The organism is Pampinifervens navoyensis, from assembly GCF_046159715.1.
GTDB lineage: Bacteria > Aquificota > Aquificia > Aquificales > Aquificaceae > Pampinifervens.
In genome coordinates this window covers 108195-161626 of the sequence record NZ_JBJXCT010000001.1, presented here as the reverse complement: position 1 = coordinate 161626, position 53432 = coordinate 108195, and the positions used below count along the sequence as shown (strand labels likewise).

Below are 53432 nucleotides of genomic sequence, written 5' to 3'. Positions count from 1 at the left end.
AAGCCTTGATTTCTTTTTTTCTTCCTGAGCCTTTATGTAATCCCTCTGGGATAGCACAACCTTAAGACCGTCCTCCTCCCTTCTGAGTTCCGTTATCTTTGCCACTATCTTTTTGCCTTCCTTGAGGTTTCTCAGAGCTTCCTTTGCAGGAAGGGATGCCCTCAAACCACTAATATCAACCACATAACTATCATCCTTCCTTTCCAGCACCGTCCCTGTTATGAACTTGCCTTTCTCATAGCAGGATTTTAGAAAACCTGTAAGCTTTTCTTCAAGGTATCTCCTGTAGGACAGTATGGGAGAACCTCCTTTGCTGAACCTGAGGACCACTGCTTTTACCTCATCACCAACCCTGGCCTCTGGCAGTTCTTCTCTTGGGATTATAGCCTCCACCTTGTATCCTACATCCACGTATAGGTTCCTTTCATCAACCTTTACCACCTTACCCTTTATCACCTCCCCTCTCTTTATCTCTTTAAGTTCAAGACCCTCTTCAAAGAGCTTTTCAAACTCACCCATAAGTTCCTCCAGAATTTTCTATTATAACACTTAACCCTTTAAAGTGCCTAAAGGTTTGAATCTTGCCACAAGCCTGGCTATGCCAAGAGAGTGAACCACATAGGCAACCTCTGAGACATCCTTGTATGCCTGTGGAATCTCTTCTGCAACCGTTCCCTTACCCCTTGCAACCACCACGAGACCACCAAGAACCTTTTCAAGCCCCTCTTTTCTGACAAACTCCTTTGCCTTTGTCCTTGACATAAGTCTTCCAGCTCCATGGCAGGCACTTCCAAAGCTCATGTCCATGCTTTTTTCCTGACCAACGAGGAGAAAGGAATATCTTCCTACATCTCCCGGAAGGAGGACAGGCTGGCCTATTTCCCTGTAGGCGGGTGGAACATCAGGATTGTGTGGGGGGAATGCCCTCGTAGCACCTTTACGGTGAACAAGCAACTTCTTCCTTTTACCTTCAACACGGTGCTCCTCTACCTTTCCTATGTTGTGGGCAAGGTCGTATAGGAGCCTGTAACCAAACTCTTCCCAAGATAAGCCAAAAAATCTTCTGACCGTGTCTGCAGTCAGATAGCCAAGTATCTGTCTATTGGCAAAGGCATAGTTGGCTGCAGAGTTCATCGCCCTAAAATAGTCCTGACCCTCTGGAGATTTAAAGGGCATGCAGGCAAGCTGCATATCGGGTATATCTATGCCATATTTTTTTAGAGCATCCTTTGCGGTTTTAAGGTAGTCCACGCATACCTGATGACCGAAGCCCCTTGAGCCGGAATGAACCATTATGGTAACCTGGCCGAGATGAAGACCCAGTTTTTTTGCCACACCCTCTTCGTAAATCTCATCCACATACTGCACTTCCACAAAGTGGTTGCCAGAGCCCACTGTGCCCAGCTCATCAGAACCCCGCTGAAAGGCAAAATCTGAAACCTTTGAAGGGTCTGCACCCGGGAGGGCACCATTGCTCTCTATATGCTCGAGGTCTTCTTCAAAGCCATAACCCTTCTCTATAGCCCACCTTGCACCTTTTATCGCCACCTCAGCAAGCTCTGCCTTTGAAAGTTTCAGTTTTCCCGTGGAACCCACACCGGCAGGAACGTTTTTGAGTATTTCCTGCATGAGCTCTTTTCTAACAGGCTGGACCCTCTCTGCGGTCAGGTTTGTGGCTATAAGCCTTACACCGCAGTTTATGTCGTAGCCTATGGAGCCTGGGCTTATTATGCCCTCTTCTATGTCCGTTGCCATCACCCCACCCACAGGAAATCCGTAGCCCACATGCACATCTGGCATTACATAGATGGCTTTCTCTACGCCGGGGAGCGTCCCTGCGTTACCTGCCTGTCTTATGGCATCCTCTTCAAGGAGTTCATAGAGCCTCTCGCTCAGGTAGAAGTAGACTGGCACCTTCTGCCCCTGAAGGGTATTTTCTGGAAGTTTGTAGACAAAATCAGAAACCTTAAGAAGGCTCTCCTTGAGGCTCATAGTATTAATTTTATGCTTTCAAGTGCCCTGAGCTACAGCAATTTTACTGAAATAAGCTCCTCTTCCTCCCTATACAGATGCACCGCGCAGGCAAGGCAGGGGTCAAAGGAGTGTATGGTTCTCAAAATCTCAAGGGGCTCTCTGGGGTCTGCAAGGGTGTGACCTACGAGAGATGCTTCATAGGGTGAGGGCTGTCCCTTTGCATCCCTTGGAGAGCCGTTCCACGTGGTGGGCACCACAGCCTGATAGTTTTCTATTCTGCCCTCCTTTACATGAACCCAGTGGGAAAGAGAGCCCCGTGGTGCCTCCATAAGTCCAAGACCCTTTGCCTCTCGGGGCCATGTGGAGGGCTCCCATTTTTCTGCGTTGAAGGTTCTTGTGTCGCCAGACTTTATGTTCTCAATGAGCTGGGCATACCAGCCCTTCATGGCATGAGCATAAAGGTAGGTCTCAAGACCCCTTGAGAGGGTCCTGCCCATGGTGGAGTAAAGGGCTGAAATGGGAAGTCCAAGCCTTGATAGGTAGGAGTCAACCATCTCTCTCACACCCGGCAATCCCCTCGCGTAGAGGGCAAGGATTCTGGCAAGAGGTCCCACCTCAGCAGACAAGCCTCCGTATCTTGGAGCCTTCAGCCAGCTGTATTTGCCTTCCACGTTGAGATATTCGTAAGGTGGCTCTGGTCCCGTATAGTTTAAAACAGTCTCCCCCTCAAAGGGGTGAAGCCCTATCTGGTCGCCCTTAGAGTATTTATACCAGCTATGGGTCACATACTCCTCCACCTTTGAGTAGTCCACATCTTCATAAGCCTGCAGCTTTCTGTCCCTTATGAAGGTGGGGGGTATAAAGAACCTGCCATCTCTGTAGGAGTCCCCTTCTGGCTCACCGAGAACCAGAAAGTTCCCAACGCCTTCCCCCTTTTGGAACCAGTCCCCGTAAAAGCTGGCTATGGCAAGAAGGTCTGGAAGATAGACCTTTTCCACAAAGTCCGCCATCTGGTCTATGAGGGTTTTAACCCTGCTGAGCTTTTCCATGTTTATGGCTGTGTCGCTCTGAAGGTCTATGGGTGAGGGCATGCCACCAACGGCAAAGTTGGGGTGGGGGTTTTTGCCCCCAAAAATGGTGTGGAGCTGAACTATCTGTGTCTGCCAGTTGAGGGCATCGAGGTAGTGGGCAACAGCCATCAGATTTGCCTCTGGTGGAAGCCTGTAATCGGGGTGGTTCCAGTATCCCTTGCTGAAGATGCCCAGCTGACCCCTCTCCACCTGAGCCCTTATCTTTTCCTGAACTTCTTTAAAGTAAGAGGGTGTGGACTTCTCATAACTGGACAGGCTTCTGGCAAGTTCGGAGGTCTTTACGGGGTCCGCCTTCAGGGCATGAACGGGATTTATCCAGTCAAGGGCATGAAGGTGATAAAAGTGCACCACATGGTCGTGCACAAAGAGCGTCCCTATCATGAGCTTTCTTATGAGAGAGGCGTTCTTCGGCACCTTTATACTCAGAGCGTCTTCCACAGCCCTTATGGAGGCAAAGGCGTGCACCGTGGTGCATACGCCACATATCCTCTGGGCAAAAGCCCATGCCTCTCTGGGGTCTCTTCCTCTCAGAATTATCTCAATGCCCCTCACCATGGTGCCAGAGGAGTAGGCGGACTTTATGCTGTTCCCCTCCAGCTCAGCCTCAATCCTGAGGTGTCCTTCTATCCTTGTTATGGGGTCAATCACCAGCCTTTTCATGTCTCTTCCTCCAGAGCTTCTGCCACAAGCTCAACCATGCTGACAAACCTGTAATCTCTCTTAAGCTCCTGACTGCTCTTTGTAAGGGCGAGCATGCAATTGGCACAGTAGCAGACTACCGTCCTTGCCTTTGTCTTGTCAAAGAGGGTCATCTTGGATATAAAAGCCTTCTGTCTGTAGTAGTCCGCATCGCCTATCACAAGCACACCTCCACCCCCGCCGCAGCATATGTTGTGTTCTGGAATGAGCACTGAGTCTCTGAAGTCCTCCGCAAGCTCCTTGAGTATCCTTCTCGGCTCTCTGAGAACCCCTCCTCTCCTTCCAATCTGACAGGAATCGTGAAGTGTTGCAGTTTCTTTAAGCACCTTGCCCTTCAACCTGAGCCTGCCCTCCGTCAGCATCCTGTCTATGAGCTCCACGATGTTGAGCACTTCAAAGTCCCACTCTTCTGGAAACACGTTTGGTGCTATAAACCTCATGGACTGATAAGCGTGTCCGCATTCTGGGGCTATGATGTATTTGACGCCAAGGTCCTTTGCACCCTGAAGCACCCTTCTGAGCATCTCCCTCGTTACCTCCCTGCTCTGGGCAAAAAGTCCAAAGTTGGTGGCCTCGTGGGCTACTGTGGACATGCTCCAGCTGACTCCCGCCCTATTCAAAACCTTTGCCGCAGAGGCGACAGAGGATGGGAACTTCATAAGCTCTATGGAGGATGGAATGTAAAGATACTCGGAGGGCTTTCTGTCTATAGGAATGTTCACCTCATACTCATCGGAGATGAACTCAAGCCTCTGCAGGAAGGTCTGCGTGTCCACGCCCAGGGGACTGCCCTTTTCCACTGAAAGGTTGGTGGCATCCGCAAGGTCCTTTGGCGTCAGTCCTGCATGGGTGAGAGCACCCCTTACTATGCTCACAAGCCTTGGTGTGTCAATGCCCATGGGGCATGCCTTTGTGCACCTGTCGCAGTTGGTGCAGGTGTAAAAGGCAAGCCTTGCCTGCTCTTTCAGTTCCTCTGGTTTTATCTTGACCCCAAAGCCAAAGAGCTTTTTAAGCCTTCCCAAGAGTGTGTAGTTTTCCTTGTATATCTCCCTCAGGAGGTCTGCCTTGTAGGCAGGTGTGAGGGTTGGGTCTATCCTTCCAGAGACATTCTCCCCCATGTAAAAGAGGCATGCCTCCGCACATATGCCGCAACGTACACAGGCTTCAAGGTAAGAAGCCACCTCCATATCGATGCTCTTTTTACAGAACTGGTAGAACTTTTCAACCTCCTCCTGACCTATCTCTTCCTTTGAAAGCACTGCCATGGCTCACCTCCTCAAAAGGAAACGCCCCTCTTGCCTGCGTTCCATCCCATAAAGCCCACAGAGAGGAAATAGTAGACAAAGTGAGAAAGTCTGCTGAAGGGAATGTAGAGGATAAGAAGGTCTGCAAGAAACATATGAAGGGACAAAAGCCATATGTAGCTACCGCCCCCGGCCCAGCGTGTGGCAAGAAGGCCAGTGAAGAGTATCATGGCTATGAGGAAGTTGGCAAAGTATTCGTCCTTGCCTGTCAGGAGCTTCAGAACAGGGTTTAAAGCTCTGTGCATCGTGAGTGCTATGAGAGACCCAAGGGCTGCGTAGGCAAGTATGTCGGAGACTATGTTTGGCAGGACTGGAAAGGGTATGCCGGTAATCTCTTTCCACAAAAGAGCATGGGCTGGGACAAAGAAGGTAAGACCTATGAAGCCAAGATGAAAGAGAAAGCCACCTATGAAGTTGATGGCCCTCCTTGAAAATATCTCATTGAAAGTCCAGCCCATGGTAGGCTTTATGACTATTTTCTTTACAGCCATGAGGTAGGGGTTACCTTTGGGTTTGGCGTAGTCTGGAGGAAGTCCAAGGAAAAGCACCCTGAAGAACCTGTAGGCTATGCCAAGGAAGAAAACAAAAAGGGCAAACCTTAGAAGTGGACCTCTGACAAAGTCGTAGAAGGCAACATCGGTCATCTTACTTACCTCCCCTGAGCTTTTTGTTCATGTATGCCACACTCACACCCACCGCAGTCCCCACCGCAACGCCAGCCAGAGCTTCTTTAAGGCCAAAGCCTCCGCTTACCACGGACAAAGGGGTATATATCATCCCCCTGTCCCAGAAGTCTGGCTCTGAACAACCAAAGCATGGATGCCCGGATTGTATGGGAAAGCTTATTCCCCCATTCCACCTTATGGTGGCACAGGCGTTTCTGGTCACAGGACCCTTACAACCAAGCCTGTAGAGACAGTAGCCTTTTTTAGCACCTTCATCGTCAAAGGAGCTGGCAAACCTGCCAGCGTTGTAAAAGGGTCTTCTGTAGCATCTGTCGTGGACTGTCTGACCGTAAAAGGTTTTTGGTCTTCCCATGCTGTCAAGCTCTGGAGATTTCCCTGTGAGCACATAGCCCGCTATTACTGAGACCATCACATCCCCTATGGGGGGACAGCCCGGGATATTGACCACCTGCCTTCCTCTCAGGGCTTCACTGACGGGTATTGCACCTGTTGGGTTGGGATAGGCATGGGGTATGCCTCCCCAGCTGGCACAGCTACCCACTGCGATTATGAGACCAGCACCCTCTGCCGCCTCTTTCAGGAGCTCCAGATTAGACCTGCCCGCCACGGTGCAGTATGCACCTCCTCTGTCTGGAGATACAGAGCCCTCCACTATGAGCACATATTTGCCTCTGTGTTTTTCCATTGCCTCCCTCTTTGACTCCTCTGCATAAAAACCAGAAGGTGCCATCAAGATTTCATGGTATTCAAGGGATACATAGTCAAGCAGCACATCGGCAGGCAGAAGGCTCGTGCTTCTTATAAAAGATTCGGTACATCCTGCACAGTCCTGAAACTCAAGCCATATGACCACTGGCTTGGGCTTTGTTTCAAGAGCCCTTACTACGTCTGTAAGCATGGATGAGGACAACCCAAGGGCAGTGGAAAGCAACAGGGCGGACTTAAGAAAGTCCCTTCTTGAGTAGCCCCTCCTTCTGTAAATGTCATAGAGGGTTTCCATAATCGCCTCCAGTGAGGAGATTGTTGAGTATGAAAATATGAGTAGTATGATTTTTGTCAACTCAAATTTTGTAAATGGTGGGCGATGGAGGACTCGAACCTCCGACCTCCATCTTGTGAGGATGGCGCTCTACCTCTGAGCTAATCGCCCGGTGACTCTATTATTATTATACATCCTTTCTCTTTTCTGGCTAAAAACAGAAGTAAGTTGTCAGTTACATACAGAGGTTTATATTTAAAATTAGACATGAAAACATATGAAAGCCTGCTCAAAGAGGTTCAACAGGAAATACCAATCACTAACAGACCTTTCCTGCTTGTTGGAAATAAAATCGGTATGAAAGAGGAAGAAGTCATTGAGGTGCTTAACACTTTGAAGCGAGAGAAAGTTATCAGACAGATATCCCCCATATACGACACAAGAATGCTTGGATACGATTCTTCCCTTGTCGCCTTCAGAGTCCAAGCAGAGAAACTGGAGGACGTGGCAGCTCTCGTGAACTCCCATCCAGGTGTAAGCCATAACTACGAGAGGGAAGATGAATTCAACCTGTGGTTTACGCTGGCGGTCCCCCCAGATTCTCCTCTCGGACTTGAGGATACTGTAAAACTTATGGCGAAGATGGGTGGTGTGAAAGACTTTGTGATACTTAGGACCATCAGGATGTTTAAGATTGGAGTCAGGCTAACTTACGAAAATCTTGAAGAAAGAGAAGAGGTAGAAGAAAAGGAGTTCATTTACAAACCACTTGGAGATAGGGAGATTAGGTTAGTAAGAGTCACTCAGGAGGATATGCCACTTGTAAAAAGACCCTTTCTTGAATGGGCAGATAAACTTGATATGGAAGAAGAAGAGCTTATTGAACTTATGAGCTCCCTTAAAGAAAGAGGTATTCTCAGAAGGATAGGTGCCATACTTTTCCACAGAAAGGCTGGCTTTACCGCCAACGGAATGGCCGTGTGGAATGTGGAAAAAGAAAGGGTTGAGGAGGTGGGAAGGTTTATAGCAGGCTTCAGAGGTGTATCACACTGCTATGAACGCACTACCAACAGTGTCTGGAAGTATAATCTCTTTTCTATGGTGCACGGAAGGGACAGAGAAGAGGTAAAGGCTCTCATAAGGAAAATAGCATATGAAGCTTCCCTAAAAGATTACAGGGTTCTTTTCTCCACAAGAGAATTCAAGAAGAAAAGGGTAATATACTTTACCGAAGATTTTTACGCCTGGTACAGAGACTTTACAGGGGCAGTCTCTTCTTCTTGACCCAGTATAAGAGGGTGAGGGTAACAAGAAAAAGTGTGAGGGCAACGGAAAAAGGGTAGGCGAGTGGTCTGTTTACCCTCAGCATGGTATCAAGAAAAAAGAGAAAGAGAAGGTAAAAGCCATAAGCAACCAGTATAAAGGAAAAAGCTTGAAAGAGGTAGTTTTTTACCTTCTTAAGCATTCACGCCTCCAGCATCTTCTGCAGGGTAAGGCTCACGCACTCAGAAAGGGCCTTCAGGTTGTAGCCCCCCTCAAGGGCAAAGAGCACAGGCACAGAAAGCCTTTTCGCGTTATCAATAAGATGCTCTATAACCCTCCCAAAGCCTTCTGTGGAAAGATTCAGATAGGTGAGTGGGTCCTCCCTGTGGGCATCGTAACCTGCGGAAACAAGAAGGAACTGAGGTGAATACTCATAGAAGAGCTTTGGAAAGACTTCTCCGTATATTTTCTCAAACTCTGCATCTCCGGCACCTGCAGGAAGGGGTTCATTGTGGGTAAAGCCGTAGCCTTTACCAGCACCTTTTTCTTCCGAAGAGCCGGTGCCGGGGTAAAAGGGGTATTCGTGTGAAGAAAAGTAGAAGACCCTGTCATCCTCGTAGAAGCTTCTCTGAGTGCCGTTGCCATGATGGGCGTCAAAGTCCACTATGAAGATTCTCTGATAGCCCTTCTGGAGAAGGTAGTGGGCACCAACCGCTATGTTGTTGAAGAGACAGAAGCCCATAGCCTTTGCATGCTCTGCATGATGCCCTGGAGGCCTTACCGCACAGAAGACAGCCTCCACTTCATTCCTTATGAGCCTATCAATACCTTCAAGAACACCCCCAACCGCAAACAGGGCAACCTCGTAGGAGGCAGGCACTGCGTAAGTATCTGGGTCAAGATAACCCCCACCCGCAGAACAAAAGTCTGCCACCTCCTGCACATAGGCAGGGTCATGGTTGAGAGCTACTTCCTGGGCTGACGCTCTCCTCGGGTTTATATGAACCATCTCCTTTAAAACGCCTTTCCTTTCAAGCTCCTGGACAATGGCTATGAGCCTGTCCTTGCTTTCAGGGTGTCCTTTCCAATGATGCTCAAGGTAGACGCTGTCATAAACCAGCCCAGTTTTCATAGGGAAAATTATACTTCAGAAGTGCTATAATCCTTTTTCTATGGAAGGGTCAAGGCTTGAAAAGCTGAGCAGGCTGAGAGAAAAAAAACAGGCATATCCTTACAGGTTTGAGGTGAGCGCACAGATAGGTGATATAAGGAAAAGGTATGAGAAACACCCTGAGGGGAAAGAAATCACACTGAAGGGCGTGGTAAAAAGGTCCTCAAAGCTTGAAGAAGGTAATCTCATAAGGCTATCCAGCCTCTCAGGCGTTGAAATGCTTGCCATAACTCAGGAAGATTTGAAGGTTGGGCAGGAATACACGCTGAGAGGAAGGCTCGGCAGGTATGAGGGCAAACTTTGTCTTTATGATTCGTCTCCTTACGATGGTGATGCTCTGGAAATAGAATCCGTAAAAGCTGAATACGACCTTGACCCTGGCTTTGAAGAGGTGGCCATTGCCGGAAGGCTGATGACTCTCAGAAGCATGGGAAAGGCCATATTTGGTCACCTTCAAGATGCCACTGGAAGGATTCAGATATACCTGAAAAAGGATGTGGTGGGAGAAGAAGCCTTCAGAGACTTTGAAGAGCTTGTGGACACGGGGGACATACTTGGGGTGAGGGGAAAGCTCTTCAGGACAAACACGGGCGAGCTTACCGTTGAGGTGGAAACTTTCCAGATACTCTCAAAAAGCCTGCACCCCATGCCAGAAAAGTGGCACGGTATAAAGGATGTGGAGGTCCGATACAGGCAGAGATATCTTGACCTTCTGGCAAACGAAGATGCAAGAAACATATTCCTAATTAGAAGCAGGGTTGTTCAGGAGCTGAGAAACTTTTTAAACTCAGAAGGCTTTCTTGAAGTGGAAACCCCCGTGCTTCAGCATGTGGCCTCCGGTGCCAACGCAAAGCCCTTTATCACATACCACAACTACCTTGAACAGAACCTCTATCTCAGGATAGCCCCTGAGCTCTATCTTAAAAGGCTTGTGGTGGGAGGCTTCAACAGGGTCTACGAGCTTGGGAAAAACTTTCGCAACGAAGGCGTGGATACCACCCACAACCCAGAATTTACCATGCTGGAGTTCTACACAGCCTACTGGGACTACAGGGACCTCATGGACTTTACGGAAAAGCTTCTTTCCCATGTGCTTCTCTCCACCCTGGGCAACCTGAAAGTGCTTTACAGAGGCAGGGAGCTTGACTTTACACCACCTTACAGGAGGTATAGCTACTTTGAGCTTCTGAAGGAAAAAACAGGAAAGGACAAGGATTTCTTTCTGAGAGATATAGAAGGGCTGAGAAAACTGGCGAAGGAGATAGGAGTGCCGAAGGCAGAAAGCCTTACTCATGCAAAGCTCATTGACAAGGTCTTTGACCTGCTGGTGGAGGATGAGCTGTGGGGACCCTGCTTTGTGCTTGACTTTCCCAAAATACTTTCACCCCTTGCCAAAACACACAGAGAAGACCCTGACCTTGTGGAAAGGTTTGAGCTCTTCGTGGCAGGAAAGGAACTTGCCAACGCCTACACGGAGCTCAATGACCCCTTTGAGCAGAGGGAGAGATTTCTGGAGCAACTGAGAGAGAAGGAGATGGGGGACGAAGAAGCCATGCAGATGGATGAGGACTTTATAACCGCCCTTGAATATGGAATGCCGCCCACCGCAGGTGAAGGAATAGGCATAGACAGGCTTGTAATGATACTGACGGATGTGGACTCTATAAGGGAAGTAATTCTGTTTCCTGCACTCAGGAGGACCTGATGGATCTTGAGAAAAAGCCCATAAAAGAATTCAACGCAGAAGTGATAAGGGTAATCCAGGAAACACCCACCACAAAGACTCTGGTTTTTGACACAGGGCATGTGGACTTTGACTTTTACCCCGGTCAGTATGTGATGCTGAACGTGCCCTTTGAGGGGCAGCTTCTCAAAAGAGCCTACTCCATAGCAAGCCCTCCAACGCAGAAGGAAACACTTGAGCTTACCATAAAAAGGGTGCCCGATGGAAGAGCTTCCGCTTATCTGACGGAGAGCGTGAGGGAGGGAGATAAGTTTCTTATAAAGGGACCCTACGGAAAGTTTATCTGGGTTCCACAGATGGGGACAAGTGTAGTTCTCATAGGTGCGGGGAGCGGTATTGTTCCGCTCATGTGCATTCTCAGATACATAGTCTCAGCCGGACTTGAGCATGTGAAGGCAACGCTTCTGTATTCCAACACCCACTACGAGGAAATAATATACAGGGAAGAACTGGAGAGAATGGACAGGCGTTCCAACATTAAGGTGGTGCACACGCTCACAAGGTCACATCCACCGGACTGGAAGGGATACACAGGAAGGATAAACCCGGATATGCTATTGAAAGAAGTGGAAGACATACCCACTAACCTCTACTATCTTTGTGGACCTCCCAACTTTGTGGAAGACATAGCCAGCATGCTCCTCGAGCTGAGGGTGGACAGAGAAAAGATAAAGAAGGAAAAATACGACTAAGAAAGGCTCTCAAGAAGTTTTAGGTTTCTGTAAGCCCTTTCCACGCTTTTTGTGTCATAACTTCCCCTCAGGAAGTCCTCCAGCATGAGCCTGAGCTTGTCCCTCTTTTCCTCCGTCAGGAGCTCACCCCTCTGGTAGACTTTTTCCTCACCAAAATCAAGAATCAGCTCATCATCTATGTTCCATATCCTTCTTGGCTCTGGATGTTCCCACGCCACGCTGAGACTGAAAGGGACTCCCTCCAAATAGCCACTAAGCGTCCAGACACCTTCTTTTACATGGAGCCCTTCCAGATTTATATCTTCAGAAACCCTCTGAAGGAGGTAAAGGTCATGCCAGGCAAGGTCCCAGAGGGGTGAGATATACCCTCTTCCCCTTCCAAACCTTTCTATTCTGAGAAACCTCCTGGGCTTTCTCAAAAAGCTGACACATACGGAATAATTCTCCACCTCTGATATGTAAAGACAGGGATAATCTCCTATTTTTGTAAACTCCTCAGAGCTCAGGGCTGGAGGTTTTTCAAGGAGAACGGGTATACCCCTTTTCAAGAAGCTCTCCGCTATTTTTGCGTGTTCTTCGGGACTGACCGCCACTATTACCGACTTGAGCTCTTCCTGAACATCACCAAAATGACAATAGAAGGGGTAGGGCTTTTTCTCCTTTGTGGGGTCTATATCACACAGCACAAGCTTTTCACCAAGCTGTTCCAGCTTCCAGAAATACTTGTTTCCCATGTTTCCAAGACCCACAAGCAGAACATGCATGGTATAGAATTTTAAAGGAATAGCCATAAGCTTATAAGGTTGAAATCCCATGAGTCCTTACTAAAATTATGCTTAAACTCAGGAGGTGGAGCTATGAGAAATATAGCCCTTATGGTAACATTGCTTGCAGGAATCTCCTTTTCCCAGCAGATAACCATGAAAAGACCTCCAAAGTCTCTGGACAGATACTATCCTCCCCAGTCTCAAAAAATGGAGTATCTTTCCAACATGCACACCATGAGCACAGCCTTTCATGGAATCACTCTCAACATCAACGAAGGCAAATGGGAAAGGGCTCTTGAATGGGCAAACCAGCTAAAAAGAACTTACGAAGAATCTGCAAGAATGGTACCTGAATGGAAAGACTACTTCAAGCCAGCACTGGCGGATAGCCTCATAAGGGCTGTTCAGTCAAAGAATGTGGATGCGGTAATAAGAGCATCAAGGGAGCTGGGACAGACCTGTAACAAGTGTCATCAGGAAAATCAGGCAGTTGTAAAGCTCTACTACCATTTTCCGAGGTATGATAACATAACCCTCGAAGACCCTGTGGAGCTTCAGAATTTAAAGACCAGAGATTACATGAAGAAGCTCTCAGATTCCATGAAGTCTCTCAGAATCTTTCTGGTTCAGGGTGAAGTTGCAAAAGCAAGAGAGCATGGAGATAACTTTGTTGAAAGGGCAAAGCAGCTAAACACCATGTGCACCAAGTGCCACACATCAAAGGCTTCCGTGGAATCCCTTGCAGGAAGGGAATATCTTGCCGCCCTTGACAACCTTCAAAAGGCACTGAACGCACCCCAGGTAAACAGAGATGTGGTCTTCAGACATCTTTCAGAAGTAGGTCAGTATTGCTACAGGTGCCACAATGTGCACCTTATACCTGTTCTGGTGCAGGATGCTCTAAAGTGAAGTGTCAAGAAAGAGCATGAGCAGAAGGCCCAGAAGGAAAGCGAGGGTTACCTGCGTGTGTTTGCCCTCTGCATAAGCTTCTGGAAAAACCTCCTTTGCGGTTATGTATACCATGGCACCGCCACCAAAGCCAAGGCCCATTGCCAGAAAACCTTTAAAAACCTCAAAGAAGGCATACCCTGCGAGGGCAAAGAGGGCTTCAAGAAGACCGCTGAGAAAGCCAGCCCACAGAGGCATGAGCATTTTACCAGTGATTACCATGAGAGGAAGACTGACTACGAAGCCCTCAGGCACATCTTGAAGGGCTATGGCTATAGCAGTTTCAATGCCTTTCTCTGGAGAGTAAGCAGAGGCTATGCCCACGCTCAGACCCTCCGGTATGTTGTGAATTATTACTGCAAGCACTATGAGGTAGAGCCTGCCCACTCTCTGAGGTGAAAAACCCTCCACACCCTTGAGAGTATGCTCGTGGGGAACAAGGTTTTCTAAAAGAGCCATAACAGCAAAGCCCATAACAATACCAAGGGCTACATCAAAAAAGCTACCCACCTCAAGCCCGGGCAGTATGAGGCTCGTAAAGCTAGCAACCAGCATGACCCCACCTGTAAAGGATAGGCTCACGCCAACGCTCAGAAAAGGCTTTCTGAAAACCACAGCGAGCAGACTTCCCAGAAAGGTGCCGGCAAGAAGAAGAGAAGATACAAAAAGTATGCTCATGCCTCGTCTTCTTCTGTGCTTTCGGTAAGTGCTTGGGTAAGGCTGTATGGGCAGGCTACAAAGGTATAGAAGAAAAAGCTTATAGCTTCAGAGGACTTCTCCATATCTCCAAGCCAGAGCTTTATCCTCACCCTTGCGTAATCCCACGCCCTGTCAAGCTCCTTCTCAAGCCTCTGCCTCATGCTGGGTACAAGCTAAAGCTCCTCTTTCATAAAGTCTTATTTTACAGGAGCTCAGAAAGTTTAAAAAGGGAGTAAACCTCAAGACCTTCCCTCTGCAGGTTTTCTCTGCCCCCTTCTTCTCTGTCCACCACCGCATACACGCAGAGCACCTCATAACCCTCCCTTCTGCACGCCTGAACTGCTTTGAGGGCAGAACCTCCGGTGGTTATCACATCCTCCAGCACCACTACCCTGTCTCCAGACTTTAAGAGCCCCTCCACTTGCCTGCCAGTGCCATGAGCTTTTGGTTCTTTTCGGACCACAAAGGGCTTTATGGGGTCTCCCTCAAGGTATGAAACCATGCTTACTGCATAGGCTATGGGGTCTGCACCGAGGGTAAGTCCGCCCACGCCATCGGGTTTTAATTCTCTCAAGCTCTCATAAAGCACCCTGCCCAGAAGATACACACCCTCCGGGTCAAAGGTAACCTGCTTGAGGTCTATGTAATATCTGCTGAGCCTTCCAGAGGATAGTTTAAAGACCGGCTGGTCTGAGACTCTCAAAGACCTTTCCCTTATGAGAGCCTTGAGCCTTTGTCTATCCATTGGCTTTTAGCTTTTCCTTGGCATACTCCATAAGACCACCGGCTTTGAGTATTGCCATCAGCGTCTCTGGAAACCTCGTAGCCTGATACTCCTTGCCAGTGGTGAGGTTTCTGACTATGCCCTTTTCCAGGTCCACTTCCACCTCATCACCCTCTCTTATCTCATCCACAGCATCAGGCGCCTCCACTATTGGCAGGCCTATGTTTATGGAATTGCGGAAGAATATCCTTGCAAAGGACTTGGCAATTACTACGGGAACACCTGCATACTTTATGGCTATGGGTGCATGCTCACGAGAGGAACCCGCACCGAAGTTCCTGCCCGCCACTATGATGTCACCCTCTGTGTGCTCCTTTGCAAACTCGGGATGCTCTGAGTCTTCCATCACATGCTGGGCAAGCTCGTAGGGGTCGGAGGTGTTGAGGTATCTGGCTGGTATTATCTGGTCTGTATCCACGTTGTCTCCAAACTTCCAGACCTTTCCTCTTATAAGCATGATGTTTATTATAACCTACCGGAAAGCTCTCTCATCTTCTGATTTAGTTTTTCATCAAAGGATAAAACCTCTATCCCATTATCAAGAGCATACAGAATAATTAGCCAGTCGTTGTAGTTGAGATCTGGGAAATCCAGAATGCTATCCACTACCCTCGGGTGATAGTTCTGTGACGGATTCTCTTTTATAAGCAGGGCATCCATATATTTCATAGCTTGGAGGGCTTTTTTGCAGTCATAACCTCTTTCTCTACATCTTCTCGCAATAACAGAATAAGCCTCTCCAAGCACCGGTATAAGAATTGAAAGTTCCTTATTTTCAGAAAGGGAAAGGAGGGCATCTTTTGCCCTCCCATGATGGGCATCTCTCTGGTCTATGAAAGCAACCAGCACATTTGCGTCAAGAAGAATAGAGTTTCTTCTCCTCCTCAACCGCATCGCCTCCAATGCTTAAACTTCCCGCCAGCATCCTCAGAACGTCTGATTTTCTCATAACAGGTATATCAAACTTTCTCAGTATGTCCACCGCATACTTGGTGGTAATGTCCTGCAGAGTGAGCCCTGTACCCTTTGAAGTGAGCACGTCCTCCACAAGTCTCTTGGCTGGAACCAGCCTACCTTCTACCAGGGCAAAATAATCTGTTCCCTTATAGATTTCATATTCCTTCTGAGCAGACCTTATTATGTCTTCGTAGCTTATTTCAACTGTCTTACCTCTTATTCTAAAAATTTCACTGACTTTCATATTATACCTTTTTCACCCTTATCCCAAGCTGTGCAGCAACCATACACGCATCTTGCGTAGTAAAACTGCTAACTTTATTCCCACTCCGTTTAAGAAGTTCAATAACGAACTTCCTAAGCGGTACACAACGATTTAAGTTTCCCAAATTAATCTCTGCAAAGTATTTCAATTTGCTGTGGCCTAGACTAGAATATGCACAAAGTGCAGCTATGGGTATTTTCTGCAAATCTACATATGCTGAATTGTTTCTAAAAGTGACTTTTTCCATTTTCACACCTCCTTAGTTTTTACTACTCTATAATGTAATAACTTCGGTTTACTTTGTCAAGACCTTTCACATATACGGGAGTTTGCCCTATCCTTTTACCACCACCCTTATGAGCCTGTCCCCCTCCAGATCCCACCTTCTCTTTGCCCTCTGGTCAAGCCTGCTCAGAGGCAGGTCTTTCTCTTCAATCCTGTCGTAAAAGACCTTGCCTTCCCCGCTCACAAGCATAAGCTCAACGGAGCCTATCAGCGGCACCACATCTGAAAGCCTTTCCCTTGAGGAGCCAAGGATTTCCACACCCTTGGTGTATCTGCCCCTTTGTGGGATTTCCTGCAGAGATACCTTCTTGATACTTCCATCCTCCGTTATTACCAGCAGGTTTTCTGCTTCTCGCAGAGCCCTTATGCCCACCACCCTGTCTCCCTCCTCAAGCCTTATTCCCTGAACTCCCTTTGAACCAGTGGTTGCAGGCGGAACTTCGCCCACAGGAAATCTCAGAAGCCTTCCCCTGTATGTGAACAGCAAAAGGTCCCCCTCTTCAGGAGCCTGAACCACCTTCACAACCCTATCTTCTTCAGAGAACTTTATTATCTGCATTCCCTGAGACTTGTATTCAAAGTCAACAAGAGGTATCTTTTTCACATAGCCCTTTTCTGTAGCAAGAAGTATTCTTCCCTCCATACCAGAACGCACAAAGGCGCCCACTATCTTCTCTTCCGCTTCTTTCAGAGACAGGATACTTCCTCTGAGAGCCTGAGAGCCTGCTATCCAGTAAACTCTCCCCCTGTCGGAGACCATAAAGAGCCCGTCGGTGAAAGGCACATCCAGAATGTTTACCACCTCTTCGCCTTCTTCCATCTCTTCAAGAGGCACGACTCTTCCTCTGGCATATACCACCACTGTGAGACTGCCCTCTTCTGGAGTCTGAAGTCCCTCAACCAGAGTTCTTCTTGGAGTGCTGTAAGATTTTGAAATTTCCTGCATCTCTTCTATAAAGACCCTTATCCTTTCTTCTTCCTTCTCCACCAGCCTTGTGTAATACTCTATTTTCTGTCTGAGTTCCTTCTCCTCCTCTTCCAGCCTGCTTCTTTCAAGGGATGTGAGCCTCTGAAGCCTCATGTCAAGGACTGCGTTTGCCTGAGCCTGAGATAGTCCGTAATTTTTCATGAGCCTTTCTCTTGCTTCCTGAGTATCTGTGGAGCTCCTTATGTCCTGTATAACATTGTCAAGGTTTTTGAGGGCTATGAGGAGACCTTCCACTATGTGGAGTCTTTCCTTTGCCTTCTGAAGGTAAAAATTGGACCTTCTTAATATAACTTCCAGTCTGTGCCCTATAAACTCCTGAAGGAGAGCCTTTATACCAAGGAGCTTTGGCTCCCCCCTCACCAGCACCACAAAGTTCAGAGGGAAGTTTTTTCTGAGGGCTGTATGCCTGTATAGCTTTTCAAGAACCTTCTCACCCTTTGCCTCACGCTTGAGTTCCACCACTATTCTTATGCCCTCTTTGTCAGACTCATCCCTTATATCGGATATTTCCTTTAACCTTCCCTCTCTTGCAAGGTCCGCCATGCGTTTTATGAGCTCTGCCTTGTTTACCTGATAGGGTAGCTCACTTATTACAATTTGCTCCTTTCCCCCCTGAAGCCTTTCCACATGAGCTTTTGCCCTTATACGCACCTGTCCCCTGCCCTTTTCGTAAAAATCCACCAGCTCTGAGTAGTTTTCCACTATTCCGCCAGTGGGAAAGTCAGGACCCTTTATGTATTTCATGATTTCCTGGGTGGTTAGCTCAGGGTTCTTTGCAAGCTCTATAAGAGCCTGACATACTTCTCTGAGGTTGTGAGAGGGTATGGAAGTGGCAAGACCAACCGCAATTCCGCTTGTGCCGTTGCACAGAAGGTTTGGAAATTTTGAGGGCAGCACCGAGGGCTCAAAGGTTGAGCCGTCAAAGTTGGGGACAAAATCCACCGTGTTTTTGTCTATGTCTTCGAGGAGCTTTACCGCATAACGGGAAAGCTTTGCCTCCGTGTATCTCATGGCTGCAGGCGGGTCCCCGTCCACAGAGCCAAAGTTTCCCTGTCCAGTTATGAGGGGATAGTTCATGTTGAAGTCCTGAGCCATACGCACAAGGGCTTCATAGACTGCCTGGTCTCCATGCGGATGGTAGTATCCAAGCACCGCACCCACAATTCTGGCACTCTTGACAAAGGGCTTTTCAGGATAAAGCCCCATGTCGTGCATGGCGTAGAGTATCCTTCTCTGGACGGGCTTGAGACCGTCCCTCACATCCGGGATAGCCCTGCCCACAATAACGGACATGGCATAGTCTATGTAGGATTGCTTGACCTCTTCCTCTATGGGGACAGTTATGACTTCCATGAAGTTGAAAATATTATACCACCTTGACCTTCTTTTTCTCAAGACCCATAATAAAAGCATGCTGGAGGAATGGAGAAGAAAACTGCGTGAAGCTTCTCAGGGCAGAGCTGTCCTCGTGGAGGGCAAAAGGGACAGATGGGCTCTTCAGAGGTTTGGAATTAAAAATGTATTCACCCTTGAGGGCAAAAGACTGTCAGACCTTCCAGACCTTCTAGAAGACTTTAGAGAAGTTGTGCTCCTCTTTGACCTTGACAAACATGGAGAGAGGATAAACACAAAGGTTAAGGAAATTCTGGAAAAACAGGGCTATATTTTAATAGAGGATTTCCGTGAGGAACTTAGGAACAAGGGAATAATTTACGTGGAGGACTTACATGGAGAAGTCGGCGGTCCTGACTGCTCTACTGGTGCAGGACAGGCTTATAAGGCTTAACATGCAGATGCTGGAAGGGGTTCTTAGAGAAATAAGGGCAGATGTGGAAGAATTGAATCTACTTGCCGAAGCCTGCCTTTCTGAAGATGAATACAGAAGATACAGGGATATAGTTCTCAAGGTGGAAGCAGACCTGTTGACCAAGACTTCTGAGATCGTGGACCACATATACGACATATACGAGGTTTTTAACTTTGACATAACCTTCTTATCCACGCTGCCGGAAGAGCTGGGAAGAGAGATAGAAAGGCTGGATGCGGTGAACTCAATAAATTCAAAGCTTGAGCTTATAATCACCATAATGGATGAAATACTCCTTGTTGCAGAGGAAAGCCCGAAGATGTTTGCCATACTGACTCCCTTCAGGGTTTACAGGGAGGTAATAAAGCAGGGCATTGAGTTTAACAGAAGGCTAAACGAGCTCAGCCTTCAGAAGACAGGATAAGCTCAAGAACCTTTTTTGCCGCGAGCTGTTGCGCGGACTTCTTGCTCTTCCCCTTTGCCGTCGCTCTGAATTCCCTTATGCTGCACTCCACCTCAAAGACTCTGCTGTGATGGGGACCCTCCGTGCTTACAACACGGTATACAGGTCTCTCTTTCCAGCGTCTCTGGGTCTCTTCCTGAAGGAGTGTTTTATAATCCCTCTTGTAGTCTCTGCTTCTGACAGCAGATACTATCTTTTCCCTGTAGAGGTTGTTAAAGAGAGATTTAACGAAATCTGCAGACCTGCCACAGTCAAGATATACCGCAGCCCAGAGGGCCTCAAAGGTGTCTGCCATCAGCGACGAACTCAGATGGTTGTTCCTCCTCCTGCCTCCGTAGAGTATGTGCATGTCAAGGGAAAGCTCCTCCGCAAGCTCGTGCAGATAGTCTTCACTGACAAAGTAGGACTTCATCATGGCAAGTTCACCCTCAGAAGCCCCAGGAAATTCAGAAAGAAGAAGGTCAACAACGAAGAAGTTTATAAGAGAGTCTCCTAGAAATTCAAGGGTCTCATAGCTTTTGAGCCCATGCTCCCCGGCGTATGACTTGTGGGTGAGGGACTGAATTAGAAGCTCGGAGTTGTTAAAGGTATAGCCCAGCCTTTTCTGAAGGTCTTCAAGGTCTTTTAAAGAGGAGACAGGCATTGGTTCCACCAAAACCGAAGGAATTTGAAAGGGCATAATTTACCGAATAGCTTATTGACCTGTTGGGCACATAGTCAAGGTCGCATTCAGGGTCCGGGTTTTCAAGGTTTATGGTGGGCGGTATAATGCCGGTTTCTATGGTCTTTACTGTTGCTACCGCCTCCACAGCCCCTGCAGCACCAAGGAGATGACCTATCATGGATTTGTTGGAGCTTATCTTGAGCCTGTAGGCATGTTCTCCAAAGAGTCTCTTTATGGCAAGGGTTTCAGATTTGTCGTTAAGTGGTGTGGATGTGCCGTGGGCGTTTATGTAGTCTATCTCCTCAGGTCTTACTCCTGCATCCTCAAGGGCAAGCTTCATACACATGTAGGCACCCTCACCGTCCGCACAGGGCGCTGTTATGTGATAGGCATCGTCGGTGGCACCATAGCCCACAAGCTCTGCGTATATCCTTGCACCTCGTGCCTTTGCATGCTCGTATTCTTCCAGCACAAGAATTCCCGCACCCTCACCCATCACAAAGCCATCCCTGTCCCTGTCAAAGGGTCTTGAAGCTTTCTGGGGCTCATCGTTCCTCGTAGAAAGCGCCCTCATGGAAGCAAAACCAGCCACACCCAGAGGAGTTATGGCGCTTTCGCATCCACCGGCTATTGCCACATCAATGTCCCCCTTCTGTATGAGTCTCATGGCATCACCTATGGCATGGTTTCCCGTGGCACACGCGGATACCACGCAGTAGTTTGGTCCCTTAAAGCCAGACCTTATGGCCACAAGGCCGCTTGCCATGTTGGAGATGCCGTAGGGTATGAAGAAGGGAGAAACCCTCCTGGGACCCTTTTCCATAAGCACCTTTTGCTGTTCCTCTATGTCCCTGAGCCCACCTATGCCAGTGCCTATTATCACGCCCACTCTGTATGGGTCAACCTTGCTCTCTAAGATTCCGCTATCCTTTATGGCTTCTTCTGAAGCAGCAACTGCAAACTTTATAAAATCTGAGACCTTCTGAACATCCTTTCTGTCAAAGTATTTCTCAGGGTCAAAATCCTTAACCTCACCTGCTATATGAACGGAAAGCCCTATCTCAACAGGGTCAAACCTCTTTATTGTATCTATACCGCTTACGCCAGCCACAAGATTTTCCCAGAACTTCTCCACACCGGTCCCTATGGGGGTTACAGCCCCGAGACCTGTTATCACAACGCGGCGCATCAGCCCTTTACTCTCTCCTTGAGGTAGTCCATGACATCCCCTACAGTTCTTATCTTCTCTGCATCTTCATCAGGTATTTCAATGCCAAATTCTTCTTCAAAAGCCATCACAAGCTCCACCACATCCAGAGAATCTGCACCAAGGTCTTCCACAAACTTAGCTCCAGGATTTAGCTTGCTCACTTCAACACCAAGCTGGTCTGCTATTATTTCTTTTATCCTCTGCTCCAGGTCCATTTTTTACCTCCTGTATATTGTGTGTATGGATATTATACCACAAACCGGGCTATAATATTTAACATGGCAGGACACAGTCACTGGGCGCAGATTAAGCACAAGAAGGCAAAGATAGATGCACAGAGGGGCAAGATATTCACAAAAATAATCCGTGAGATAACCGTTGCAGTTAGAGAAGGAGGACCAAATCCTGAAACGAACCCCAGGCTAAGAACCGCCATAGAAAATGCCAGAAGGGTCAACATGCCCACAGATACTATAGAAAGGGCAATAAAGAAGGGAACTGGTGAACTTGGTGGTGAAAACTATGAAGAAGTGCTGTATGAGGGCTATGCCCCAGGCGGTGTGGCTCTTATGATACTCACCTTCACAGACAACAGGAACAGAACAACCTCCGAGGTAAGGCACGTGCTTTCAAAGCACGGGGGAAACCTTGGCTCTTCTGGATGTGTTTCTTTTCTTTTTGACAGGGTAGGAATCATTGAAGTGCCAAGGGAGGGCATGAGCGAGGAGGAGATTTATGAAAAGGCTATAGAGGCTGGTGCTGAAGATATTGAAGCGGGAGAGGTTGCCTATACCCTTTACACAAATCCTGAGGAGCTGTACTCAGTTAAAGAAGCCCTTGAGTCCATGGGGCTTCAGATAGAAAGGGCAGAGATAGCCTATAAGCCAAATACACTTGTTCAGGTTCAGGATTCAGAAACAGCAAAAAAGGTGCTTAAGCTGCTTGATGCTCTGGAAGACCTTGATGATGTTAAAGAGGTAATAGCCAACTTTGATATACCAAAGGAATTAATGCAGCAGGTCAGCCTCTAAAGAAGCCTGTCAAGCAGGACAACTACAAAAAACACAAGGCTTATGTAGCCGTTCACCGTGAAGAAAGCTTTGTTTATCTTTGAAAGGTCGTTAGGCTTTATAAGATAATGCTCGTAGTAGAGAAAGCCAGCCACTGCAAGAAGCCCAAGGAGGTATAAAACGCCCAAAAAATCAACTCTGAACATAAGCACCAGCAGGAAAAGAAAAGTGAGAGCGTGAAAAAACCTGGCAAACCAGATAGCTTTTTCAATTCCATATCTTACCGGTATGGACTTCAAGCCATAGCTTCTGTCAAAGTCATAATCCTGAAGAGCATACAGCACATCAAAGCCCGCAACCCAGAAGCCCATGGCAAGACCAAGGATTATGGCATTGAGGGATACACGCTCATTGAAGGAAACATCCACTGCCAGAGGCACCAGAAAATAGACCAATCCAAGCACAAGATGTGGATAGTATGTGACCCTTTTTGCATAGGGGTAGAACCAGAGGAGAAAGAGAACTACAGGTGATAGAAGAAAGGCATATAGGTTAATCATGAGTGTGGAAAAAACAAATAGCCCTGAGGACAGGAGCACGAGCCTTTTTATGCTCTCCTCTGAAACCTCACCCCTTGCGTGAACCCACCCCCTTGTGCGTGGATTGAGCCGGTCTGCTGGTAGGTCTATGAGCCTGTTGAGGGCCATTCCTGCAGTGCGGGCGCTTATAAAGGCAAGAAGAACCCAGAAAAGCCTCCACAGAGAAGGCATCTGCTGATAGAGCAGAACTATACTTGCGAGCGCAAAAGGAAGGGCAAAGATGGTGTGTTCAAACCTGGTGAGTTCAAGGTACTTTCTCATATATCAAATATCACCTCCGCCACCCACAGGTCTCCTTCCCTCTCCACCCTAAGGTCGTGGTAAGTTGCCGCCTTTATCACGAGCTTAGATTCGTGCCTGTCAGGGTCAAACCTCTCGCCCAGAAGCCTTACTCTGGCGTAGTCTTCTTTCAGCTCAAGAACTTCGCATTTTGACGCTACGAAGAGCTCCGCCTCGTGGAGGACAATCGCCGAGTTTATTATGTCCGGAAGAAGAAAGGGCAGCTCTGAAGAGGCCTCAACTATCTTCTCTTCCTCCGGTCGAACTGCCTCTATGGGCGTCATCTCGTTGAAGGTAGCGAGTATGCTCTTGCACAGAAGCTCTTCGAGGCTATGGGCTCTTACCCTTATGCCTGCATCCGCCGTTATGCGGTCTATGGTCTCATAAAAGCTCATAGCCCCAGAACATCAGACATGGAATACCAGCCTGGAGGCTTGCCCTTTATCCATCTTCCTGCCTCAATGGCACCCCTTGCGAATATGTCCCTTGATGTCGCTCTGTGAGTGAGCTCAATCCTTTCACCATAGCCCAGGAAGTAGACAGTATGTTCACCCACTACATCTCCACCCCTCAGAGCCATAACCCCAACTTCTCCAGCCTCCCTTGGTGTTATTCCATCTCTTCCGTGCACCTTCCTGCTCAGGTTCATCGCCTGAGCAAGTATCTCTTCAAGCTTGAGGGCAGTCCCGCTGGGCGCATCCTTTTTGTAGCGATGATGAATTTCAAGCACCTCCACATCAAAGCCCCTGTTTTTAAGAACAGTGCCGGCTAACTCCACAAGTCTGAAAAGCAGGTTTACACCAAGGCTCATGTTGGGAGAGAGTAGTATGGGGCCACGCTCTGAATAGGGTTTGAGTTCTTCAAGCTCCTGCTCCTTAAAGCCCGTTGTCCCGATAACCACCCCCTTTCCTGCAAGGGCTGAGAGCTTTGCATGGGATATGGCCGCTGTAGTGTTCCCCGAAAATTCTATAACCACATCACACAGGGCAAGCACATCTTCAAGCCTTGAAGTAAGAGGAAGACCTTTCAGTTCTTCTATTCCGGATGCTTCACCCAGGTCCTGTGACCTCACGCAGTCTGGATGTTCCACCCCCGCAACCACCTGAAAGTCCGTATATTCAAGGGACAACTTTAGAATACTCTTTCCCATCCTGCCGAGGGCACCACAGATAACGGCCCTTGTCATTCTTCCTCCTCTTCACCAAATATCATATCTTCAAGCTCCTCAACTGCATCCTCTGCCTGGTCTGGAGGAACTACAGAAGGGTAGAGGGCAACCTGAATGCCTTCGGTGAAGAGAAATCTGCTTATGATTTCCTGTAGCTTTTCCAGTTCTTCGGGACTCAGGTCTCCCCTTATGCTCTCCTCCACGGGCTTGCTGGTGAAGAAGAAGCCTACAAGACTGAAGGGGACTGCGTAAAGTTGTTCTTCCATGACACGCTCCTTTGAGTTTTGAAAAATTATAATATGAACTATGGACTACAGACCGCAAGAGATAGAAGCCAAATGGCAGAAGATATGGGAAGACATGAAGACCTTTGCATCAAAAGAGGAAGGAAACAAATCCTACGTGCTTGAGATGTTTCCCTATCCATCAGGCAGGATTCACATGGGGCATGTGAGAAATTACACCATTGGGGATGCTATTGCACGCTTTCTGAGGTTCAGGGGATATTCTGTCCTCCATCCCATGGGCTGGGATGCCTTTGGACTACCTGCAGAGAACGCCGCCATAAAGCATGGCTTTCATCCTGCAAACTGGACATACCAGAACATAGCCTACATGAAAAAGCAGCTCAAAAGCCTTGGCTTTTCCTACGACTGGAGCAGGGAAATCGCCACCTGCAGTCCTGAATATTATCGCTGGAACCAGTGGCTCTTTTTGAAGTTTTACGAGCATGGGCTCGCCTACAGAAAGTCTGCAGAGGTAAACTGGTGTCCCAACGATGAGACGGTGCTTGCTAACGAGCAGGTAGTTGATGGAAGGTGCTGGAGGTGTGGCACTCCCATAGTGAGAAGAGAGGTGCCCTCCTGGTATCTGAAGATTACCGCCTATGCGGAGAGGCTTTTAGAGGACCTAAAAGAGCTTGAGGGTAGGTGGCCCGAACGGGTGATAGCCCAGCAGAGGAACTGGATAGGAAGGTCTGAAGGAGCAGTGCTCAAGTTTTTCGTGGAAGACATCCCCATAGAGGTCTTTACCACAAGACCAGATACGGTTTTTGGTGCAACCTTTGTAGTGCTGGCTCCCGAACATCCTCTGACCCTTGAGCTGGCAAAGAAGTCTGAAGACTACCAGAGGGTGAGAGCCTTTGTGGAAAGGATGAAGCAGAAGTCCACCAGGGAGAGGGGAATTGAAGAAGAAAAGGAAGGTGTGCCACTGGGCGTGTATGCAACAAACCCGGCCACAGGGGAGAAAATACCCGTCTGGACCGCCAACTACGTGCTATACGAATACGGCACTGGCGCCATAATGTGTGTGCCAGCCCACGACCAGAGGGACTACGAGTTTGCGGTCAAATACGGACTACCAATCAGGCACGTGATAAAGCCCAGGGAAGGAGACCTCCCGGAAGGCAGAGCCTACGAAGAACCGGGAGTGCTCATAAACTCAGGACAGTTTACGGGCATGGACTCTCTGGACGCAAAGAAAGCCATCACCCAGTGGCTAAAAGAGAGGGGTCTTGGAGAATTCAGGATTACCTACAGGCTCAGAGACTGGAACATATCTCGTCAGAGATACTGGGGCACTCCCATACCCATAGTCTACTGCGAAAACTGTGGAACTGTGCCTGTGCCAGAAGACCAGCTTCCGGTGCTTCTGCCAGAAAGGGTGGAGATAACAGGACATGGGAACCCTCTTGAGAAGGTGCCAGAGTTTGTCAATACCATCTGCCCGAAGTGCGGAAGACCTGCAAGGAGAGAAACGGACACCATGGACACCTTCTTTGACTCAAGCTGGTATTTCCTCAGGTTCTGCGACCCAGTAAATTCAGAAAAGCCCTTCGCACCGGAGAAGGCCGAGTTCTGGATGCCTGTAGACCTCTACATTGGTGGTATAGAGCATGCGGTCCTTCACCTTCTTTACGCACGCTTTTTCCAGAAGTTTCTGTATGACCTTGGACTGGTAAAGGACAAAGAGCCTTTTCTTAGACTGGTCACTCAGGGCATGGTGCTGAAAAGGTGGGTGAGCGTGGAGAGGTTTCTTGAACATCTGAGCAGAAAATACGGCGTCGATTCCGCTGAAGACATTGAACTGGAAGAGCTTGTAAAACTCATAAAGATTGACATGGGTAAGGGTAACTTTCAGAGATGAAGCCCTGTGTATCCCTCCCTTTTAACAGAAGCCACAAGGAGAACAATTGAAGCAAAAAGGGCACATAGCTGAAAAGACCAGAAGCTCATGAACTTCAGATAAGCAAAAGGCGAACCCCCATACAGGAGTAGCAGACTTGAAAAATTATCCAGAAAGGAGAAAAGAAAAACAAAAAGGCCAAGCGTAATACTTTTTTTCCTGTCAACACCCGCAAAAGGTAGCAGATGAATCAGAGCAAGAGAGTAAAGGGCCATAGCCAGAATATGGGGGTAGAAAACCTTGAAAACACCCTCAAAGCTTTTGGGCTTTAGAAAAAGCTCCGGATTGCCCAAGAAGTAATCTCTTATTCCCTGAACTCCAAAACCCATCTTTGCGTGAAAGTTCACAAAGTTAGAAAGAATAAAAAAAATGGAAAAAAAGGAAAAAAGCAGGCTAAGGACTTTTAACATAGAGACCTTTGGAGGTTTCATGTTACCAAAAGATAGCTTCCATCCTGTGTATATCAGCATTATTGCTAGTAGAATTTGATAGAGCACAAAAAAGAAAAGCTTTAACCATACAACCCAGAAAGCATTCAGTAGTAATATTAAGAAGTCTACAGAAAGGTAAGAAAGAGCAGAAATACTGACCAGCAACACCAGAAGTCTTTTAAAAGCGCTGTTTGAATTAAAAAGGGAAAAGACAGAAGAAAGCGTCAGTATTATAAAGCCATGAAGAAACACACCCACATGGAAGTCTTCAGAAATCTGAGCTAGAGAAACCCTTTCAGGAAACTCAGGGTCCATGAAGAAGTATTTCACCAGGCTGTTGTAAGAAAAGCCATATTTGGAGTAAAAGTGAAGCCAGGAAGCCAGCCAGAAAAGAGTTGTAAAAAGGAGAAAAAAGATAACCGCATAGTATAGAGGTTTATTCCTTCTTATGTCTGCGGATACAAAAAATCTCACCTCTGCACTCCAAAAAGCACCTGCCAGAGGGCAAGCACCTTTCTGGCGTTGTCCGTTATGGCTCTGGCGGTCAGGGTTGCCCCAGTTATGTTGGGTATGTCCCTTCTAAGCCTTACGGGGTCTTTTGAGAGCTGTTTGCCTGCAAAGAGCCTGAGCCAGTTGTCTTCTGGCATGTATTCAAGAGGCTCATAAAAGGCGAGCACTTCCACCACATCAAGCTTGCCGTCGGGAGTAATCGTGTAGAGCACCACTTCGGGGTGGGTTCTGACCCTGTGCATGTCTACATAGCCGTAGGCTATTATCTGCCCGCCTTTTCTGACTATATACCAGGAGGCAAGCCTTGACTCCATCTTTGCGCCCGATATCTTCTGAACCTCCTCCACCTGCTCTCTGGTGAGAGTTATGTTTCTGACCTCTATCTGGGAGCCGGGGTATATCTGAGACAGTGCCTGCTCCGGTCTCCTGAACTCCTTTGCCCATAAAAGGTTTAAGAATAAGAGCACATGGATAAAAAAAAGCACAGAACTCACCAAAGCCATCTCAGCCTCCTGAACTTTCTCATAAATTCTATTCCATAAGCCATAACTTTAAAGACCTTGTTTTTACACTAAAAGCCCCTCCCCGCAGGGAGGGCACAACACAAGGAAGAGCCATCAGAACATAAAGCCGAGGGTGAGCCTGTATTCGTTCTCATCCTTTCTTGGAGAGCTGTAGTTGAGCCTTGCATAGTCTGCCTTTATGGCAACAAGTGGGTGGGGCTTGTAGGAGAGTCCGAGGTTGTAGACCTTCAGCTTATGACCGCTGGGCTTGAGGAAACCAGAGGGCACTTTGCTGTGGGTGTCAAAGTCCTCGTATATGCCAAAGACGTAGAGCTCCTGATTCTCTGGCCCAAATAGCCTGAAAAGGTCGTAGGCGACCTGCACATAAAAGCCCTTCTGCTCCTCTGGCATTATGTTGTTTCTGTTGGCACCGGTGTTGGGGTTTTGTATGTTGTTTCCAAAGAGATCTCTGGACATCTTCAGGGCATCATCAGTCTTTACTAAGGCCCCCACGAACCTTATGTCCCATCCCGCATGTTGCCACCAGAGGTGAGGTGAAAACATGGTCAGCGAGCCAACCTTTGAACCTCTTCTCAGACCCAGCTGAGAGTCTGAGCCACCCTTAGACTGAACATCTGCATAGACAAAGGAACCTCCCACTCTTAGGTTGAGGGGAAGGTTTATGTCAACTCTTCCAGTAAATCCAAGCCTGTCCGCAACCGCCCTTGCCCCCCTCTGTCTGACGGTTTTTAGGGGCTCGGTTACATCGTAGTCGCCACCACCTTTCAGCATAAGTCCGTTTATCACATAAAACCTGTAGTCTACTGGACCAACGGCTCCGTAAGCTCCAAGACCCATCTCTTCCCAGGTAGACATCATTATTCTTCTCTCAAAGAAAGGCCTTTCTGCGGAGGGGAATGTAGGAGACTCATGCACTTCGTTCACTATACCCACGGGCATGAGAAGAAGTCCTCCCCTGACCCCGAACTCAGGTCTGAACTGATAGTCCAGATATGCAAGCTCTGCCTTGAAGTATCCTCCACCAGTGCCATGTCCTGCCGAGGTTGATGCATGCTCCAGCTCAAGTTCAGAATTAAACTTCAGCTTCTCATCAAAGGCATAACCAAGGTAGAGGATTATCCTCTGCATGTTGGCTATGGACTTGGCTCCACCCCTTGCGTTCACATCGTTATGTCTGAAAACGAGCTCACCATAGCCACCTATGGAGACACCCCTTGGGTTGAAGTGCACCTTGGACGCCGCAGGACCAAGACCAGAGTAGGACTTAATCTCAAGTTTTGGCATGGCAATATCAAGCCTGAGCTGTCTTATCTCCTCCTTGAGGGCTTCAGTTTCCTTCTTTGTCTCTTCTGCCTTCTTCTGTTCTTCTTTGAGCTTCTGAACTTCCTGCTGGAGCATTCTTATCTGCTCCTCAAGCTGACGTATCCTGTCCTCCGCCGGCTGGGCAAAGACTGTGGTTGATAGTAGGGCAGTGGCTAAAAGAACTCGCTTCATGCCTGACCTCCTTACATAGAAATTGAAATTTTATCGCAAGATAGTATACAGAAAGTGAAACCCACTGTCAATATGATGGTTGTCAGCTTGAGTTAGCATACTTCTATGCATAGCTTCTTTTTCTCAAACCTTCAAACAAGCCTGCCAGATATGGTATCAAAAGAATCACGCTCAGAAGCCAGAAACCAGAGAGAGTATGGATCTGTCCCACATCATGGATAGTGCTGACCCTCTGCAGCAGTGCGCCCCTTACAGATGGCTCGTAGCTACCGGCTCCCGCACGGGAAGAAGGCACGACCGGTCTGCCAGTGCCGTAGCCTGCCATAGTGATGCCCTGGGATAGCCTTTCCTCTATTTGCTTAGAGGCTGAGGAGTTTTCTCTGAGCCACTTTTTTGTGCCCAAGTTGTATTTGTCCTGGAGATAGACCTCTCTGAATTCTTTCCAGATGGGGTCTCTTACCACCTGAGGTGCCACCACCTGCCAGCCGTAGAGGTTGTTAAGGGTGTTTAAAAGCTCGTTGACGCCCGAGTAGCCTTCTTTCATAAGGGCTTTTACGTATTCTGGGTTGAGGTATCGGGCTCTTACTTCCTGAAGGAGGAACTCCTCTGCGGTCTGCACCTTTGCGGTGCTTCTAAGGTTGGCTATAAGCACCTCTGGCTTTCTACCTGAGAGCACCTCCACTGTCAGAGCAAGACCCCCAAGATACTGGAAGGGGTCGTCGGTGGTGAGCATGCCATATAGGTTGGAGCTTCTTGAGAGAAGCACCGCATCCGTATCCTTGAGGTTTTCCTCAAAAAGCCCATGCACCTTCTGCGAGTGAAGTCCCTCGTCGTAGGCAAAGCCCATCCTGTGCAGGAAAAGCCCCGAAAGTTTTTTCTTATCCTTTGTCTGGAAGACCGCATCATCCAGCCCAGAGCCGTAAGCTCCGCTCTCGTTGGAAAAGCTCCTTATAGTGGCGAGCCTCTGAGCCTGCTCATGAGGGTAGCCCTTTTTAAGAAGCATCGCCATCAGTTTTTGTGTGTTCTGCCTTACGAAGTTCTCCTCTTCCTCAAGCTCTGCCACAAGCCTTACTGCCTGATTTATCAGGTTCATTAGGTTTGGAAAGTGGTCCCTGTATAGCCCCGTGGCAGATACCACCACGTCTATGCGCGGACGCCCGAGTTCTTTCTTAGGTATTATCTCAAGCCCTACCACCCTTCCACCATCATCCCACCTTGGTCTTACACCAAGGAGGTAAAGAACCTGAGCTTCCACCACACCAAGGTGTCTCATGGTTTCCACAGACCACAGAGTAAAGGCAACCTTCTGAGGATATCTTCCGTGCCTTTGGTGGTAGTCTATGAGCCACTGGTCTGTGATTTCCACCGCAGTTTTCCATGCCTGAGGTGTTGGCACACGCTGTGGGTCAAAGCCGTAGAGGTTTCTACCCGTAGGCAGGCTGTCGGGGTTTTTTATGGGGTCTCCACCAAAAGAGGCAGGTATGTATCTGCCCTCAAGGGCTGAAAAGAGAGATACAAGCTCCACGCCTGCGTCAAGCCTTCTGTAGAGGTCTATAACTGTCTCACAGTATGCGTCTGGAGAGCCTTCCATGCATTGAAGCACCTTTGCAAAGGCTTTGGAGCTCTTTATCTTGTCTACGGGTTGAGCCATAAACTCCTCATAGGGTTCCTTTTCCCACATTTTTATCCATTCCCTGCCCAGCATCTGCAGTATGGTGAGGGCAAGGAGTTCTGCGTCCTTTGTCTTGCCAAAGGTGTGAAGCCCCAGAGGCACATTCTGAGTGGCTATTTCGTGTATGTGGTTGTGGAGTTTTTCAGAGAAGCTCTCAAAATCTTTCAGTATCTGGGTGGTGTTTTTATAGCCCAGGTCTCTGGCTATGTTTGCCCTCATGGCTTTTTGAGCTATCTCCCGCCTTATGGTCTCTTTCAGTCTTCCCTCTGACTGGGCTTCCTTGTGAAGTAGCTGGTGAAGTTCTTCCAGCTCTCCGTAGGTGCCAGAGGGTGCAAAGGCTGGGGTCTGATAAGAGATGATAAGGGCTCTGCCCCTCCTTCGGGCGTTGAGGGCTTCTCCCACGTTGTCTACGATGTAAGGGTATATGACGGGCTTTGTGCCAAGGGTGAGGTAGGGGTAATCCCACAGGTCAAGGCCTCTCTCCTTGCCGGGCGTCCACTCCTGAGTGCCGTGGGTGCCAAAGTGCAATATTGCATGGCTGTTTTTCTGCAGGTAAAGGTAGAAGGCAAGATAGTAGTGAGAGGGTGGAATCTTTGTGCTGTGGTATATCTCTTTACTCCTTAGGTAATCCATGCCTCTGGGTGCAAGGGGCAGGAGCAAAAAGTTGCCCGATTTAAGCACAGGAATGGTGAAACATCCCTTCTTAAGGTATGGGTCCCTCTCCGGTCTTCCCCAGTAGCTCTCTATGTCCTTCCTGACCTTTTCTGGAAGGCTCTCATACCAGTTCAAGTATTCCTCAAGGCTCAGACAATCAAGAAGGTCTGTACTCACGGGCTTTGAATAGTAAAGCCCTATCATTTGGGTGAGCTTTGACTGCAGGTCTCTCTCTGAATAGGTTTCAACCCTGTAGCCCCTGTCCTTTGCGGTTTTCAGAAGTAGTTCAAGGCTTTTTATGACGTTCAGGTTGGAGGCAAGGATGTTCCTCTCTCCGGGCGGGTAGTTGTAGTAGACTATAGCTATTTTTTTCTGGGAGTTTTCAAGGCTCTGGAGGTCTCTCCAGGCTTTAGCTCTCTTTACCAGATTTTCCACCATATGGAGCAATGGCTCTTTGAGGGGTTGGTCTGCACCCACCACTGTGGGGTCGATAGCCCCCATATACTCTGGCAGTGTGAAGTGGAAGGGTATTGAGGTTACTGAAATGCCCTGGGGGTTCTTTTTCCAGTCTTCTTTTCTGCCCCTGTAGGTGATACCCTGAAGCACTGGAAGAGCCAGTTCTTCAAAGGCTTTCTTTTCTTCTTCGTATGCAAAATACATGAGCCTGAGGTTAACAACCACGGAAGGGAGTGGTCTTCCCTCTAAGATGAGTTTGTGAAGATGCCTTCTGAGCCCCTCAGTCTCTGGATAGTAGAAGCCCACCGCAGGCAGGCCCTCTCTTTCTGACTGAACTATGATGCTGTCTACAATGGCGGTGTTCTCCGCCACCAGGTCTGAGCGGTGAAAAAGCACGAGCAGTGGTTTTTCAAAGTCCTGAGGCAGATTTTCCATCACGCCCCTTGCAGGATGGTAAAAACCCACCGCAGGAAGCTCTCTGGGTGGCCCTGCAGGCAGACCTGCAAAAGCTTTGAACATGTTTTTAAAGTTTTCCCTGCCACCTGAACTGTAGTAGGGCAGGAGCTTGCTCAGAACCTGCGGGTCTCCTGCGGTTGGAGGGCTCAGAAACACCAACCTTTTGCCAGTTAGCTTTTCCTGAAGGGCTTTTCTTATCTCCTCAGGAGGCGTATCCACAAGGTAGATGTCTGCCTCTGGCAATTGCAGGCTTTTGAGGTCTTCCGCCCTCAGGTATACGCCCTGCACTTCAAGACCCACCTCCTGTGCACTCTGCAGGAGAAGGTGGAGTTTTCTGGGAGGGTTTGGAAAGCTCACCACGAGCACTAACTTCTGGGCAAAGCCAAAGCTCAGTAGAACCAGTAGTAGAAAAAGGAGCCTCATGGCTACTCCTCCGGCACGTAAACCAGCGTTCCATCGGGCAGGCGGTAAGTGGCACCCACTCTTACACCCCTTCCTTCTCCTATCTGCTGGCTCTTTACATACCTCTCCAGCTTCTGCCCTTTCTTTATGACCAGCTCCATGTTTTCCCTGCCGGGGTTTTTCACAAGCACATAATCTTCCTTTGTGAAGGGGTTGAAGGGACTGTTTACCAGCACCAGAAGAAGGGCGATAACGACCGCCAGAAAGGCGTCTATCATGTTTACCACCGAGAGCATGGGGTCTGTTTCTTCCTCAAGCCTCTCCAGTTCCTGAAGAAGGATATCTTTGAGGTTCATCTCTTCTCCTCCAGTCTCTTTATGTCCTCTAAAAGCCAGCGTCTTCGCACTGTGGAGGTGTAGTAGGTTATGCTGGCAGATATAAGAGAGAGGCTCACTGCCCCAAAGGCAAAAGAGAGCTTCCTGCCAAGCTCCTGCGTGTTGCCCTCCGCAAGGGCAAGAAGGGCCGGTCCAAGAGGTATAAGTGTTCCCACAAGCCCCAGAAGAGGGGCAATCCTTGAGACAAGCCTTGAAGGCTCCATAGCCTTCAGTCCTCTCAGGTAGAGCTCCTCTGGGGGGAGTTGTGTTGGATGATTTTTCCCCATTGCTCTCTTTATGGCCCTTGCAGTAAAGAGCCCAAGGTCAAAGAGCGAATACAGAAACATGAGCCCTATCGATGCGTAAACAGGGTATTGAAAAAGCATTACAACCTGATAGAAAACCTTCTCCATCAGTTATCCTCCTTGAGAGAAAACTGCACGGGCAAAAGCAGGTTAACTTTTCTTTCTGCAACCGGAAAGTTTCTGTGTGCCTTCTGGACTGCTCTAATTACCGCCTCGTCCAGAACTCGGTAGCCAGAGCTCTCCCTTAACTCAAGCCCGCATAGATTCCTGCCTTCAAGGCATATAAGCACCACCACCCTCCCCTCCCATCCCCTTAGCCTTGCCAGAGGTGGATACTCAAGATGGCTTTTCACAACAGACCTCACCACTCCAAAGTTCTGCCTGTGATAGAGCAGGTTGTAGTCTCCCTCTCCCACCCTCCCTGAACCCGATGGCTCGGCTCCTACCTCAGCTCCACCGCTCCCCACCTTACCATGGGCAACTGCACCCACCTGCGTCTCCTGTCTAGTGCTCTTATGGCCTTCTTCAGAGCTGGCGGATTTCTGTGGGGTCTTCTCATGGGCTTCTGCAGGTGTTGACTGCTCCTTTGCTTCAGCCTTGCTGAGGAGTTCCTCGGATGTGGGTGTTTTTTGAAGTTTTTCTTCTACCTGCTGTTGAAAACTATCGGCTTTAGCCGGTGTGTGTCCGCCTGTATCTCCCTTCGCCTTCTGACTTTGCCCTCTATGGGTTATGTTTCTTACCTCCTCGCCCAGGTTGTCATATTCAGGATGTTTAATATTGGGTGGAGTGTAATAAAGCTCCAGCTCTACCTGAGTTATCTGTGACGCGTCAAACCTCAGCATGAAGAAGATGAGGACAAAAGCAAGGCTGTTAAAGAAAAGGGAAAGTTGCAGAGCCCTTGTATCCAACCTCATGTCCTTCTCACCTGCAGGGAAACCCTCTGAAAGTTCATGCCCTTTAGAAGGTCAAGAAGGCTCACAAGAGACTGCACGGAAGCATCCCTGTCCGCCCCCACCACTATGTGCGTGTTCCTGTCGTAGTTTGAGAGCCTGTTCAGGAGAGTTTCTTTACTTATCCTTTCCCCCTTCCAGTATAAGTTTCCGTGCCTGTCCACATAGAGCTCAACGGGGCTCTCCACTGACCGCTTTTGATGCTCTGCAGAGGGCAGGTTCACAGGCAAAGACCCCACCGCCACAAAGCTGGCACCTATGAGGGCAATGGTCAAAAGCACCAGCATCACATCCACCAGAGGAATCACATTCATGTAGTCAATCTCCCTTTCTTGCATGCTTTTCCTCCCACTCGTAAAGCAGTTCCCTTGCCCTTCTTACAAGGTAGTTGTATAAAACCGTTGCCGGCACTGCCACCAGAAGCCCCAGCGCAGTGGCTTTCAGAGCCAGAGCAAGCCCCGTCATTATCTTGAGCGTGTCTCCCATACCCTCCTTTCCCATTATGTAGAAGGTTTGCATGATGCCCAGCACCGTGCCCATAAGCCCCACATAAGGAGCGTTGGATGCTACCGACGCAAGCACATAAAGACCCCTTGTAAGCTCTTTTTCCAGCCTTGCCCTTGTAGAAAAGTCTGACAGGTTTATCCTTTTGTAGAAAAAGAGCCTCTCAAAAAACACATACAGCCCCACAAGGCTCATAAGCCCCATAATACCCATAAACACATACTCCAGCCACATCAGAATGTACCCCTCAGGCCCGCATAGTAGAAACTTCCCAGTATGGGGAGGTCTCTGTCCTTTTTATTCCCCAGGTTATCCACACCACCATAAAGCTCAAGACCCTTCCAGAGCTTCTGGCTTGCAGACAGGTGCAGCAGGGTAAAGTCCTTCTCCTGAGTGGGCGTCCAGAGCAGGTCAGAGGTATGCTCAACGGCGAGGGATATGCGTGTTTTTTCTAATGGCCTGACGCTTACCTCTCCTACAAGCCTGTGTCTTGGTCTCTGAAGAAGCCTCTTGTCCTCTTCTTCATCTCTTGCCTCCAGGTAGGTATAGGACAACCTTCCGCCGAGCCAGTTTAAAGGAGCAAAAAAGCCCGAAAGCTCCACTCCCTTGAATTCAGCCTTTCCTACGTTCCTGTAAGTAAAGACCTGAGCGTTAGGCGGCGGAGATGGCACGTTCAGGGTTAATGGAGGGCAACCGGGTGTGTTTACAAGGCAAGTTTCTATGAGGTCCTTGGCCCTTGTGTAGAAGAGGTTTACCTTTAATGTTGCCTGTCTGCCAAAGTCCTTTTCCAGCCCAAGGTCTACACCATCGGTTTTCTCGCTCTTGAGGTTAGGGTTTCCTACAACCACATAACCCGGCTGGCTAAAGTATATAAAAAGGTCTCTGGGTGTGGGAGACTTAAAGCCGTGGGCATAGTTGGCTTTTAGCCTCAGGTCTGGAAGAAGGCTGTAGGTCAGTCCAACCCTTGGTGATAGGTCACTCTCAAACTTGTCGCTGTCGTCGTATCTAAGTCCAGCTACTAGGAAAAGCCTGTCGGATATAAACCATTCATCCTGCACATAGAGGGCATAGTAGTCTATATCTACCTTATACTTTGCCTGAGTTATGCCTTCCCTTGTTACCGTTCCCTTAAAGGAGCCCGACCTTATCCTGGTGGTTTCAAAGCTCTCTCTCCTGCCCTCACCACCCACCGTAAACCTGTGCCTTTCAAAAAGGTCCTTTGAAAGATAACCCTCTATCACATAGGTTCTTCTGTCCGCTATGTCAAACTGCAGAAGCCTGTTGTTATCTTCCCTCCTCTGCTCAAAATCCTTGTCATAGATAGAGGCATAACCCCTCAAAAAGAGCCTCCAGTCCCGTCGGTTGAGGTCAAGCCCCAGAGAAAGGTTCTGCCTTTTGTTATCGTTTATTGACCTTCTGTAGTGCGTGGTATGAAAGGTTGTGGTTATGTCCCTGTGCGTAAGGTAGTCGTAGTCAAACCTTAGCTTACTCTTTGCGCTCTTGTCAAGGTAGTAAAAGGCGCTTATACCAAAGCTCTTGAGGTCTCTGTCATCTGCAAGGGTTGTCCTGTTAGGAAGCCTGTAGGGTTCTGCCTGCGTAAGCCTTCCAAAAACTCCAAGGTTGAAGTTTCCAAACCTTCCCGTATAGGCATAAAAAGACAGGTTTTTCTCCTCCGGATTTCCGCCGGAGGAATACATGCCATACTTGGTGGAAAAGCTAAACTCTGGTTTTAGCGGTTCTCTAGTTATTATGTTTATCACACCACCCAGGGCATCCGTTCCGTAGAGAACACTCGCCGGACCCTTTACTATCTCCACCCTCTCAACCCTGTCCAGGGTAATCCTGTCTATTTCAAAGTCCCTGTCTACTTCACCGGTAAGCCTTCTACCATCTATCAAAACCAACACCTTGTCTGCGTCAAAACCCCTTATACTCAAAAAGCTCCTTCCCCTTGACCTGAGAGTAAATAGACTGCTGTCAAAGAGAAAAAGGTCTCTGAGGTTTTCTCTAACGCTGAACCTATGCAAGTCCTCTCTTTTGAGGGACTCTACTGGCTGGGGTGCCTGCTTCTTCTCAAGCTCCTGCCTTGTGGCGGATATGACAACATCCTCAAGTCTTTCCTCCTGGGCAAAGGTGGCAGTGCTCAGCACTGCAAGCAGTAAAAGTTTTCTCTTCATGTTCCTACCTCCTCACCATACCATGACCTTTGTCCTTGTATCCGCAAGCTCTGGAAAGATTACCTGAGGGTTTGCCCATTCAATACCCTCTCTAAGGCTTTTTACCCCCAGTTTTCCACCCCAGTAAGGGCACACATAGACCCTTCCACCCAACCGGACAATCTCAGAAAGCGTTTTTTCGTAAGGGACCTTACCTTTGTATTCCCTCTGGGCAAGCCTTACCGATGGACCCTCAAGCACTATGAAAACCTCATGACCTGAGCTGAGCAAGGACTTCGCCATGGTAAAGGCTGTCTCCGTCCTGTGATGGTTTTCCTCTGAAACAAACATTAAAACCTTCAGCCTTGGCAAACCCTCTGGTAGTCCTGTCTCATGGGAAAAAGAAACAAGTATGTAAAAAAGCATAAAAAACAAATACTTACTCATAAGACACCTCCTTTAAAAAGCGGGAGGCAAGGCAGAAAAGACCTCCCATGAGCAAGAGCCTGCATGTCAGTGATAGGCTTCAATCTGACCGGGCTTTCTGAGCATTTTGTTGACCTCGTCGTAATGCTCCAGCTCCTCTTTGAGCTTGTCTCTGACCCACTCCTCAAGCCTGTGGTCCTTGTCCTTTACCAGCTCCAAGAGGGACCTATACTCCTCAAAAGCTCTCAGTTCATGTTCAAGAGACTCTTTGAGAATCTCTTCAATCTCATGCCTGTAAGTCTCAAGAAGAGGACCAATACCCAGAGAGGGATGTCCGCCCAGGTAAGTGATTAGCTCCCCAGCTTCCCTAGCATGCTGTAGGGAGTCTTCCGCCTGCTTCTGAAGCCATTTGACTATAGGTATGCGGTTTACCCCGTAGACCATCAGGGCGTAGTGGGTGTATCGCACCACCCCCGCCAGCTCCAGCTCAAGGATGCGGTTGAGCTTCTCAAGGACTGCCTGTTTGTCCATATCTATACCTCCTAAAGTAATGTGGACAAAACAAGGAGTAGAAAAACCAGGTCAAAGGCTATAAGCCAGCCAAGTTCAGACCAGCCCATGTTCCCCATGGCTCACCTCATATGCAGATTGAGATTTTGTATCAACTATTATAATGGTATTAAAATCAAGTGTCAAGATGATTTTTCTCATGTTCCAGAAGCCTTCTGATTTCTTTCTCTAAGGCACACACTCCATGTGAATGGCAGAATATGCACCTCTCTCCTGCGTAGTCCTTTGCCAGCCTCACCATGTTATGCCCCACTATGCCAGTAAAGACTATGACCCAGTCCGCACACGCCAGAGCACTGTCAATGTTCTGTTGGGTTTCTTGGTTGATGAACTTAATCCTGACCCCATACCGTTTTGAGAGCTCCTTTACTCTGGACTTTAGCCTGTCGTGTCCTCCAAGCACAAGAAGCCTCATGACGCACCTCCTTTATTGATATTAGATATCAATTCTAACATAATCTTTCGGCGTATGCAATATGAGAAAACTCAGGTTAGAATTCTCTGCATGAAAGGAATAAAAACCCCATACCTTGCGGTGGATGCAATCCTGAGGCTCTGGGAAGGTGAGAAGTTCATGGGTATTGTTCTGATAGAAAGGCTCTACCCGCCTCATGGTCTCGCCCTTCCTGGAGGCTTTGTGGAGGTGGGAGAAAGAGTTGAAGAGGCTGTTCTGAGGGAGGTAAAAGAGGAGACAGGACTTGAGGCAAGCATAAAGAAGCTTCTTGGCGTATATTCTGACCCCGAGAGGGACCCGAGATTTCATGTGGTCTCTCTGGTTTTTGTATGCGATGCAGAAGGTGAGCCGAAAGCTGGGGACGATGCAAAGAAAGTGAGAGTTTACAAGCTTGAGGAACTGCCCTTTGACCTGTTGGTCTTTGACCACAAGAGGATACTGTTGGATTATATGAAAGGTTAATGTGCTAAAATTTATAAAACACTTACCCTCGGAGGAGTTTTATGACCAAGGAGTTTGAGATAGGTATAAACCTGCTTAAAAGGGTTCAGAAGGAGCTGGAGGAGCTTTCTCAGGCTCAGGACAGGCTTGAAGCAAGAAGGATAGTTAACACAATAGTTAACCCTGTCACCGCTTCAGCATACCAGATTAGAGTGGGTGAGGGCCCCTACAGGGAGGAGCTCCTTGAAAGCCTTCTCAAGCTTGTTAAAGATATGAGGGAATTATCCGATATGAATGGTATGAAGGAAACCATAAAGAGGTTGCTCCAGCTGGTGAGAGAGGTGGAAGAAGCGACAGCGGAAAAGAAAGAAGGCTAAAAATGGAAGGTATAACGGTAAGGAGCCTTTTTAAGAAAAAACAGGATGGTAAAAAGATAGTTATGGTATCCACCTACGACTACATTTCTGCAAGACTCTGCGAACAGGCTGGTATAGACTGCATACTGGTTGGCGATTCTCTGGGTATGGTTTTTCAGGGACATGAAACCACACTGCCTGTGACCCTTGAAGATATCATATATCACACAAAAGCAGTGAGGAGGGGAACAAAGAAGGCTTTTGTAATAGCGGACATGCCCTTTATGAGCTATCAGGTAAGCCTTGAAGAAGCTATAAAAAACTGCGGAAGAGTTATAAAAGAAACTGGTGCAAACGCCGTGAAAATTGAGGGGGGTGAAGAGGTAGCAGAGCTGGTTTACAGGCTTGTCCACATGGGCATACCCGTGGTGGGGCACGTTGGCTTTACCCCTCAGAGTGTGCATGCCCTTGGCGGCTACAGGGTTGTGGGTAAAGCAGAGGAGGAGGCACAGAGAGTTAAAAGAGATTTTAGAGCGCTTGAAGAAGCCGGAGCCTTTATGGTGGTGCTTGAAAGCATACCCAAGGGACTTACGAAGGAGATAACAGAGAAATCAAGAGCTATAACCATCGGTATAGGTGCAGGACCTTACTGTGATGGGCAGGTCCTCGTTTTCCATGACCTTGTGGGCTTGGTGGAGGAAATAAAGCCAAAGTTTGTAAAGAGGTATCTGGAGGGTGCACAGCTCTTCAGAGAAGCTCTCATAAGGTTCAGGAAGGAAGTGGAAGAGGTGCTTTTCCCTTCCGAGGAGGAGAGCTATGGATGAGGCAAAACTCCTTGAACTCCTGGTAAAACTTGGATACATAAGTAGAGATAAGGCGATAGAGGCTCAGAAAGAGAAGGGGAAGGATGAGGATATAATAAGCACACTCTTGAGACTTGGTTTCATTGATGATGTCCGGCTTATAGATTTTTATCAGAAATACATGCCCCAGAGACTCTGGAGGGGAAGCATTGAAGGCGCAGAGTTTCCCGAAGGATTAAAGGAAAAACTGCCGGAGAGCTTACTGAGAAAGCATGCCATAGCACCCATAAAGTATGAGGATGGGAAGCTTTACGTTCTGACGATAAATCCCTTTAATCAAACCGCCATAAACGAGCTCAGGTTCAAGACAAAAATAAACACCATAGTGCCCTTTGTTTCCACAAAAAAGTCCATAGAAGACCTCCTGAACAAGCTTTATCCTGCTGTGGACAGGATTGTGGAAAGCTTTGACATGGGGGAGGAAGTAGAGATAGAGGAGGAGGAAATGGAGCTCTCTCCTGAGGCACTGGCTGCAGAGGCGGGTGAGGGGCCCATAGTCAGGCTGGCGAACTTTCTGATAGCGGAGGCTGTGAACCTGGGAGCTTCAGACATACACATAGAACCCCAGGAGAAAAAGCTCGTGGTAAGATACAGGGTTGACGGTGTTCTGAGAATATACCATGAGTTCCCTATAAGGATAAAAGACTCAGTGGTGGCAAGGTTCAAGATTATGTCAAACCTTGATATAGCAGAAAAGAGAAGGCCTCAGGACGGAAGGATAAGAACGAGATTTAAGGGTAAAAAGATAGACCTGAGATTTTCCACCGTGCCCACAGTTTATGGAGAGAAGGTCGTCATGAGAATTCAGGAAGCAGAAAGGTACCTGAGCGTAAAACTTGATGAGCTTGGCTTTGAACCAGATGACCTTGAAAAGTTCAGAAAAGCCATATGGACCCCATGGGGAATGATACTGGTAACAGGACCTACAGGCTCTGGTAAGACAACAACACTTTATGCAGCACTTATGGAGCGCAATAGCCCTGATGTGAACATAATGACAGTGGAGGACCCTGTGGAGGTTTCCATACCGGGTCTAAACCAGGTTCAGGTGAATGAGAAGATAGGTGTCAGTTTTGCCGGCGTGCTGAGGGCCTTTCTCAGACAGGACCCGGACATAATACTAATAGGTGAGATAAGGGATATGGAAACTGCAGAAATCGGTATAAGGGCTGCTCTTACTGGACATCTTGTTTTCTCAACCCTTCATACAAACGATGCCCCCTCCGCAGTGACAAGGCTCGTAGATATGGGCATAGAGCCCTTCCTTGTAGGCTCTTCACTTATCCTTATAACTGCCCAGAGGCTTGTAAGAAAACTGTGTCCAAGGTGCAGGCTCGTTGACGACACGCCAAGGGAGGCACTTCTCAGACTTGGGGTTATAAAGAGTATTGACGAAAACATAACCATATACAGGTCTAATCCAAAGGGCTGTGATTACTGCAATGGCTCTGGTTACAGGGGGAGGACCGCAGTGCATGAGATTTTAGAGGTAGACGAAGAGATGAGAAAGCTCATCGTAAAGGGAGCCACTGCAGAAGATATAAGAGACCTTGCACGCAAGAAGGGTATGAGAACCCTTTATGAAGCCGGTCTGATAAAGGTCAGAAAAGGCATAACATCCATCGCAGAAGTGGAAAGGGTTCTTGCAAAATAGGCAGAAAGTTTTATAATTAAAAATTCCATGAAGACTGAGTCCATCAGGCATGACAGGGAACTGGATATAAGGGGAGATGTCTGTCCCTTTACCTTTGTGAAAAGCAAGCTGGTTCTTGAGCAGATGGAAGCGGGTCAGGTGCTCAGAGTAATAGTGGACTACAAGCCCTCGGCGGAGAGCGTCCCCAAAAGCATGAAAGAGGAAGGTCAGGAAGTGCTGGGAGTAAACCAGATTTCAGAGAACACCTGGGAGATATTCATAAAAAAGACACGATGAAATTCCTCCTTATCGTTACCAGCAATCCCTTCGCAAAGGACTACAACACTATCATAAATCTCACAAAAGAGCTGACAAAGAGGGGTGAGGTTGCCATATTCTTTTCTGGCAACGGTGCCTATTACACTATAAGACCTGAAACCAAAGAACTCAAAGAAATGGGAGTCCGGCTTCTATACTGTGCCCATTCTGCACACCAGAGGGGTATAGAGAAGGCTCTTGATTTTTTTGAAAGCAGTTCAACCTACAACCTTTCCAGGTTCATAGGTGAATACGATAAGGTGATAAACTTTAACTGAAATGAAAGTAGCCTTAGTGATAAAGGGAGACCCCTTTTCTTGGAAGTGTCATGAAGCTTTTAGAATAGCCATGGCTCTGGGTATAAGCTGTGATGTAAACCTTATAATGATAAAGGACGGTGTGTTCGCCCTGAGCAGGTGGTATCCGGAAGAGTTGGGCATTCAGGGTTTTGACAGGCTTCTGGAAAACATGGGCTACGTGAGGGTGAAACTATACGCAGAGGACGCCTCTCTTGAGGAGAGAGGGCTAAAGCCAGAGGACCTTATCTGCAAGGTTGAGGTAAAAAGCATAGAAGAGCTAAGGGACATAATCGCAGACTCGGAGGCGGTGCTGGTATGGTAAAGACCCTGTGGCTTGTAAGAAAGCTTGGAGACTTCAGCTCTGACCTTGTGGGGGAGGAAGATGTGGTCATATTAATACAGGACGGCGTTTTGAGGTTTCCTACAAAGAAGGGCTGGTATGCGTGCAGAGAGGATGCGCAGGCGAGGGGCATAAAAATCCCTGAAAACCTTACAAAAAGCTATGAAGAAATAGCGGAGCTAATAGTAAAATCTGAAAGGGTGGTGGTCTGGTAATGAAATGGCAGATATCAAAAACCTTCAGGTTTGAAGCAGGCCACAGGGTATGGAAGCAGAACCTCACCTGTGGAAGAGGTGCAGAGCTCACCCTTGGCAAAGAGGTGCCGGTGAACAAGTGCGTAAACCTGCACGGACACAGCTATGTGCTTGAAGTAACCCTTGGCTCAGACAGGCTTTCGGAGCAGGACATGGTTATGGACTTCTACCACGTAAAGAACGCCCTCAAAGACCTTATAGATACAGTAGACCACAGCTTCATCATAGACAGGAACGACCCCATGTATGAAGAGCTGAGGACTGTAGCTGAGAAATACGGAGCGATGAAGATATTCCCCGTCAACTTCTGCCCCACTGCAGAGGCTCTTGCTAAATTTTTCTACGACTACCTTGTGGAAAAGCTCTCAGAGGTTGGTCTTCTGGGTGACGTGAAGGTGGTGAAGGTGGTCCTCTGGGAGACCGCCACCTCAAAAGCAGAATACTGGGGTGAATGAATTTAAAACTTGCCCTGCCAGGCGGAAGGATACTTAGAGTAAAAGCCAACTTTCCCTATGAAGGTAGCCCCATAGGCTACAGGGTTCTCCTTCAGGGGAAGACTGCCATCATTGTGGGCTTAGCCAGGGAAGGGCAGGAAGTGCCCCTTGAGTTTCCCGACAGTGTTCCGATGACCACAGAAAAGCACATAAAGGCAGTGGTAGAAACTGCAGGTCATTATGGTCTTAACCCATGGCTCCTTCTGCATAAACTTCTACCATCAGCCCTTGACTGGAGGGAAGAAGAGTATGTGGTTCTCTCCGAAAAGCCTCACAGGTTCCTTGATAGAAAAAGTCTTGAAATCCTTGCATGGGTGGGTAAAAGGAAGAAGGTAAAGGAAGAAAATCTCAGAAAGCGGTTCGGGGATGGTCCCGTAAGGCATTTGATGGAACTTGGTTTTTTGATAAAAATGAGGGAGTGGAAGGCTCCAGAGCTCAGTGAGAAAATCTACAGACTTTCTCTTCCCATTGAGGAAGCCATACAGAGGCTCAGGGCGCTGAAGAGAGGAGAGGATGCAATCAGGCTACTCTATTTTTTGCTTGAAAGAGGGTATGCAAGCGAGGAGGATTTGAAGGACAAGGGATTCAAAACCGGGCAAATCAGGGCTCTAATTAAAAAAGGCCTGGTGGTGGAAGTGGATGAAGAACTTCCTCAGATAAGCTTTAAACCCACAAAACTCAGACAGGAGATAAAAACTATACTGAAACCACTGGGAAGAAAGACTTTACTGATGGGTAGCTGGCAGGGCATAAGTGAAAGACTTTTTGAGGAGCTTCAGGCTATTGCAGAAAAAAAGAGCTCTGTTCTCCTTTTCTGCGACCATCTTGAGATGCTGAAATGTCTCTACGAGGAGCTGTATCCAGTCTTGGGAGACAGGCTTGTTCTGCTTAGCTCACTGCAGAAGGAGAGGGAATTTGTAAGAAACTGGTTCAGAGTTGGCGAAGAGGATGGTCTTGTGGTGCTTGGAAGCAGGCTTGCTCTTCTCTCCCCAATAAGGAATCTGAAGCTCCTTGTTCTTCTTGGAGATAGGGCTTCAAAGCTACAGGACGGGACTAATCTGAGACACCTTCTCTTTGAACTTGCTCGCTACTATGGCGCAGGTTTCTGCATTGCAAGCCCTCTTCCACCTGTAAGCCTGTGTCTTAGAGAGGGCTGGGAGAGGGAGGTTTTCACTCCCACTGCGGAAGTGCTCGTGGTAAAGAGAAAGCCTGAGGAGGTTCTGGCTACAGACACTGTAAGGCTTCTGAAAGATTGTGCTGGTGAAGAGAGTCTTATCCTTGTAAATAAGGTGGGCTATGCCTACGCCTATTGCAGGGTGTGTGGTTACGTGCTGGAGTGCCCGCAGTGCGGAAGCTTTTTAACTCTGAGCAAGGATGGTAATGTGGTTTTCTGCAACTCCTGCGGATACAGAAGCGTTGCCCTCTGTCCCGAATGTGGTGGGAATCTCTCTGAGCTAGGCTTTGGAATAGAAAAGGCCATGGAGGAGGTAGACAGATGGATTGGGAAATCAGGGCACATGCACTTCAACACCCTTCCAGAGCTGGGCAAAATTTACGACAACGTGTTTATACTGCATGCGGACAACATACTCTCCGTCCCATGGTATGACTCCACGGAGCAGTATTTTTCCTATGTCTGGAAGGCTCTCTGTATAAGCAGGAAAAGGCTTGTGGTGCAGACGGTCATGGAATACAACCCACTTTTAGAGTATCTCAGGGCAAGGGACTGGGAGGGCTTTTGCAAAGAGGAGCTCCACAGAAGAAAAGAAGAAAACCTTCCGCCCTTCAGCAGGCTCATAAAACTTCAGCTCAGCAGAGAGCCAGACCTGAGCCATCTTCCAGTGGAAGTGAGCAGAAAAAAACTCCAGAAGGTGACGGAGCTTCTCATAAAGGTCGACAGCAGAAACTTCAGCTCCCTTCTTAAGTATCTGAGGTCTCTCAGACCCACAAACCTTCAGGTGTTATAATTTTAGCTCTGAGGGGACGTAGCTCAGTGGGAGAGCGCCTGCATCGCAAGCAGGAGGTCGGGGGTTCAACTCCCCTCGTCTCCATTTACAAGGCAATGTAGTAAGAACCGCTACGGCTAACTCTGCCCTCCATCTCAAGCTGGAGGAGCCTGAGGGTGAGCTCGGAAGCCTCCATGCCCGTGGCTTCAATGAGGTCGTCAAAGGTCTTTGGAGTCGTCAGCAGTTCAAGGAGGGGGTCTTTCTTCAGGTCTGATGTGGGCAGGTTATCAAAGAGAGCCTCGGCGCTGTATAGTATCTTTGCCTTCCCTTCGTTTACGAGCTTCACACAGCCGAGCCATCTCTGGCTGGATGCATTGCCTATGTATGCCCAGAGGGGCTTTTTCTGCCTGAGGGCATACTCTGCGGTTATAAGGGCTCCGCTCCTTTCGCTAGCCTCTACCACCACTACCGATGCGGAGATACCGCTTATGAGCCTGTTTCTCCTCGGGAAGGTATAATCCTCAGGGACTACCTCTGGGAGAAACTCGGAGAGGAAGAGGACACCTTCCTGCAGTCTGTGTAGGTAGGAGGGCATTCTGAGTATACCCATTCCCAGTATACATACAGTAAAGCCTGAGTATTTCTGGCTTTCAACATGGGCGGTCATGTCTATGCCGTATGCTCCGCCAGAGGCTACCGCATAACCCTTCTGTGCTATCTGACGCACCATATGTCTTGTAAAGTTAATGCTCTGAAGGTCTGGCTTTCTTGTTCCAACCACAGCGATAAGGGGCTTTTTATTCTGTGTGCCCCTCCAGAAGAGGACGGGAGGCGGGTCTTCAATCTCTCTGAGAAGCACAGGATACTCCTCATCCTCAAGGGTAAGCCATCCTATAGCCTCCCTTTCCACCAGTTTTATCACCTCTTCAGGTCTGAAGGAAAGCCTCTTCTCAATAAGAGCTTTTGCCCTCTCTTCGCCTATAAGAGAGCTTGCCTCTTCAAGGCTCATGGAGAGTATCCTCTCCACACTACCAGCCCTGAGCCAGAGCCTTTTTATGGACACCTCCCCGAGCCCCCTTATAGCCTTGAGCAAAAGCCAGTTATAGAGCTTCTCCATCCACCCAGTTCCCGATTAGACTTCCAAAGTTTTCAAAGAAGGACTGGACTATATCCATCTCTTCCTGAATCTCCACGCAGGGCTTTCCCTCAAAAAGCCCCACCCTCACACCCCTCCTGAGCCTGTGGGGGAAAAGGGAAAAGAGCTTCTGGTTTAAGACGGCAGATACACCCCAGACTTCAGAAAACTCAAGGGGCAGGGTGCTTATGGTAAGCTGAAAGTCTTCTTCCGAGATTTCTGCACCCAGTGCTGATAGCTTGCCCTCAATAAGCTCCTTCATACCACATTCAGAAAGAACCCTGACCCTTATACCCTCAAGATTCCTGCCCCACTGGGACTTTCCACCCTCCTTTGAGATTAGCCTTATCTCCTCAATGGTCATGCTGTCGTCCATGCCCTTACACATGTCGTATACGGTCAGAAGAGCAACGCTCACGGCGGTAAGAGCCTCCATCTCATATCCCGTCCTGCCCACGCCCTTCACATAGGAAAAGACTTCCAGACAGTCTTCTTCAACCCTTACGTCCACCTCCACATGCTCAAAGCTCAGAGGATGACAGAAGGGGAGAAGCTCCGGAGTTTTCTTGGCACCCATTATGCCGGCAAGCCTGCAAGCAGAGAGCACATCCCCCTTTGGCACTCTACCCTCTTTTATAGCCTTAACCGTCTCCGGTTTTAGTCTTATTCTTCCATAAGCACTGGCAGTCCTGAGGGTCTCGGGCTTACCACTTACATCCACCGTTTTCATAAGAAAAACTATAAACCAGATGGGTCTATATTTATACTCATGAGGACAATAAGCAAAGAAAAGCTAAAGGAACTTTACGAAAGAGACTATCCCCTTTGGGCGGAGATAAACCATGAGCTGTTGAAAGAGGGGCTCTACGACCTTGTGGACTGGGAGAACCTGCTGGAGGAAATAGAGGATATGGCTCAAAAGCATTTAGATAGTTGTATAAGCCATCTGGCTGTTATTCTGGAGCATATGTATGAGTGGGACCACTTCAGACAATGGACAAAAGCTGGCAAAGAAAAGGGTGGGCTCAGCTGGATAAGGAGCATAGACAGAGCCAGAACTGAAATATCCAAGCTGTTTAGAAGATATCCGAGCCTCAGGAATAAGTTACCGGATTATCTGGAGCTTGCATGGCAGGATGCGGTGGATGAGCTAAAGCTGTGGCTAAAGGATATAAGTAAAGAAAGCCTTATTTCCCAGCTTCCTTCCAGGTGCCCATATACCTACGAAGAAGCCATGACAAGAGACCTCAGGAGGGAGCTTTGAAATATTGCAAAATTTCAGACCGCTATTTAAAAGCCCTTTGCAAAAGTGCAAAAGTTAAAAAGGGCTTGACAAAGGCTTTCTTATCTGCTATCATATAGCCATCAAAACCTTTAAAGGAGGGTACCAACATGAGGAAGAGCCTACTTGCGGTAGCAGCCCTTATGGGTGCGGGAATAATTCTGCCTCAAAAGGCAGAAGCAGTTGCCTTTAAGGTAGCCGAAGACGTAAGCGGAAATATGGGCTTTAAGGCTCAAATCTGGGGACAGTATCTGGGTGAGAGGACCAGCGGAAATAAGAGCGCTCTTGACTTCAGCTTAAACAACGTAAGGTTCTATGCAAATGGAAGGGTAGGCAAGCACATGTACTTTTTCTCCAATATGGATTTTGCAGCTGCAAGTGCAAGAGCTACTGACGCTGCTATAGGTCTCAAGTTTATGGATGAACTCAATGTCCAGGCAGGTCTTTACAGAACACCCTTCTCAAGGGCAGCTCTTACAGACAGCTATACATTTCTTATACCTACAGGCTACTTTTACGGCGGTCTTGCAGTTGATGCTCCTCTGCAGGGTCCAACCAGATACAGGAACGCAGGTCTTACCGTATGGGGTGATATAGCTGATGCAATGGTTAAATACTATGTAGGTATATTTGATGGTCCTTACAACAATAGCACAGGCAATCCTGGCAAGGATAATCTCATGTACTCTATAAGGCTTCAATTCACACCTACTATGCTTGGGTTCAAGGGTGAGAAGGGCTATGGTCTAAGGGATACATATCTTGGTAGACAAAACGTGCTATCCTTTGGTGTTGGCTACGCAACTCAGAAGTGTGGAAATACAAGTGCTGGAGCATGTAATACAGGAGCTGGTGCCCTGTCCTTTACAACAAAGGCATGGACAGTTGATGCAAAGCACGAACAAAAGTTTGGAACTCTCATAGCCAACTGGGAAGCTGCCTATTTTGATGTAAAGGATATAAACACTGCAAAAGATGACAGGAAGGGCTTTTATCTCCAAGTGGGTGGTATATATGACCAGGTTGTGGGTATAGGAAAACCTGGACTTGCTCTCAAGTATGACTACTCAGAGGATAAGCCAACTACTGGTGCAAAGACAAAGTTCAAGAGATTCGGTGGAGCCGTTAACTACTTCCTCAAAGGTCAGAATGCTCTCATACAGCTTGCAGTGGACAGCGTTGACAGACCAGCAGGTCAGAAAGACTACACCAATGTAACTCTCGCCTTCCAGGTTCAGTTCTAAAAAGCCTCTGACCTTTCTCAGCCCCGCCCTGTGCGGGGCTTTTTTGTTTTTATACGCCTGTATGGGACAGAATAAAAAACCTGAGGGGTTCCGCACATCTGAAAGTGAAGAGAAACTCTCTATTATGGAAAAGGTGCCTGAGTATCTGAAGTCTGAAACTTCGTGGAAAGCATGTAGAGGACAGAGGCGCCTGCAGTGGCAAGCAGGAAAGCGCTTTTCACAGACAGCTCAAGTCCAAACTGAAAGTCAAAAGCAGAGAGTAGGCTAACTACCTTAAGGATTAGCTTTCCTATGAGCTCAAGGGGGAAGGTAGGAAGGCTGAAAAAGGTAAGAAGCTCAAGGACTCCGTAGGCGGTGAAGGGCAGGAAGAGGTATCCCACCACTGGGCTAAAGAGCACGCTTCCAAGGCTTGTATGGGTAAAGGACAGCAGAAGGGGAGAAACTCCCATAAAGGCAAAGAAAGAAACCGCAAAGGGCAGGACTAAATGCCGGTAAGTCTGCGAGCCTTCTGCTGGCAGGAGCCTGAGACCGAGAACTATGTATAGAGTGGCAAAAAAGGAGAGCCAGAAGGAAAAGGAATGGGAAAACTCGGGCTCAAACAGGAGCAGAAGAGAGCCGGAAAAAAGAAGTATACCCAGAGAGTTGGGTCTTCCTTCGTAGATTCTGACCAGCACCCAGAGAAGGAGCATAAGCCATGCCCTGAGAACGGGAGGCTCTGCAGGGACAAGAAAAAGCACATACAGGCTCACTCCGGCTATGCCGAGTAGCATGCCGTAGGGATAGGGCAAGAGGTATTTCAGGGTCAGAAAGACCATTCCCACATGAAAGCCAGATATGACAAGGAGATGAACAAGGCCGGTCTTTAGAAAGTAATACTGAAGGTCCTGAGGCAGTGTGTCCCTTGCCTCACCAAAAAGGTAGGTGAGCACCAGAGCCCTCACCTGTGGGTCTTCTATTTCCCTTTCCGCCTTCTTTATAAACCTGTCTCTTACCGCCGGCTGGAGAAAATACACTTCCTCTATGTCTCTGTAGCTTCCAGATATGTGTATGTAGTCGCCCTCTGCCCTGACTCTAGCGTAGAGCAGAAAGGTCTTTGAGGGGATGTCTAGGCTACCGTAGAGGGTCAAATACGCCTCCCTTCCCCTTAGGTCGTGGAGCTCTCCCTCAAGCACCTTCACCTTCAGCCTGAGCCTCTCCGGGAGTGCCACTGGCACGCTCACAGCCTTTATTAGAAGATGTCCCTCCTCCTCAAACCACAGGTATCTCCGATCCTCCTGAACCCTCCAGAGGGCTACGAAAAGAACTACAAGGAAAAGAGCTATCTGAAGAAGCTCACCTCTTTCTGGCAAGGAGAAGGTAAACAAGCCCGAAAAGCCTTCTCTGGACTTCAACCACCTCAAAGCCTCCCTCCTCAAGCTCTTTTTCCACCTCCTCAACTCTCAGAGAGTTTTCAAGAGAGTGTATAAAAAAGTCCCACTTTTCCCTTCCAAAGAGCACAAGCCCGAGTGGCTTTAGAGGATATTTCATCACAAGGATAAGAAGCGGAGTGAGAGAGAACCTGTTTATGTCAAGAAGTGCAAGCTGTCCCCCCTCCTTCAGCACCCTCTTTGCCTCCTGCAGGAAGGCTTTTCTGCTGAGCAGATGTCTGTAGACAAGAGACAGGGTCATAGAGCCAAAGACTTCATTTCTGTAGGGCATGTTCTCCGCATCACCCACCACGAACCTGCATGCTCTGCACTTTGTTTTTGCAACCTTTAGCATTTCCAATGAAAGGTCCATGCCCACCCTGAGCCCTCTGTTCTGAGACTTGAGGAGCACCTCACCCGTGCCCGTGCCCACATCAAGCCTGTGTCCCTCAGGGGAAAGCATACTAAGAAGCTCTCTCTGCCACTGGTCAATCCTTTTGAATGTAATCAGGTTCAGAAAAAAGTCGTATTTTCTGCTTACAGAGGAAAATACATCCTCAACCGTCTTCTTAGTTATCATATCCTGCCTGAACCACAAGCACCCTGGGATGCCTTTCCTGAAGCACCTCTGGAATGTTTACACCCACCACAGGGATGGTTTCCATATTGTAGACTTTTGAGATGACCTTAGCTCTTTTGAGGGCTCTTTCTGCATCCTTGTCCTCAAGGGTGTAAGAGACTTCCACCGCAAGCATGACGTCTCTACCATCTTCTATCTTTGCCCTTATGAGAACATAAAGGCTAATCGCGTCCTTTCTTTCTTCTTCGGTTATCAGCCCACCATCTACCGCATCCTCCAGCCTCTCAGACCACTCTTCCACAGGCACAGCTCTGACCCTCCTGAAATACCTTCCAAAGTATGCCGGTGCCCTTTCTCTTACCTTCCTTTCTAAGTTATCTCCCTCAAGGCTTACCACATCCACCTCCAGTTTGCTCACCTTATTTTTAAGTATAGCGACATCACGCTCAAGCCTCTTCTGACCTTCTTCCAGCCTTTCAACCCTTCTGGCAAGAGGTCTGAAACCCTCCTCCACAAACCTGTCAAACTTTTGAGGTAGCCTCAGAAGCTCGTAGGTGAGAATAAGGGAGGTGAGCTGATGAGCCCAGTCGGGGTTTTCTCTGAGTGCCTGCAGTATGTCGTAAAAATTCCTTATTATGTATTCTTTGTGCTTTTCTTCAACAGCCATAGCATAGAATATTCTATGCTTTTTCTGAGCTTACACAAGTAGTTCTACAAAGGTGAGTATTCTATCTCGGGTCTTGTCCCTTCTGTAAGATGGCAGGCTATCGTGGCATATGGTGCATACACCGTGCTGAAAAAACTTTCTTATACCCCCTCTTTTCAGCCTCAGGATGGCTTCTGACTGCGTATCCATGTAGTGCCCGCCGTTTCTGATTTGAAGACTTAAAAAGTATCCTTTAAACTCCTCACCCACCTCGTAGCAGCACGCCCTCGCAGAGGGACCTATAAAGGCAAGGTAGTTCTCAGGTGGCTCAAGCGGTCTCAACCTTTCAAGGACCTTCTCAATTATACCATCCCTCAGCCCTCTCCAGCCTGCGTGAACAACCGCCACCGCCTTTTTCCCTAAAAGGGCAACCGGCACGCAGTCCGCAGTCCTCACACCTATCTTAAGTCCCCTCCTCTGTGTTATGAGGGCATCCCCCTCAAGCCCCTGCACAAAATCCTCAACCAGAAAAACCTTTGAAGAGTGAACCTGTCTGAGCGTGACTACATCAGTGTCCTCCTCCCACCACTTGAGGACAACCCTTGCGGTGGGAGTCTGGAGTGAAAATATCAGAGCCTCTTTGCCTTTTCTGAGGTTCTGCGTATGCATTCCATTATTATGCCCTTAAAACCCCTTTCTTCAAGCACCTTTATGCCCTCTATGGTGGTCCCGCCGGGAGAGGCGACCTTTGTAAGCCACTCCTCCGGGTTGCCACCAAGCCTTTTGAGAAGTTCACAGGAGCCAAGCACCATGTCTATGGCCATGGACTTTGCCTTCTCGTAAGAAAAGCCCTCCATCACGCCCGCAAGGGCAAGGGCATGCACGAAGCTGAAGACAAAGGCCGGACCTGAGCCTGCAAGGGCCGTGAAAGCATCAAACAAACTTTCCTCAAGTTCGTAGAGATTTCCGCAGTGAGAAAAGAGCCTTATAAACTCTTCCTTTTCCTCTTCGCTTATCTCAGCACAAGCAAAGGCTATGGTTGCCTTACCCACAAGAGCGTTTATGTTGGGCATGAGCCTTATGAGCTTTTCCGCCCCGCTCAGCTCCTTTAGCCTCTCAAGGCTCAGACCAGCCACCACGCTTATGAGCATCTTCCCCTCAAGCCTACCGCTGAGCC

Annotated in this window: 64 protein-coding genes and 2 tRNA genes (2 of these 66 cut by a window edge); 21 read left to right on the top strand and 45 right to left on the bottom strand. The window is 48.2% G+C overall.

Translation table 11 applies throughout. The features are described from left to right. From ACKRDP_RS00950 to ACKRDP_RS00920, 7 genes are all read right to left on the bottom strand, one after another. Nucleotides 1-519 carry the start of a S1 RNA-binding domain-containing protein gene (locus tag ACKRDP_RS00950; protein WP_409152881.1) on the bottom strand. Its footprint begins 1047 nt before the window's first position, so the window shows 519 of its 1566 coding nt (coding positions 1-519); it begins with the start codon at nt 517-519; the stop codon falls past the left edge of the window. Between the two features lie 30 nt (nt 520-549). Continuing rightward, nucleotides 550-1992, bottom strand: coding sequence for an RtcB family protein (locus ACKRDP_RS00945; RefSeq protein ID WP_409152880.1), 1443 nt, complete (start codon nt 1990-1992; stop codon nt 550-552). 32 nt (nt 1993-2024) lie between these two features. Next, on the bottom strand, nt 2025-3725 hold the full coding sequence (locus ACKRDP_RS00940) for a nickel-dependent hydrogenase large subunit (protein WP_409152879.1): 1701 nt from the start codon (nt 3723-3725) through the stop codon (nt 2025-2027). Next, the gene (locus ACKRDP_RS00935) at nt 3722-5029 is read right to left on the bottom strand and encodes a (Fe-S)-binding protein (RefSeq protein WP_409152878.1); all 1308 of its coding nucleotides are present in this window, start codon (nt 5027-5029) and stop codon (nt 3722-3724) included. The genes ACKRDP_RS00940 and ACKRDP_RS00935 overlap by 4 nt, the downstream gene beginning before the upstream one ends. An 11-nt stretch (nt 5030-5040) precedes the next feature. Beyond that, on the bottom strand, nt 5041-5712 hold the full coding sequence (locus ACKRDP_RS00930; protein ID WP_409152877.1) for a hypothetical protein: 672 nt from the start codon (nt 5710-5712) through the stop codon (nt 5041-5043). A 1-nt stretch (nt 5713) separates the two neighbouring features. Then, nucleotides 5714-6754 (bottom strand): hydrogenase small subunit, encoded by a 1041-nt coding sequence (locus ACKRDP_RS00925; RefSeq protein WP_409152876.1) that lies wholly within the window; start codon nt 6752-6754, stop codon nt 5714-5716. 75 nt (nt 6755-6829) lie between these two features. Then, a tRNA-Val gene (locus ACKRDP_RS00920) sits at nt 6830-6904 on the bottom strand. A 96-nt stretch (nt 6905-7000) separates the two neighbouring features. Between ACKRDP_RS00920 and ahbA the strand changes: the two genes are divergently transcribed. Then, nucleotides 7001-8017: a siroheme decarboxylase subunit alpha gene (ahbA, locus tag ACKRDP_RS00915; RefSeq protein ID WP_409152875.1), complete on the top strand. Its 1017-nt coding sequence runs from the start codon at nt 7001-7003 to the stop codon at nt 8015-8017. Here ahbA and ACKRDP_RS00910 read toward each other — a convergent pair. Next, a complete protein-coding gene (locus tag ACKRDP_RS00910; protein ID WP_409152874.1) occupies nt 7992-8198 on the bottom strand; it encodes a hypothetical protein in 207 nt (68 codons plus the stop codon). The two genes, ahbA and ACKRDP_RS00910, sit on opposite strands and share 26 nt — an antisense overlap. Next, nucleotides 8199-9128 (bottom strand): histone deacetylase family protein, encoded by a 930-nt coding sequence (locus ACKRDP_RS00905; RefSeq protein WP_409152873.1) that lies wholly within the window; start codon nt 9126-9128, stop codon nt 8199-8201. A 40-nt stretch (nt 9129-9168) separates the two neighbouring features. On the opposite strand from ACKRDP_RS00905, the gene lysS reads away from it, so the two are divergent. Further along, the gene (gene lysS / locus ACKRDP_RS00900) at nt 9169-10872 is read left to right on the top strand and encodes a lysine--tRNA ligase (protein ID WP_409152872.1); all 1704 of its coding nucleotides are present in this window, start codon (nt 9169-9171) and stop codon (nt 10870-10872) included. Continuing rightward, a complete protein-coding gene (locus ACKRDP_RS00895; RefSeq protein WP_409152871.1) occupies nt 10872-11603 on the top strand; it encodes a ferredoxin reductase in 732 nt (243 codons plus the stop codon). The genes lysS and ACKRDP_RS00895 overlap by 1 nt, the downstream gene beginning before the upstream one ends. Here the strand turns inward: ACKRDP_RS00895 and ACKRDP_RS00890 are convergent. Then, a complete protein-coding gene (locus ACKRDP_RS00890) occupies nt 11600-12367 on the bottom strand; it encodes a Gfo/Idh/MocA family oxidoreductase (protein ID WP_409152870.1) in 768 nt (255 codons plus the stop codon). The genes ACKRDP_RS00895 and ACKRDP_RS00890 overlap by 4 nt on opposite strands. A gap of 93 nt (nt 12368-12460) precedes the next feature. On the opposite strand from ACKRDP_RS00890, the gene ACKRDP_RS00885 reads away from it, so the two are divergent. Further along, complete coding sequence (locus ACKRDP_RS00885; RefSeq protein WP_409152869.1) at nt 12461-13279, top strand: hypothetical protein; 819 nt, start codon at nt 12461-12463, stop codon at nt 13277-13279. Here the strand turns inward: ACKRDP_RS00885 and ACKRDP_RS00880 are convergent. The 8 genes from ACKRDP_RS00880 to ACKRDP_RS00845 all read right to left on the bottom strand — a co-directional run bounded on the left by ACKRDP_RS00880 (nt 13271) and on the right by ACKRDP_RS00845 (nt 18649). After that, a complete protein-coding gene (locus ACKRDP_RS00880) occupies nt 13271-13996 on the bottom strand; it encodes a ZIP family metal transporter (RefSeq protein ID WP_409152868.1) in 726 nt (241 codons plus the stop codon). The two genes, ACKRDP_RS00885 and ACKRDP_RS00880, sit on opposite strands and share 9 nt — an antisense overlap. Beyond that, the gene (locus ACKRDP_RS00875) at nt 13993-14178 is read right to left on the bottom strand and encodes a hypothetical protein (protein WP_409152867.1); all 186 of its coding nucleotides are present in this window, start codon (nt 14176-14178) and stop codon (nt 13993-13995) included. The genes ACKRDP_RS00880 and ACKRDP_RS00875 overlap by 4 nt, the downstream gene beginning before the upstream one ends. A gap of 41 nt (nt 14179-14219) precedes the next feature. Beyond that, nucleotides 14220-14762 carry an orotate phosphoribosyltransferase gene (gene pyrE / locus ACKRDP_RS00870; RefSeq protein WP_409152866.1) on the bottom strand — a complete coding sequence of 181 codons (543 nt, stop codon included), beginning with the start codon at nt 14760-14762 and terminating at the stop codon, nt 14220-14222. Continuing rightward, nucleotides 14755-15258 (bottom strand): 3-isopropylmalate dehydratase small subunit, encoded by a 504-nt coding sequence (gene leuD / locus ACKRDP_RS00865; RefSeq protein WP_409152865.1) that lies wholly within the window; start codon nt 15256-15258, stop codon nt 14755-14757. Before leuD ends, pyrE begins: the two co-directional genes overlap by 8 nt. Before the next feature lie 8 nt (nt 15259-15266). Continuing rightward, nucleotides 15267-15689, bottom strand: coding sequence for a PIN domain-containing protein (locus tag ACKRDP_RS00860; protein WP_409152864.1), 423 nt, complete (start codon nt 15687-15689; stop codon nt 15267-15269). Then, the gene (locus ACKRDP_RS00855) at nt 15658-16002 is read right to left on the bottom strand and encodes a hypothetical protein (protein ID WP_409152863.1); all 345 of its coding nucleotides are present in this window, start codon (nt 16000-16002) and stop codon (nt 15658-15660) included. The genes ACKRDP_RS00860 and ACKRDP_RS00855 overlap by 32 nt, the downstream gene beginning before the upstream one ends. A 1-nt stretch (nt 16003) precedes the next feature. Next, nucleotides 16004-16270, bottom strand: a complete 267-nt coding sequence (locus ACKRDP_RS00850; protein ID WP_409152862.1) for a hypothetical protein — start codon at nt 16268-16270, stop codon at nt 16004-16006. Nucleotides 16271-16357: 87 nt separating this feature from the next. Next, nucleotides 16358-18649, bottom strand: a complete 2292-nt coding sequence (locus ACKRDP_RS00845) for a DNA gyrase/topoisomerase IV subunit A (protein ID WP_409152861.1) — start codon at nt 18647-18649, stop codon at nt 16358-16360. Here ACKRDP_RS00845 and ACKRDP_RS00840 point away from each other — a divergent pair. Continuing rightward, nucleotides 18648-19082 (top strand): toprim domain-containing protein, encoded by a 435-nt coding sequence (locus ACKRDP_RS00840; protein ID WP_409152860.1) that lies wholly within the window; start codon nt 18648-18650, stop codon nt 19080-19082. The genes ACKRDP_RS00845 and ACKRDP_RS00840 overlap by 2 nt on opposite strands. Then, nucleotides 19024-19527, top strand: a complete 504-nt coding sequence (locus tag ACKRDP_RS00835; RefSeq protein WP_409152859.1) for a hypothetical protein — start codon at nt 19024-19026, stop codon at nt 19525-19527. The genes ACKRDP_RS00840 and ACKRDP_RS00835 overlap by 59 nt, the downstream gene beginning before the upstream one ends. Here the strand turns inward: ACKRDP_RS00835 and rnc are convergent. Genes rnc through acpP form a run of 3 tightly spaced genes read right to left on the bottom strand, consistent with a single transcriptional unit; the run spans nt 19505 to nt 21655 of the window. Beyond that, complete coding sequence (gene rnc, locus ACKRDP_RS00830; RefSeq protein WP_409152858.1) at nt 19505-20209, bottom strand: ribonuclease III; 705 nt, start codon at nt 20207-20209, stop codon at nt 19505-19507. The two genes, ACKRDP_RS00835 and rnc, sit on opposite strands and share 23 nt — an antisense overlap. Next, complete coding sequence (gene fabF, locus ACKRDP_RS00825; RefSeq protein WP_409152857.1) at nt 20181-21419, bottom strand: beta-ketoacyl-ACP synthase II; 1239 nt, start codon at nt 21417-21419, stop codon at nt 20181-20183. The genes rnc and fabF overlap by 29 nt, the downstream gene beginning before the upstream one ends. Next, a complete protein-coding gene (gene acpP / locus ACKRDP_RS00820; protein ID WP_409152856.1) occupies nt 21419-21655 on the bottom strand; it encodes an acyl carrier protein in 237 nt (78 codons plus the stop codon). Before acpP ends, fabF begins: the two co-directional genes overlap by 1 nt. 63 nt (nt 21656-21718) lie before the next feature. Here acpP and ACKRDP_RS00815 point away from each other — a divergent pair, with 63 nt between their 5' ends. After that, on the top strand, nt 21719-22471 hold the full coding sequence (locus ACKRDP_RS00815; protein ID WP_409152855.1) for a YebC/PmpR family DNA-binding transcriptional regulator: 753 nt from the start codon (nt 21719-21721) through the stop codon (nt 22469-22471). On the opposite strand, the gene ACKRDP_RS00810 is transcribed toward ACKRDP_RS00815, so the two are convergent. The 4 genes from ACKRDP_RS00810 to ACKRDP_RS00795 are packed head-to-tail and all read right to left on the bottom strand — an operon-like array spanning nt 22468 to nt 24762. Beyond that, nucleotides 22468-23310 carry a UbiA-like polyprenyltransferase gene (locus ACKRDP_RS00810; protein ID WP_409152854.1) on the bottom strand — a complete coding sequence of 281 codons (843 nt, stop codon included), beginning with the start codon at nt 23308-23310 and terminating at the stop codon, nt 22468-22470. The two genes, ACKRDP_RS00815 and ACKRDP_RS00810, sit on opposite strands and share 4 nt — an antisense overlap. Next, nucleotides 23307-23723 (bottom strand): archease, encoded by a 417-nt coding sequence (locus ACKRDP_RS00805; protein ID WP_409152853.1) that lies wholly within the window; start codon nt 23721-23723, stop codon nt 23307-23309. The genes ACKRDP_RS00810 and ACKRDP_RS00805 overlap by 4 nt, the downstream gene beginning before the upstream one ends. Then, a complete protein-coding gene (gene dapB, locus ACKRDP_RS00800) occupies nt 23720-24514 on the bottom strand; it encodes a 4-hydroxy-tetrahydrodipicolinate reductase (protein WP_409152852.1) in 795 nt (264 codons plus the stop codon). The genes ACKRDP_RS00805 and dapB overlap by 4 nt, the downstream gene beginning before the upstream one ends. Then, nucleotides 24511-24762: a hypothetical protein gene (locus ACKRDP_RS00795; protein ID WP_409152851.1), complete on the bottom strand. Its 252-nt coding sequence runs from the start codon at nt 24760-24762 to the stop codon at nt 24511-24513. Before ACKRDP_RS00795 ends, dapB begins: the two co-directional genes overlap by 4 nt. A gap of 40 nt (nt 24763-24802) precedes the next feature. Between ACKRDP_RS00795 and leuS the strand changes: the two genes are divergently transcribed. Next, nucleotides 24803-26641 (top strand): leucine--tRNA ligase, encoded by a 1839-nt coding sequence (leuS, locus tag ACKRDP_RS00790; protein WP_409152850.1) that lies wholly within the window; start codon nt 24803-24805, stop codon nt 26639-26641. Here leuS and ACKRDP_RS00785 read toward each other — a convergent pair. The 13 genes from ACKRDP_RS00785 to ACKRDP_RS00725 form a co-directional block, all read right to left on the bottom strand. Then, nucleotides 26632-27585, bottom strand: coding sequence for a hypothetical protein (locus ACKRDP_RS00785; RefSeq protein WP_409152849.1), 954 nt, complete (start codon nt 27583-27585; stop codon nt 26632-26634). The genes leuS and ACKRDP_RS00785 overlap by 10 nt on opposite strands. After that, the gene (locus ACKRDP_RS00780) at nt 27582-28124 is read right to left on the bottom strand and encodes an FMN-binding protein (RefSeq protein WP_409152848.1); all 543 of its coding nucleotides are present in this window, start codon (nt 28122-28124) and stop codon (nt 27582-27584) included. The genes ACKRDP_RS00785 and ACKRDP_RS00780 overlap by 4 nt, the downstream gene beginning before the upstream one ends. Nucleotides 28125-28238: 114 nt before the next feature. Further along, on the bottom strand, nt 28239-29639 hold the full coding sequence (locus tag ACKRDP_RS00775; protein WP_409152847.1) for a DUF3373 domain-containing protein: 1401 nt from the start codon (nt 29637-29639) through the stop codon (nt 28239-28241). A 103-nt stretch (nt 29640-29742) separates the two neighbouring features. Next, a complete protein-coding gene (locus ACKRDP_RS00770) occupies nt 29743-33300 on the bottom strand; it encodes a cobaltochelatase subunit CobN (RefSeq protein ID WP_409152846.1) in 3558 nt (1185 codons plus the stop codon). A gap of 2 nt (nt 33301-33302) precedes the next feature. Further along, on the bottom strand, nt 33303-33635 hold the full coding sequence (locus tag ACKRDP_RS00765) for a DUF2149 domain-containing protein (RefSeq protein WP_409152845.1): 333 nt from the start codon (nt 33633-33635) through the stop codon (nt 33303-33305). After that, a complete protein-coding gene (locus ACKRDP_RS00760; protein WP_409152844.1) occupies nt 33632-34066 on the bottom strand; it encodes a MotA/TolQ/ExbB proton channel family protein in 435 nt (144 codons plus the stop codon). The genes ACKRDP_RS00765 and ACKRDP_RS00760 overlap by 4 nt, the downstream gene beginning before the upstream one ends. After that, nucleotides 34066-34872 (bottom strand): energy transducer TonB, encoded by an 807-nt coding sequence (locus tag ACKRDP_RS00755; protein WP_409152843.1) that lies wholly within the window; start codon nt 34870-34872, stop codon nt 34066-34068. Before ACKRDP_RS00755 ends, ACKRDP_RS00760 begins: the two co-directional genes overlap by 1 nt. After that, on the bottom strand, nt 34869-35246 hold the full coding sequence (locus ACKRDP_RS00750; RefSeq protein ID WP_409152842.1) for an ExbD/TolR family protein: 378 nt from the start codon (nt 35244-35246) through the stop codon (nt 34869-34871). The genes ACKRDP_RS00755 and ACKRDP_RS00750 overlap by 4 nt, the downstream gene beginning before the upstream one ends. After that, entirely contained in the window at nt 35227-35646 is a 420-nt protein-coding gene (gene exbB, locus ACKRDP_RS00745; RefSeq protein WP_409152841.1) for a TonB-system energizer ExbB, read from the bottom strand. Before exbB ends, ACKRDP_RS00750 begins: the two co-directional genes overlap by 20 nt. Beyond that, nucleotides 35646-37589 carry a TonB-dependent receptor plug domain-containing protein gene (locus tag ACKRDP_RS00740; protein ID WP_409152840.1) on the bottom strand — a complete coding sequence of 648 codons (1944 nt, stop codon included), beginning with the start codon at nt 37587-37589 and terminating at the stop codon, nt 35646-35648. The genes exbB and ACKRDP_RS00740 overlap by 1 nt, the downstream gene beginning before the upstream one ends. 12 nt (nt 37590-37601) lie before the next feature. Beyond that, complete coding sequence (locus ACKRDP_RS00735; protein ID WP_409152839.1) at nt 37602-38015, bottom strand: DsrE family protein; 414 nt, start codon at nt 38013-38015, stop codon at nt 37602-37604. Nucleotides 38016-38081: 66 nt separating this feature from the next. Then, a complete protein-coding gene (locus tag ACKRDP_RS00730) occupies nt 38082-38525 on the bottom strand; it encodes a ferritin-like domain-containing protein (protein WP_409152838.1) in 444 nt (147 codons plus the stop codon). Between the two features lie 154 nt (nt 38526-38679). Beyond that, nucleotides 38680-38979 (bottom strand): DUF2325 domain-containing protein, encoded by a 300-nt coding sequence (locus tag ACKRDP_RS00725; protein ID WP_409152837.1) that lies wholly within the window; start codon nt 38977-38979, stop codon nt 38680-38682. A 90-nt stretch (nt 38980-39069) separates the two neighbouring features. Here ACKRDP_RS00725 and ACKRDP_RS00720 point away from each other — a divergent pair, with 90 nt between their 5' ends. The 11 genes from ACKRDP_RS00720 to ACKRDP_RS00670 all read left to right on the top strand — a co-directional run bounded on the left by ACKRDP_RS00720 (nt 39070) and on the right by ACKRDP_RS00670 (nt 46067). Further along, complete coding sequence (locus ACKRDP_RS00720) at nt 39070-39480, top strand: NUDIX domain-containing protein (RefSeq protein ID WP_409152836.1); 411 nt, start codon at nt 39070-39072, stop codon at nt 39478-39480. 41 nt (nt 39481-39521) lie between these two features. Then, nucleotides 39522-39836 (top strand): hypothetical protein, encoded by a 315-nt coding sequence (locus ACKRDP_RS00715; RefSeq protein ID WP_409152835.1) that lies wholly within the window; start codon nt 39522-39524, stop codon nt 39834-39836. Between the two features lie 2 nt (nt 39837-39838). Further along, the gene (gene panB, locus ACKRDP_RS00710; protein WP_409152834.1) at nt 39839-40639 is read left to right on the top strand and encodes a 3-methyl-2-oxobutanoate hydroxymethyltransferase; all 801 of its coding nucleotides are present in this window, start codon (nt 39839-39841) and stop codon (nt 40637-40639) included. Beyond that, a complete protein-coding gene (locus ACKRDP_RS00705) occupies nt 40632-42332 on the top strand; it encodes a GspE/PulE family protein (protein WP_409152833.1) in 1701 nt (566 codons plus the stop codon). Before panB ends, ACKRDP_RS00705 begins: the two co-directional genes overlap by 8 nt. 27 nt (nt 42333-42359) lie before the next feature. Continuing rightward, nucleotides 42360-42608: a sulfurtransferase TusA family protein gene (locus ACKRDP_RS00700; protein ID WP_409152832.1), complete on the top strand. Its 249-nt coding sequence runs from the start codon at nt 42360-42362 to the stop codon at nt 42606-42608. After that, complete coding sequence (locus tag ACKRDP_RS00695; RefSeq protein WP_409152830.1) at nt 42605-42907, top strand: DsrE family protein; 303 nt, start codon at nt 42605-42607, stop codon at nt 42905-42907. Before ACKRDP_RS00700 ends, ACKRDP_RS00695 begins: the two co-directional genes overlap by 4 nt. A 1-nt stretch (nt 42908) precedes the next feature. Beyond that, nucleotides 42909-43250, top strand: a complete 342-nt coding sequence (locus ACKRDP_RS00690; protein WP_409152829.1) for a DsrE family protein — start codon at nt 42909-42911, stop codon at nt 43248-43250. Further along, the gene (locus ACKRDP_RS00685) at nt 43244-43483 is read left to right on the top strand and encodes a sulfurtransferase TusB (protein WP_409152827.1); all 240 of its coding nucleotides are present in this window, start codon (nt 43244-43246) and stop codon (nt 43481-43483) included. The genes ACKRDP_RS00690 and ACKRDP_RS00685 overlap by 7 nt, the downstream gene beginning before the upstream one ends. Beyond that, on the top strand, nt 43483-43977 hold the full coding sequence (locus ACKRDP_RS00680; RefSeq protein WP_409152825.1) for a 6-carboxytetrahydropterin synthase: 495 nt from the start codon (nt 43483-43485) through the stop codon (nt 43975-43977). The genes ACKRDP_RS00685 and ACKRDP_RS00680 overlap by 1 nt, the downstream gene beginning before the upstream one ends. Beyond that, the gene (locus ACKRDP_RS00675; RefSeq protein WP_409152823.1) at nt 43974-45983 is read left to right on the top strand and encodes a primosomal protein N'; all 2010 of its coding nucleotides are present in this window, start codon (nt 43974-43976) and stop codon (nt 45981-45983) included. Before ACKRDP_RS00680 ends, ACKRDP_RS00675 begins: the two co-directional genes overlap by 4 nt. 12 nt (nt 45984-45995) lie before the next feature. Further along, nucleotides 45996-46067: transfer RNA gene (locus tag ACKRDP_RS00670), tRNA-Ala, on the top strand. A 1-nt stretch (nt 46068) separates the two neighbouring features. On the opposite strand, the gene dprA is transcribed toward ACKRDP_RS00670, so the two are convergent. Both dprA and moaC read right to left on the bottom strand, forming a co-directional pair. Beyond that, nucleotides 46069-47079 carry a DNA-processing protein DprA gene (dprA, locus tag ACKRDP_RS00665; protein ID WP_409152822.1) on the bottom strand — a complete coding sequence of 337 codons (1011 nt, stop codon included), beginning with the start codon at nt 47077-47079 and terminating at the stop codon, nt 46069-46071. Continuing rightward, nucleotides 47063-47827 carry a cyclic pyranopterin monophosphate synthase MoaC gene (moaC, locus tag ACKRDP_RS00660; RefSeq protein WP_409152820.1) on the bottom strand — a complete coding sequence of 255 codons (765 nt, stop codon included), beginning with the start codon at nt 47825-47827 and terminating at the stop codon, nt 47063-47065. The genes dprA and moaC overlap by 17 nt, the downstream gene beginning before the upstream one ends. 39 nt (nt 47828-47866) lie before the next feature. Between moaC and ACKRDP_RS00655 the strand changes: the two genes are divergently transcribed. Both ACKRDP_RS00655 and ACKRDP_RS00650 read left to right on the top strand, forming a co-directional pair. Further along, the gene (locus ACKRDP_RS00655) at nt 47867-48361 is read left to right on the top strand and encodes a DUF29 domain-containing protein (protein ID WP_409152818.1); all 495 of its coding nucleotides are present in this window, start codon (nt 47867-47869) and stop codon (nt 48359-48361) included. A 128-nt stretch (nt 48362-48489) separates the two neighbouring features. After that, nucleotides 48490-49623, top strand: coding sequence for a porin (locus ACKRDP_RS00650; RefSeq protein WP_409152816.1), 1134 nt, complete (start codon nt 48490-48492; stop codon nt 49621-49623). Between the two features lie 122 nt (nt 49624-49745). Here ACKRDP_RS00650 and ACKRDP_RS00645 read toward each other — a convergent pair whose 3' ends face one another. The 5 genes in view from ACKRDP_RS00645 to proC are tightly spaced (at most 30 nt apart) and all read right to left on the bottom strand, a layout consistent with a single transcriptional unit that may run on beyond the window. Further along, entirely contained in the window at nt 49746-51023 is a 1278-nt protein-coding gene (locus ACKRDP_RS00645; protein ID WP_409152814.1) for a ComEC/Rec2 family competence protein, read from the bottom strand. Further along, nucleotides 50956-51609 carry a class I SAM-dependent methyltransferase gene (locus ACKRDP_RS00640; protein ID WP_409152812.1) on the bottom strand — a complete coding sequence of 218 codons (654 nt, stop codon included), beginning with the start codon at nt 51607-51609 and terminating at the stop codon, nt 50956-50958. Before ACKRDP_RS00640 ends, ACKRDP_RS00645 begins: the two co-directional genes overlap by 68 nt. Beyond that, nucleotides 51599-52276, bottom strand: coding sequence for a hypothetical protein (locus ACKRDP_RS00635; RefSeq protein WP_409152811.1), 678 nt, complete (start codon nt 52274-52276; stop codon nt 51599-51601). Before ACKRDP_RS00635 ends, ACKRDP_RS00640 begins: the two co-directional genes overlap by 11 nt. A 30-nt stretch (nt 52277-52306) precedes the next feature. Beyond that, nucleotides 52307-52924 (bottom strand): purine nucleoside phosphorylase YfiH/LACC1 family protein, encoded by a 618-nt coding sequence (locus ACKRDP_RS00630; protein WP_409152809.1) that lies wholly within the window; start codon nt 52922-52924, stop codon nt 52307-52309. Continuing rightward, a protein-coding gene (gene proC / locus ACKRDP_RS00625) for a pyrroline-5-carboxylate reductase (RefSeq protein WP_409152807.1) crosses the window boundary here: on the bottom strand, nt 52885-53432 show its 3' portion. The gene runs 220 nt beyond the window's last position; only the last 548 of its 768 coding nucleotides appear in the window; its start codon lies off the right edge, out of view; its stop codon occupies nt 52885-52887. Before proC ends, ACKRDP_RS00630 begins: the two co-directional genes overlap by 40 nt.

Coding starts and splice junctions, on each gene's coding strand:
- ACKRDP_RS00750 (WP_409152842.1), bottom strand. CDS start 35,246: ATGCAAGAAAGGGAGATTGACTACATGAATGTGATTCCTCTGGTGGAT.
- ACKRDP_RS00630 (WP_409152809.1), bottom strand. CDS start 52,924: ATGCATACGCAGAACCTCAGAAAAGGCAAAGAGGCTCTGATATTTTCA.
- leuD (WP_409152865.1), bottom strand. CDS start 15,258: ATGCTTATAAGAGGAAAGGTCTGGAAGTTTGGAGACAACGTGGATACA.
- ACKRDP_RS00925 (WP_409152876.1), bottom strand. CDS start 6,754: ATGGAAACCCTCTATGACATTTACAGAAGGAGGGGCTACTCAAGAAGG.
- ACKRDP_RS00935 (WP_409152878.1), bottom strand. CDS start 5,029: ATGGCAGTGCTTTCAAAGGAAGAGATAGGTCAGGAGGAGGTTGAAAAG.
- fabF (WP_409152857.1), bottom strand. CDS start 21,419: ATGCGCCGCGTTGTGATAACAGGTCTCGGGGCTGTAACCCCCATAGGG.
- ACKRDP_RS00850 (WP_409152862.1), bottom strand. CDS start 16,270: ATGGAAAAAGTCACTTTTAGAAACAATTCAGCATATGTAGATTTGCAG.
- lysS (WP_409152872.1), top strand. CDS start 9,169: ATGGAAGGGTCAAGGCTTGAAAAGCTGAGCAGGCTGAGAGAAAAAAAA.
- ACKRDP_RS00655 (WP_409152818.1), top strand. CDS start 47,867: ATGAGGACAATAAGCAAAGAAAAGCTAAAGGAACTTTACGAAAGAGAC.
- dapB (WP_409152852.1), bottom strand. CDS start 24,514: ATGACAAGGGCCGTTATCTGTGGTGCCCTCGGCAGGATGGGAAAGAGT.
- ACKRDP_RS00940 (WP_409152879.1), bottom strand. CDS start 3,725: ATGAAAAGGCTGGTGATTGACCCCATAACAAGGATAGAAGGACACCTC.
- ACKRDP_RS00885 (WP_409152869.1), top strand. CDS start 12,461: ATGAGAAATATAGCCCTTATGGTAACATTGCTTGCAGGAATCTCCTTT.
- ACKRDP_RS00755 (WP_409152843.1), bottom strand. CDS start 34,872: ATGAGGTTGGATACAAGGGCTCTGCAACTTTCCCTTTTCTTTAACAGC.
- ACKRDP_RS00855 (WP_409152863.1), bottom strand. CDS start 16,002: ATGAAAGTCAGTGAAATTTTTAGAATAAGAGGTAAGACAGTTGAAATA.
- ACKRDP_RS00840 (WP_409152860.1), top strand. CDS start 18,648: ATGAAGTTGAAAATATTATACCACCTTGACCTTCTTTTTCTCAAGACC.
- ACKRDP_RS00945 (WP_409152880.1), bottom strand. CDS start 1,992: ATGAGCCTCAAGGAGAGCCTTCTTAAGGTTTCTGATTTTGTCTACAAA.
- ACKRDP_RS00875 (WP_409152867.1), bottom strand. CDS start 14,178: ATGAGGCAGAGGCTTGAGAAGGAGCTTGACAGGGCGTGGGATTACGCA.
- leuS (WP_409152850.1), top strand. CDS start 24,803: ATGGACTACAGACCGCAAGAGATAGAAGCCAAATGGCAGAAGATATGG.
- ACKRDP_RS00815 (WP_409152855.1), top strand. CDS start 21,719: ATGGCAGGACACAGTCACTGGGCGCAGATTAAGCACAAGAAGGCAAAG.
- ACKRDP_RS00680 (WP_409152825.1), top strand. CDS start 43,483: ATGAAATGGCAGATATCAAAAACCTTCAGGTTTGAAGCAGGCCACAGG.
- moaC (WP_409152820.1), bottom strand. CDS start 47,827: ATGAAAACGGTGGATGTAAGTGGTAAGCCCGAGACCCTCAGGACTGCC.
- ACKRDP_RS00695 (WP_409152830.1), top strand. CDS start 42,605: ATGAAATTCCTCCTTATCGTTACCAGCAATCCCTTCGCAAAGGACTAC.
- ACKRDP_RS00705 (WP_409152833.1), top strand. CDS start 40,632: ATGGATGAGGCAAAACTCCTTGAACTCCTGGTAAAACTTGGATACATA.
- ACKRDP_RS00930 (WP_409152877.1), bottom strand. CDS start 5,712: ATGACCGATGTTGCCTTCTACGACTTTGTCAGAGGTCCACTTCTAAGG.
- ACKRDP_RS00845 (WP_409152861.1), bottom strand. CDS start 18,649: ATGGAAGTCATAACTGTCCCCATAGAGGAAGAGGTCAAGCAATCCTAC.
- ACKRDP_RS00725 (WP_409152837.1), bottom strand. CDS start 38,979: ATGAGGCTTCTTGTGCTTGGAGGACACGACAGGCTAAAGTCCAGAGTA.
- dprA (WP_409152822.1), bottom strand. CDS start 47,079: ATGGAGAAGCTCTATAACTGGCTTTTGCTCAAGGCTATAAGGGGGCTC.
- ACKRDP_RS00765 (WP_409152845.1), bottom strand. CDS start 33,635: ATGAACCTCAAAGATATCCTTCTTCAGGAACTGGAGAGGCTTGAGGAA.
- acpP (WP_409152856.1), bottom strand. CDS start 21,655: ATGGACCTGGAGCAGAGGATAAAAGAAATAATAGCAGACCAGCTTGGT.
- ACKRDP_RS00890 (WP_409152870.1), bottom strand. CDS start 12,367: ATGCATGTTCTGCTTGTGGGTCTTGGAAACATGGGAAACAAGTATTTC.
- ACKRDP_RS00735 (WP_409152839.1), bottom strand. CDS start 38,015: ATGAGTAAGTATTTGTTTTTTATGCTTTTTTACATACTTGTTTCTTTT.
- panB (WP_409152834.1), top strand. CDS start 39,839: ATGGAAGGTATAACGGTAAGGAGCCTTTTTAAGAAAAAACAGGATGGT.
- ACKRDP_RS00650 (WP_409152816.1), top strand. CDS start 48,490: ATGAGGAAGAGCCTACTTGCGGTAGCAGCCCTTATGGGTGCGGGAATA.
- ACKRDP_RS00640 (WP_409152812.1), bottom strand. CDS start 51,609: ATGATAACTAAGAAGACGGTTGAGGATGTATTTTCCTCTGTAAGCAGA.
- pyrE (WP_409152866.1), bottom strand. CDS start 14,762: ATGGATAGACAAAGGCTCAAGGCTCTCATAAGGGAAAGGTCTTTGAGA.
- ACKRDP_RS00810 (WP_409152854.1), bottom strand. CDS start 23,310: ATGAGAAAGTACCTTGAACTCACCAGGTTTGAACACACCATCTTTGCC.
- ACKRDP_RS00775 (WP_409152847.1), bottom strand. CDS start 29,639: ATGAAGCGAGTTCTTTTAGCCACTGCCCTACTATCAACCACAGTCTTT.
- ACKRDP_RS00720 (WP_409152836.1), top strand. CDS start 39,070: ATGAAAGGAATAAAAACCCCATACCTTGCGGTGGATGCAATCCTGAGG.
- rnc (WP_409152858.1), bottom strand. CDS start 20,209: ATGCCTGTCTCCTCTTTAAAAGACCTTGAAGACCTTCAGAAAAGGCTG.
- ACKRDP_RS00700 (WP_409152832.1), top strand. CDS start 42,360: ATGAAGACTGAGTCCATCAGGCATGACAGGGAACTGGATATAAGGGGA.
- ACKRDP_RS00795 (WP_409152851.1), bottom strand. CDS start 24,762: ATGGAAGAACAACTTTACGCAGTCCCCTTCAGTCTTGTAGGCTTCTTC.
- ACKRDP_RS00770 (WP_409152846.1), bottom strand. CDS start 33,300: ATGAGGCTCCTTTTTCTACTACTGGTTCTACTGAGCTTTGGCTTTGCC.
- ACKRDP_RS00895 (WP_409152871.1), top strand. CDS start 10,872: ATGGATCTTGAGAAAAAGCCCATAAAAGAATTCAACGCAGAAGTGATA.
- ACKRDP_RS00685 (WP_409152827.1), top strand. CDS start 43,244: ATGGTAAAGACCCTGTGGCTTGTAAGAAAGCTTGGAGACTTCAGCTCT.
- exbB (WP_409152841.1), bottom strand. CDS start 35,646: ATGTGGCTGGAGTATGTGTTTATGGGTATTATGGGGCTTATGAGCCTT.
- ACKRDP_RS00675 (WP_409152823.1), top strand. CDS start 43,974: ATGAATTTAAAACTTGCCCTGCCAGGCGGAAGGATACTTAGAGTAAAA.
- ACKRDP_RS00910 (WP_409152874.1), bottom strand. CDS start 8,198: ATGCTTAAGAAGGTAAAAAACTACCTCTTTCAAGCTTTTTCCTTTATA.
- ACKRDP_RS00835 (WP_409152859.1), top strand. CDS start 19,024: ATGGAGAAGTCGGCGGTCCTGACTGCTCTACTGGTGCAGGACAGGCTT.
- ACKRDP_RS00740 (WP_409152840.1), bottom strand. CDS start 37,589: ATGAAGAGAAAACTTTTACTGCTTGCAGTGCTGAGCACTGCCACCTTT.
- ACKRDP_RS00635 (WP_409152811.1), bottom strand. CDS start 52,276: ATGGCTGTTGAAGAAAAGCACAAAGAATACATAATAAGGAATTTTTAC.
- ahbA (WP_409152875.1), top strand. CDS start 7,001: ATGAAAACATATGAAAGCCTGCTCAAAGAGGTTCAACAGGAAATACCA.
- ACKRDP_RS00760 (WP_409152844.1), bottom strand. CDS start 34,066: ATGGAGAAGGTTTTCTATCAGGTTGTAATGCTTTTTCAATACCCTGTT.
- ACKRDP_RS00880 (WP_409152868.1), bottom strand. CDS start 13,996: ATGAGCATACTTTTTGTATCTTCTCTTCTTCTTGCCGGCACCTTTCTG.
- ACKRDP_RS00715 (WP_409152835.1), top strand. CDS start 39,522: ATGACCAAGGAGTTTGAGATAGGTATAAACCTGCTTAAAAGGGTTCAG.
- ACKRDP_RS00690 (WP_409152829.1), top strand. CDS start 42,909: ATGAAAGTAGCCTTAGTGATAAAGGGAGACCCCTTTTCTTGGAAGTGT.
- ACKRDP_RS00905 (WP_409152873.1), bottom strand. CDS start 9,128: ATGAAAACTGGGCTGGTTTATGACAGCGTCTACCTTGAGCATCATTGG.
- ACKRDP_RS00805 (WP_409152853.1), bottom strand. CDS start 23,723: ATGAGCTTTTATGAGACCATAGACCGCATAACGGCGGATGCAGGCATA.
- ACKRDP_RS00730 (WP_409152838.1), bottom strand. CDS start 38,525: ATGGACAAACAGGCAGTCCTTGAGAAGCTCAACCGCATCCTTGAGCTG.
- ACKRDP_RS00780 (WP_409152848.1), bottom strand. CDS start 28,124: ATGGCTTTGGTGAGTTCTGTGCTTTTTTTTATCCATGTGCTCTTATTC.